53 protein-coding genes (2 of these 53 cut by a window edge) are annotated in these 57,671 nt (G+C 50.7%); 20 read left to right on the top strand and 33 right to left on the bottom strand.

Going from position 1 to position 57,671, the window contains the following annotated elements; translation table 11 throughout:
• Both JI741_RS24915 and JI741_RS24910 read right to left on the bottom strand, forming a co-directional pair.
• On the bottom strand, nt 1–1,995 hold the 5' portion of the coding sequence (locus JI741_RS24915; RefSeq protein WP_202014158.1) for an MGH1-like glycoside hydrolase domain-containing protein. 630 nt of this gene lie to the left of the window's left edge; the window shows 1,995 of its 2,625 coding nt (coding positions 1–1,995); the start codon lies at nt 1,993–1,995; its stop codon lies off the left edge, out of view.
• 75 nt (nt 1,996–2,070) lie between these two features.
• Nucleotides 2,071–2,874: an SDR family oxidoreductase gene (locus JI741_RS24910; RefSeq protein WP_202014157.1), complete on the bottom strand. Its 804-nt coding sequence runs from the start codon at nt 2,872–2,874 to the stop codon at nt 2,071–2,073.
• Nucleotides 2,875–3,188: 314 nt separating this feature from the next.
• On the opposite strand from JI741_RS24910, the gene yiaA reads away from it, so the two are divergent.
• Nucleotides 3,189–3,590, top strand: coding sequence for an inner membrane protein YiaA (gene yiaA, locus JI741_RS24905; protein ID WP_202014156.1), 402 nt, complete (start codon nt 3,189–3,191; stop codon nt 3,588–3,590).
• Nucleotides 3,591–3,766: 176 nt separating this feature from the next.
• Here yiaA and JI741_RS24900 read toward each other — a convergent pair whose 3' ends face one another.
• Both JI741_RS24900 and JI741_RS24895 read right to left on the bottom strand, forming a co-directional pair.
• Entirely contained in the window at nt 3,767–4,606 is an 840-nt protein-coding gene (locus tag JI741_RS24900) for a polysaccharide deacetylase family protein (protein WP_202014155.1), read from the bottom strand.
• Between the two features lie 196 nt (nt 4,607–4,802).
• A complete protein-coding gene (locus tag JI741_RS24895; protein ID WP_202014154.1) occupies nt 4,803–5,000 on the bottom strand; it encodes a Sec-independent protein translocase subunit TatA/TatB in 198 nt (65 codons plus the stop codon).
• A 412-nt stretch (nt 5,001–5,412) separates the two neighbouring features.
• Between JI741_RS24895 and JI741_RS24890 the strand changes: the two genes are divergently transcribed.
• Nucleotides 5,413–5,655 carry a hypothetical protein gene (locus JI741_RS24890; protein WP_202014153.1) on the top strand — a complete coding sequence of 81 codons (243 nt, stop codon included), beginning with the start codon at nt 5,413–5,415 and terminating at the stop codon, nt 5,653–5,655.
• A 5-nt stretch (nt 5,656–5,660) separates the two neighbouring features.
• Entirely contained in the window at nt 5,661–5,960 is a 300-nt protein-coding gene (locus JI741_RS33135; protein WP_202014152.1) for a type II toxin-antitoxin system RelE/ParE family toxin, read from the top strand.
• Nucleotides 5,961–6,123: 163 nt separating this feature from the next.
• Here the strand turns inward: JI741_RS33135 and JI741_RS24880 are convergent, their stop codons facing one another.
• Nucleotides 6,124–8,886, bottom strand: a complete 2,763-nt coding sequence (locus JI741_RS24880) for a family 78 glycoside hydrolase catalytic domain (protein ID WP_202014151.1) — start codon at nt 8,884–8,886, stop codon at nt 6,124–6,126.
• Nucleotides 8,887–9,036: 150 nt separating this feature from the next.
• Here JI741_RS24880 and JI741_RS24875 point away from each other — a divergent pair, with 150 nt between their 5' ends.
• On the top strand, nt 9,037–9,762 hold the full coding sequence (locus JI741_RS24875; protein ID WP_202014150.1) for a 6-phosphogluconolactonase: 726 nt from the start codon (nt 9,037–9,039) through the stop codon (nt 9,760–9,762).
• A 104-nt stretch (nt 9,763–9,866) separates the two neighbouring features.
• Here JI741_RS24875 and JI741_RS24870 read toward each other — a convergent pair whose 3' ends face one another.
• The 4 genes from JI741_RS24870 to JI741_RS24855 form a co-directional block, all read right to left on the bottom strand.
• A complete protein-coding gene (locus JI741_RS24870; protein WP_202014149.1) occupies nt 9,867–10,622 on the bottom strand; it encodes an SDR family oxidoreductase in 756 nt (251 codons plus the stop codon).
• A gap of 144 nt (nt 10,623–10,766) precedes the next feature.
• A complete protein-coding gene (locus JI741_RS24865) occupies nt 10,767–11,555 on the bottom strand; it encodes an L-fucose dehydrogenase (protein ID WP_202014148.1) in 789 nt (262 codons plus the stop codon).
• 12 nt (nt 11,556–11,567) lie between these two features.
• On the bottom strand, nt 11,568–12,398 hold the full coding sequence (locus JI741_RS24860) for an amidohydrolase family protein (protein ID WP_202014147.1): 831 nt from the start codon (nt 12,396–12,398) through the stop codon (nt 11,568–11,570).
• 3 nt (nt 12,399–12,401) lie between these two features.
• Nucleotides 12,402–12,731: an L-rhamnose mutarotase gene (locus tag JI741_RS24855; RefSeq protein WP_202014146.1), complete on the bottom strand. Its 330-nt coding sequence runs from the start codon at nt 12,729–12,731 to the stop codon at nt 12,402–12,404.
• Nucleotides 12,732–12,945: 214 nt separating this feature from the next.
• On the opposite strand from JI741_RS24855, the gene mtgA reads away from it, so the two are divergent.
• The gene (gene mtgA, locus JI741_RS24850; protein WP_202014145.1) at nt 12,946–13,659 is read left to right on the top strand and encodes a monofunctional biosynthetic peptidoglycan transglycosylase; all 714 of its coding nucleotides are present in this window, start codon (nt 12,946–12,948) and stop codon (nt 13,657–13,659) included.
• Between the two features lie 112 nt (nt 13,660–13,771).
• On the top strand, nt 13,772–14,545 hold the full coding sequence (locus tag JI741_RS24845; protein ID WP_202014144.1) for an NIPSNAP family protein: 774 nt from the start codon (nt 13,772–13,774) through the stop codon (nt 14,543–14,545).
• A 96-nt stretch (nt 14,546–14,641) separates the two neighbouring features.
• Here the strand turns inward: JI741_RS24845 and JI741_RS24840 are convergent, their stop codons facing one another.
• The gene (locus tag JI741_RS24840) at nt 14,642–16,183 is read right to left on the bottom strand and encodes an alpha-N-arabinofuranosidase (RefSeq protein ID WP_202014143.1); all 1,542 of its coding nucleotides are present in this window, start codon (nt 16,181–16,183) and stop codon (nt 14,642–14,644) included.
• Between the two features lie 172 nt (nt 16,184–16,355).
• Nucleotides 16,356–17,255 (bottom strand): hydroxypyruvate isomerase family protein, encoded by a 900-nt coding sequence (locus JI741_RS24835; RefSeq protein WP_202014142.1) that lies wholly within the window; start codon nt 17,253–17,255, stop codon nt 16,356–16,358.
• A gap of 511 nt (nt 17,256–17,766) precedes the next feature.
• On the opposite strand from JI741_RS24835, the gene JI741_RS24830 reads away from it, so the two are divergent.
• The 4 genes from JI741_RS24830 to JI741_RS24815 all read left to right on the top strand — a co-directional run bounded on the left by JI741_RS24830 (nt 17,767) and on the right by JI741_RS24815 (nt 21,665).
• Complete coding sequence (locus JI741_RS24830) at nt 17,767–18,036, top strand: HU family DNA-binding protein (protein WP_202014141.1); 270 nt, start codon at nt 17,767–17,769, stop codon at nt 18,034–18,036.
• A 247-nt stretch (nt 18,037–18,283) separates the two neighbouring features.
• Nucleotides 18,284–18,706 carry an OsmC family protein gene (locus JI741_RS24825; protein WP_202014140.1) on the top strand — a complete coding sequence of 141 codons (423 nt, stop codon included), beginning with the start codon at nt 18,284–18,286 and terminating at the stop codon, nt 18,704–18,706.
• A gap of 232 nt (nt 18,707–18,938) precedes the next feature.
• A complete protein-coding gene (locus JI741_RS24820) occupies nt 18,939–20,216 on the top strand; it encodes an acetyl-CoA C-acetyltransferase (RefSeq protein ID WP_202014139.1) in 1,278 nt (425 codons plus the stop codon).
• A 111-nt stretch (nt 20,217–20,327) separates the two neighbouring features.
• Entirely contained in the window at nt 20,328–21,665 is a 1,338-nt protein-coding gene (locus JI741_RS24815; protein ID WP_202014138.1) for an AGE family epimerase/isomerase, read from the top strand.
• A 225-nt stretch (nt 21,666–21,890) separates the two neighbouring features.
• Here JI741_RS24815 and JI741_RS24810 read toward each other — a convergent pair whose 3' ends face one another.
• A complete protein-coding gene (locus JI741_RS24810) occupies nt 21,891–22,511 on the bottom strand; it encodes a hypothetical protein (protein WP_202014137.1) in 621 nt (206 codons plus the stop codon).
• Between the two features lie 1,053 nt (nt 22,512–23,564).
• Between JI741_RS24810 and JI741_RS24805 the strand changes: the two genes are divergently transcribed.
• The 3 genes from JI741_RS24805 (at nt 23,565) to JI741_RS24795 (ending at nt 25,624) form a co-directional block, all read left to right on the top strand.
• Entirely contained in the window at nt 23,565–24,374 is an 810-nt protein-coding gene (locus JI741_RS24805) for a hypothetical protein (RefSeq protein ID WP_202014136.1), read from the top strand.
• Between the two features lie 102 nt (nt 24,375–24,476).
• Nucleotides 24,477–24,905, top strand: a complete 429-nt coding sequence (locus JI741_RS24800; RefSeq protein WP_202014135.1) for a hypothetical protein — start codon at nt 24,477–24,479, stop codon at nt 24,903–24,905.
• Nucleotides 24,906–25,072: 167 nt separating this feature from the next.
• Nucleotides 25,073–25,624 (top strand): hypothetical protein, encoded by a 552-nt coding sequence (locus JI741_RS24795; RefSeq protein WP_202014134.1) that lies wholly within the window; start codon nt 25,073–25,075, stop codon nt 25,622–25,624.
• A gap of 58 nt (nt 25,625–25,682) precedes the next feature.
• Here the strand turns inward: JI741_RS24795 and JI741_RS33130 are convergent, their stop codons facing one another.
• From JI741_RS33130 to JI741_RS24760, 8 genes are all read right to left on the bottom strand, one after another.
• Nucleotides 25,683–25,841: a zinc ribbon domain-containing protein gene (locus tag JI741_RS33130; RefSeq protein WP_369411858.1), complete on the bottom strand. Its 159-nt coding sequence runs from the start codon at nt 25,839–25,841 to the stop codon at nt 25,683–25,685.
• Nucleotides 25,842–26,591: 750 nt separating this feature from the next.
• Entirely contained in the window at nt 26,592–27,209 is a 618-nt protein-coding gene (locus JI741_RS24785) for a hypothetical protein (protein ID WP_202014132.1), read from the bottom strand.
• A 5-nt stretch (nt 27,210–27,214) separates the two neighbouring features.
• Nucleotides 27,215–27,724 carry an RNA polymerase sigma factor gene (locus JI741_RS24780; protein ID WP_202014131.1) on the bottom strand — a complete coding sequence of 170 codons (510 nt, stop codon included), beginning with the start codon at nt 27,722–27,724 and terminating at the stop codon, nt 27,215–27,217.
• A gap of 159 nt (nt 27,725–27,883) precedes the next feature.
• Entirely contained in the window at nt 27,884–30,058 is a 2,175-nt protein-coding gene (locus JI741_RS24775; protein ID WP_202014130.1) for a TonB-dependent receptor, read from the bottom strand.
• A 72-nt stretch (nt 30,059–30,130) separates the two neighbouring features.
• Complete coding sequence (locus tag JI741_RS33125) at nt 30,131–30,436, bottom strand: DUF6660 family protein (protein ID WP_369411853.1); 306 nt, start codon at nt 30,434–30,436, stop codon at nt 30,131–30,133.
• Nucleotides 30,437–30,632: 196 nt separating this feature from the next.
• Nucleotides 30,633–31,163, bottom strand: a complete 531-nt coding sequence (locus tag JI741_RS24770) for a lipocalin/fatty acid-binding family protein (RefSeq protein WP_202014129.1) — start codon at nt 31,161–31,163, stop codon at nt 30,633–30,635.
• A gap of 1 nt (nt 31,164) precedes the next feature.
• Nucleotides 31,165–31,782, bottom strand: a complete 618-nt coding sequence (locus tag JI741_RS24765; RefSeq protein ID WP_202014128.1) for a class I SAM-dependent methyltransferase — start codon at nt 31,780–31,782, stop codon at nt 31,165–31,167.
• Between the two features lie 841 nt (nt 31,783–32,623).
• Complete coding sequence (locus JI741_RS24760; protein ID WP_202014127.1) at nt 32,624–33,484, bottom strand: alpha/beta hydrolase; 861 nt, start codon at nt 33,482–33,484, stop codon at nt 32,624–32,626.
• Nucleotides 33,485–33,727: 243 nt separating this feature from the next.
• On the opposite strand from JI741_RS24760, the gene JI741_RS24755 reads away from it, so the two are divergent.
• A complete protein-coding gene (locus JI741_RS24755) occupies nt 33,728–34,843 on the top strand; it encodes a serine hydrolase domain-containing protein (protein WP_202014126.1) in 1,116 nt (371 codons plus the stop codon).
• A gap of 181 nt (nt 34,844–35,024) precedes the next feature.
• On the opposite strand, the gene JI741_RS24750 is transcribed toward JI741_RS24755, so the two are convergent.
• The gene (locus tag JI741_RS24750; RefSeq protein ID WP_236676263.1) at nt 35,025–35,501 is read right to left on the bottom strand and encodes a cyclophilin-like fold protein; all 477 of its coding nucleotides are present in this window, start codon (nt 35,499–35,501) and stop codon (nt 35,025–35,027) included.
• A gap of 19 nt (nt 35,502–35,520) precedes the next feature.
• Nucleotides 35,521–36,705, bottom strand: coding sequence for an NAD(P)-dependent alcohol dehydrogenase (locus JI741_RS24745; RefSeq protein ID WP_202014125.1), 1,185 nt, complete (start codon nt 36,703–36,705; stop codon nt 35,521–35,523).
• Between the two features lie 474 nt (nt 36,706–37,179).
• Between JI741_RS24745 and JI741_RS24740 the strand changes: the two genes are divergently transcribed.
• Together JI741_RS24740 and JI741_RS24735 are read left to right on the top strand one after the other, a co-directional pair.
• On the top strand, nt 37,180–38,064 hold the full coding sequence (locus JI741_RS24740) for a helix-turn-helix domain-containing protein (RefSeq protein WP_202014124.1): 885 nt from the start codon (nt 37,180–37,182) through the stop codon (nt 38,062–38,064).
• A gap of 32 nt (nt 38,065–38,096) precedes the next feature.
• On the top strand, nt 38,097–38,654 hold the full coding sequence (locus tag JI741_RS24735) for a sugar O-acetyltransferase (protein ID WP_202014123.1): 558 nt from the start codon (nt 38,097–38,099) through the stop codon (nt 38,652–38,654).
• Between the two features lie 35 nt (nt 38,655–38,689).
• Here JI741_RS24735 and JI741_RS24730 read toward each other — a convergent pair whose 3' ends face one another.
• Nucleotides 38,690–39,283, bottom strand: a complete 594-nt coding sequence (locus JI741_RS24730; protein ID WP_202014122.1) for a dihydrofolate reductase family protein — start codon at nt 39,281–39,283, stop codon at nt 38,690–38,692.
• Nucleotides 39,284–39,594: 311 nt separating this feature from the next.
• Between JI741_RS24730 and JI741_RS24725 the strand changes: the two genes are divergently transcribed.
• Nucleotides 39,595–39,768: a hypothetical protein gene (locus JI741_RS24725; protein WP_202014121.1), complete on the top strand. Its 174-nt coding sequence runs from the start codon at nt 39,595–39,597 to the stop codon at nt 39,766–39,768.
• 17 nt (nt 39,769–39,785) lie between these two features.
• Here the strand turns inward: JI741_RS24725 and JI741_RS24720 are convergent, their stop codons facing one another.
• The 3 genes from JI741_RS24720 to JI741_RS24710 form a co-directional block, all read right to left on the bottom strand.
• Complete coding sequence (locus JI741_RS24720) at nt 39,786–40,592, bottom strand: hypothetical protein (protein WP_202014120.1); 807 nt, start codon at nt 40,590–40,592, stop codon at nt 39,786–39,788.
• Nucleotides 40,592–41,914, bottom strand: a complete 1,323-nt coding sequence (locus JI741_RS24715; protein WP_202014119.1) for a Gfo/Idh/MocA family protein — start codon at nt 41,912–41,914, stop codon at nt 40,592–40,594. Before JI741_RS24715 ends, JI741_RS24720 begins: the two co-directional genes overlap by 1 nt.
• A gap of 128 nt (nt 41,915–42,042) precedes the next feature.
• Entirely contained in the window at nt 42,043–42,699 is a 657-nt protein-coding gene (locus JI741_RS24710; RefSeq protein ID WP_202014118.1) for a GDSL-type esterase/lipase family protein, read from the bottom strand.
• A gap of 154 nt (nt 42,700–42,853) precedes the next feature.
• Between JI741_RS24710 and JI741_RS24705 the strand changes: the two genes are divergently transcribed.
• A complete protein-coding gene (locus tag JI741_RS24705; RefSeq protein WP_202014117.1) occupies nt 42,854–43,780 on the top strand; it encodes a polysaccharide deacetylase family protein in 927 nt (308 codons plus the stop codon).
• An 8-nt stretch (nt 43,781–43,788) separates the two neighbouring features.
• On the opposite strand, the gene JI741_RS24700 is transcribed toward JI741_RS24705, so the two are convergent.
• From JI741_RS24700 to susR, 7 genes are all read right to left on the bottom strand, one after another.
• On the bottom strand, nt 43,789–44,259 hold the full coding sequence (locus JI741_RS24700) for a hypothetical protein (protein ID WP_202014116.1): 471 nt from the start codon (nt 44,257–44,259) through the stop codon (nt 43,789–43,791).
• A gap of 153 nt (nt 44,260–44,412) precedes the next feature.
• Nucleotides 44,413–45,627 carry a hypothetical protein gene (locus JI741_RS24695; RefSeq protein ID WP_202014115.1) on the bottom strand — a complete coding sequence of 405 codons (1,215 nt, stop codon included), beginning with the start codon at nt 45,625–45,627 and terminating at the stop codon, nt 44,413–44,415.
• Between the two features lie 57 nt (nt 45,628–45,684).
• A complete protein-coding gene (locus JI741_RS24690) occupies nt 45,685–46,935 on the bottom strand; it encodes a glycoside hydrolase family 99 protein (protein ID WP_202014114.1) in 1,251 nt (416 codons plus the stop codon).
• A 17-nt stretch (nt 46,936–46,952) separates the two neighbouring features.
• The gene (locus JI741_RS24685) at nt 46,953–48,512 is read right to left on the bottom strand and encodes a RagB/SusD family nutrient uptake outer membrane protein (protein WP_202014113.1); all 1,560 of its coding nucleotides are present in this window, start codon (nt 48,510–48,512) and stop codon (nt 46,953–46,955) included.
• A gap of 6 nt (nt 48,513–48,518) precedes the next feature.
• Complete coding sequence (locus tag JI741_RS24680) at nt 48,519–51,632, bottom strand: SusC/RagA family TonB-linked outer membrane protein (RefSeq protein WP_202014112.1); 3,114 nt, start codon at nt 51,630–51,632, stop codon at nt 48,519–48,521.
• 103 nt (nt 51,633–51,735) lie between these two features.
• Nucleotides 51,736–53,739, bottom strand: a complete 2,004-nt coding sequence (locus JI741_RS24675; protein ID WP_202014111.1) for a glycoside hydrolase family 97 protein — start codon at nt 53,737–53,739, stop codon at nt 51,736–51,738.
• Between the two features lie 233 nt (nt 53,740–53,972).
• Nucleotides 53,973–55,532, bottom strand: coding sequence for a SusR family glycan utilization regulator (susR, locus tag JI741_RS24670; RefSeq protein ID WP_202014110.1), 1,560 nt, complete (start codon nt 55,530–55,532; stop codon nt 53,973–53,975).
• A gap of 529 nt (nt 55,533–56,061) precedes the next feature.
• Here susR and JI741_RS24665 point away from each other — a divergent pair.
• Nucleotides 56,062–56,892, top strand: a complete 831-nt coding sequence (locus JI741_RS24665) for a hypothetical protein (RefSeq protein ID WP_202014109.1) — start codon at nt 56,062–56,064, stop codon at nt 56,890–56,892.
• A 29-nt stretch (nt 56,893–56,921) separates the two neighbouring features.
• Nucleotides 56,922–57,671, top strand: partial view of a hypothetical protein gene (locus JI741_RS24660; protein WP_202014108.1) — the 5' portion only. 168 nt of this gene lie beyond the right edge of the window; 750 of the gene's 918 nt are visible here — the first part of the coding sequence; the start codon lies at nt 56,922–56,924; its stop codon lies off the right edge, out of view.

The following is a 57,671-nucleotide window of genomic DNA, read 5'->3' as shown; positions in this document are numbered from 1 at the left end:
CGGACGATTTTCGAGAAACCAGATGGCGCGCTCGGTAAACTCGGGCATGGAGTCGAACAACTCCTGGTCAAGCACCTCCACGGCAAACATGGGTATGAGGCCCACCATGGAATGAACGCGCATCACGGTGCGCTCGCCATCGGGGGTGCGCAGCACATCATAGAAAAATTCGTCCTCCTCGTCCCACAGATCGATCTTCTCGTTGGTCATGGCGCCAGCGATGTAGAGGAAGTGTTCGAAAAATTTTGTCGCCAGGCTTTGGTACGTAGGATTCTCTTTCGACAACTCAAGCGATATGCGCAGCAGATTCAGGGTGAACATGGCCATCCAGCTGGTGCCGTCCGATTGTTCGATGTAGCCACCTGTGGGAAGCTTTGCGCTGCGGTCGAACACGCCAATGTTGTCCATGCCCAGAAAGCCACCCTGGAAGATGTTGTTTCCGTTGTTGTCTTTGCGGTTCACCCACCATGTGAAGTTGAGCAGGAGCTTGTGAAATACTTCTTCCAGAAATTTCCGGTCGCCTTTGCCGCCCTGAAGTTTCTCGTCCATTTTGTAGACACGCCAGGTGGCCCATGCGTGCACGGGCGGGTTCACATCGCCCAGCGCCCACTCGTAGGCGGGCAGTTGGCCGTTGGGGTGCATATACCATTCCTTGGTGAGGAGTATCAGCTGGTGCTTGGCAAACTCGGGGTCCACCATGGCGATGGGCAAGGTATGAAAGGCCAGGTCCCATGCGGCATACCAGGGATATTCCCACTTGTCGGGCATGGAAATGATGTCGCTGTTGTTGAGGTGCTTCCACTCGTGGTTGCGCCCGTTGAGGCGTTGCTCGGGTGGTGCCGGTTGGGCGGGATCGCCCTTGAGCCACTCGGCCACGTTGTAGTAGAAAAACTGTTTGCTCCACAACATGCCCGCGATGGCCTGGCGCTGAATGTCGCGCTTGTCGGCGTCTGCAATTCCGTTTTGCACGCTGCCATAGAAACTGTCGGCTTCGCTGACGCGTTGCTTCAGCACCCGTTCAAAATCCTTGAAGGGATCGACATGATATTTGCCCGACAACCGCAGCGACACACTTTGTGAGTTGCCAGCGGGCACCGACAGTTCGTAGTGAAACGCACCCTTCGTGCCTTTGTGCTGTGTGCTCACGGCATTGCGCTGTCCGTTCACCACATAGTCGTTGATGCCGTCTTTGTAAAGGCCGGTACCGTCCACGTTGTAGAGGCGCTTCACGTTGGTTTCGTTCTCACAAAACAAGACGCCGGGTTCGCCTTCGCCGGCGAGGTAGTAGGTGCCCAGTTCTTTGTGATGGATCTGAATAACGTCTTCTTCGTCGCGAATCATCTCGGGCTTGTAGGCATCATAGCCCCATGCCCACGTGTTTCGAAACCAGATTTGCGGCAACACGTGCACCGTGGCTTTTTCGTTGCCGCGGTTGTGCACGGTGATTTTAATGAGCAGGTCGTTGGTGTCGGCTTTGGCATATTCAATGAACACATCGAAGTAGCGGTTGTCGTTGAAGATGCCCGTGTCGAGCAACTCATACTCCGGGTCAAGCTTGCCACGGCGGCGGTTTTCGTCTACCAGCTGGTTATAGGGAAACGCTTCCTGCGGATACTTGTAGAGCATCTTCATGTAGGAATGCGACGGTGTGCTGTCGAGGTAATAATAATGTTCCTTGCAGTCTTCGCCGTGGTTGCCCTCGTTGCCGGTGAGGCCGAAGAGGCGTTCTTTCAGGATGGGATCTTTGGTGTTCCACAAGGCCAGCGAAAAACAAACGTGCTGTTTGTCGTCGCTAATGCCGCCAATGCCTTCTTCGCCCCAGCGATAGGCTTTGCTTCGCGCGGCGTCGTGCGACACATATTCCCAGGCGTTGCCGTGAGGACTATAGTCTTCGCGCACGGTGCCCCACTGGCGTTCGGTGAGGTATGGCCCCCATAAGCGCCAGTTTTGTTTTTTGTCTCGATCGTCGTGCAGTCTTTGTTCTTCTGCGGTCATGGGCGGCAATGCTTGCGCATCGGGTATGGTTGGGTGTGTTCTTTTAAGGTTGTCAACGTGCATGCTGCGGGTCGCCTACCCGTTGTCTTCGAAGCCGGGATAGAGCAACATGCCGCCGTCCACAAACAGGGTGATGCCGTTCACATAGTCCGAATCATCCGAGGCCAGCCACACGGCCGCGCCGCCAATGTCTTCGGCTTCGCCGATGCGCTTGGAGGGGATGAGCTTTAGCAACTGATTGTATGACTCGGGCGTTTGCCATGCCGCGTGGTTGATGGGGGTGCGTATGGCTCCGGGGCCAATGCTGTTGACGCGGATCTTTAACGGTGCATATTCCTGCGCTATGCTTTTCATCAGCATCATCACACCACCTTTGGAGGCCGCATAGTTGGCGTGGCCCGCCCAGGGAATGACTTCGTGCACAGAACTCATACAAATTATTTTTCCGGCGGCCTTCGATTTTTCGGGCACCACACCGCGGCGCAAAAATTCTTTGATGGCCTCGCGTGCGCAGAGAAACTGGCCGGTGAGGTTGATGCCGATCACGCGGTTCCATTCGTCGAGCGACATCTCGTGAAACTTGTTATCTTTTTGCAAGCCGGCATTGTTGATGAGGATGTCGACGGTGCCATAGGTCTTCAGCGTTTCGGCAAACATGGCCAGCACTTCGGGCTCGCTGCTCACGTCGGCTTTCACGGTGATGGCCGAGCCTCCCGCGGCTTTAATTTCCTGCAGCACTTTTTCGGCTTTGTCGGGGCTCGACGAATAGTTCACCACCACGGCCGCGCCTTCGGCGGCGAGGGCTTTGGCAACGCCGGCACCAATGCCAGAGCTGGCCCCGGTCACAATGGCTACTTGTCCTTCCAGTTTACGTTTCATGTTGCGATATGAGGGTTAGGGTCAAACTAAAAAAATGTTTTTCACGGCACGACAAAGGTGGCGAATGTTGGGTCAATAAAATGTCTCTTAAGATACAAAACTATCGTTCACAAACCGAAGCTCCCAACGCTGGCGTCGGGGAATATAATATACGGATAACGCATTTTGTTTCGCGCGAAACCCATTTGAGAAATCCGCGGCAATCTCTATCTTGCCCGCGTCATTGTGAGCCCGTCATACATTTGGAGTTTTATCGAAGCGCCTTGCCGCAAACCAAAGTTGTCTGCCCAACCGAAACCATCTTTATTTTCTATATGAACCAAAAACCATCCAATGCCTTCATTGCTGCGTCGTGGGTTGCCCTCATGGCTGGAATCGTTTCCTATAATGTAGGACTGTGGAATGCCGACATGCTTCTGAACGAGAAAGGCTACTATTTCACCGTGCTCATGTATGGCTTGTTCTCGGCCGTGTCGCTTCAAAAAAGCGTGCGCGACCAAATGGAAGGCATTCCCGTAACCAACATCTATTATGGCCTAAGCTGGTTCTCGACCATTCTGGCCATCCTGTTGCTGGTGGTCGGCCTCTGGAACGCCACGCTCACGCTCAGCGAAAAAGGTTTCTACGGAATGTCCTTCATCCTGAGTTTGTTCGCCGCCATTGCCGTGCAAAAAAACACACGCGACAGCGCCAAGTTCGAAGCAAAAGAGGAATAACCTCTACCCTATCCGCAAAACAAACAAAACCGTCAATCCGCGATCACATGATCGGGGGTTGGCGGTTTTTATTTATTCAATGTTTTGGGTAAAACCTGTTCTTCAGACAAGATCTGTTTCAGAAAACAGCTTCCCCGACAAACATTGCTTGGGATTGCACTTTTATGCTACCCCGCCTACCGTTTCAGATCCGCATAGCTGATCAGCTTGATCCCTTTTTTCTTTATCAACTCCTTCACCCTGGGGTGTGTCCAGGCGTTGGTCACGCCCTGGCGGTCTTCGGCCACGTTCTCGTAGCCAATGTGATGGATGGCGCGTAGCTCGGGCGTGTCGAGGCCGGGGTGTTCTACGAAGAGGTAGGTTTCGCCGGGCTTCAGTCCTTCAAGCATGGCGAGGATGCTGGCCACCTTCTCTTCGGAGGTGGTGTGGCTGCCCACATAGCGGGCGTCTTTCACGTTATAGTCCGTGGGGTCGATGTCGATTTTATATTCCACCGCAAGGCGTTTGGCCAGGGCCTTCACATCGTCGTTCAGGTAGTAGCAGCCCATGTGGGCAGAGATGTGGCTGATGCGCGGAATCTTTTTTAACGCCAGGGTTATTTGCGCACGCATCTCTTTTTCGATGTCGGCAATGTTCCATTTGTTTTCCTGCAACGCCTGGCCGGGATAATTTTTGTTGGGCCAGATCATGGGATAAAAATAGCCGTCGGCGTTGGTGAGGCTGGGGCAATTGGACACGGGGCGATATTTCACGTTGTCCCACTCGCTGGTGAGGGCAATGTGAATGCCCACGTCGACCGTGGGATTTTCGCTAAGCAATTTCACAGCTTCCGGAAACCACGGCGAGGGCACAATCACTTCGATGGAGGTTTCGATGCCTTCGCGAAAACACTTCACGAGGGCTTCGTTGCCGGCGTGCGAAAACCCCATGTCGTCGCCCCGCACAATGAGGCGTGGCGGCGTTTGTGCGTGCAGCGAAAGTGAGAGCAGAAAGGCGAAAGGGAACAGGAGTTTCATGGCGAGGGGGTTTTGATGCTTTTGTGAATCTACAACCGAAATCCCACACGCCGTTTGCCGTTCAAAAAAAGGAAGCAACAAAAAAAGCGGATCCAGTGCGGATCCGCTTCACAATACTTTGTTGATTGAATTTTCTAAAAACCTGCGCGTTGATGCGCCACCCCGGTGGTTTCTGCAAACCCGCGTGGGGAAAGGCCTACAGATCTGTGTTGATGCGAGGAACTTCGCTCTTCACATTGTCCACCTCTTTCTGTACGTCGCTGATAGCGCCTTTGAATTCGCGCACGCCCTTGCCAAGGCCTTTCATGAATTCGGGAATCTTCTTCGATCCAAAGAAAACGAGGACGAAAACACCGATCAGCAAAATCTCCTGAACACCTATTCCGCTAAGCATAATTTTTTGAGGTTAAATAAACACGACGAAAATGTACGCAAAAGTGAGCAACTGCCGTATGGTTTGAAAAGGTTTCCTCCATTTTTTTTACAGCCGGTGGCCGACCTTAAAGAAGGCTTAAAGGCAGGGTTATAAACGGCGACTTGGGGGCCGCTGAGAACCTTCCGGGGTAGCATCGGCGGAATATGTTCTACCCACGTTCCTTAGGCCCCAAATACATTTAGATCGAATTTTCAGGAAATCAAGGCGGAAATGAATGAAACTATCGCGTTTGATTATGCTGGCGTCATGATGTTAATTTCCCTGAACACTCCAAGGCGATTTTACTTATATTCGAATACATTTTCCAACCGGTATCGACCCTAAAGCACTGGTCCAGGCTGGCTGGCAAGATACCTTAATCCTAAAGTCGATGAAAACCGAAGAGATCAGACAAAAACTTGTTGACTATATTCAAGTGGCCGACGAGAAAAAAGTGCATGCACTTTACACTATGGTCGAAAACGAAATTCAGATGGAAGCGCCTGACATCTGGACAGATGAGTTTCTAGCTGAACTTAACAATCGATTCGATGAGGCTGAAAAAGGAGACGCAAAAGTTTACTCCTGGGAAGAAGTAGTCGCCCGTGCGAAACAATTTGCAAAGGATAGATAAGATCAATGCCGTTTAATGTTGTTTTTCACCGTGCTGCTGACCAAGAATTTGCTGACGGTTTCTCTTGGTATCAAATGCAGTTAGATGGTCTTGGCGATCGTTTTACGGATGCGGTTCACGCGGTGCTCTCACAGATTCGATCAAACCCTTTGATGTACGCTCAAAGAAAAAATTCATTTCGAGCAGCAAAAGTTAAGGATTTTCCCTTTCTAGTAGTTTATCGGATCTCTGACAAAAATCGGATCATCGTGATCGCCTCAATCTTTCACACGAGTCGTGCCCCACATAAGAAGTACAGGATCTAATCGCCACCATTTCAACAATTTCATGCTCTCCCAACGTGCCTTTCTCGTCGAATATGTAGCCTCAAATTAAATAAGCAACATCCTCTCACAACATCAAAGAGCGCCCCGAGTCATTTTTTCCCGAAAAAGGCTTCCGCTGCCCCGGAGTTGAATTTCACGCGGTCTAATTCTTCCCGTCCGTACCTTCAAAATGATACTCGCCCGAAGGCACCGATAACACGGAATAGCCTCCCTCGTTGCGCAATGTTTTTATGCCCGACTGCGGATCGATCGGTGCCCCGCCTTCTCTCACTTGCACACCGGGTTTGTTCGGCACCCACACTTCGGCCGCGGTGTTTGCGGGGATCGACACCGTGAGTTGAAAACGATCGCCCACCTTTTTCCAGTCGCTCACAATTTTGCCGTGTATGGACGTGAAGCTTCCCTTTGCCCAGGTGAGGTCACCCGCAGGTTGTGGTTTTATCTGAATCTTTTTGAAGCCCGGCTCCAGTGGGTTGATGCCCAGCAGTGCGCGGTAGAACCACTCGTCTATAGAGCCAAACATGGGATGGTTTTGCGACGGTGCATTGTCGGGATACTCCCACGATTCCCACAAGGTGGTGGCGCCTTCTTTCAGCATGAAGCCCCAGCCGGGATAGTCTTTCTGGTTGGCGATGCGGTAGGCCACTTCGTTCTGCCCGCTTTCGCGCAGCACGTCGAACATCATCATCACCCCAAAAATTCCGGACGACACATGATCTTTGTGGCGCGCAAACTCACCCATGAGCGCCTGAAATGTTTTCTCTTTCTCGGGCGACAGGTCATACCACAAGGCAAAGAGTTGTGCCGATTGTGTGCCGTTGTCGAACCGGCCCGTGTTGGGCACCAGGTATTTTTCAGCAATGCGTGTCTTTATTTGCTTTGCCAGCGTTGCATACTTTTCGGCGTCGGCCTGCTTCTTCAGAATGGTGGCAAACTCTGCGGCCAGCACGGCATGATGGTAGTAGAATGCCGATGCGCTCAGGGCTTCCGGTTTGGGATCGAGTGCCACGTGGTCGCTGATGTCCCAATGAAAAAGTCCGTCGATGGCGTTGTCTTGCAGGAAGGCGAGTTGCTTTTGAACGCGCGAATACTGCGCGGCAATGATGCGGGTGTCGCCATAAAATTCGTAGAGTTGTTTTTGCAGATAGGGAAAGGCAAGCTGCCATCCCAGCGGGCCTGACTCTCCTCCCAGTCCTTTGTCGTGGATGCCGGTGTAGGGAGCTATTTCGGTGATGCCGCCGTCGGGTTGTTGCTCGTCGGCAAAATCGCGCACGGCTTTGCTGTAGAACTGGCTCATGTCGTAGTTGTAGAGATAGGCATTTGCCGTCACCACCATGTCGGCGCCGTAGCCCATCTTCTCGCGCCCGGGACAATCGGACTGCACGCTGAACACGTTGCTGAGAAACGTCCACTGCACGGCCTTGTGAATGGCGTTGAACATGTCGTTGGAGCATGCAAATTCGCCCACCGGTGTGAGGTCGGTGTTCATGCGCAGGCCTTCAATGTCGTTCACGGTCGGCTTGCCGGGCCAGCCTGAGATTTCAACATAACGAAAGCCGTGGAAGGTGAAGCGCGGGTTCCAGGTTTCAATGCCCGAGCCCTTCAGCGTGTAGCTGTCCTGTTGCCAGGCTGTGGGTGGTGCGCCGGGGCCGCCGTTCATGCGCCAGATTTCTTTCAGTTGTCCCGCCACGGTGGTGAGGTAGTTCAACGTTCCATCGGGCATCAGCGCTTCGCCGTAGCGCAGGCTGATTTTGGTTCCTGCTTTGCCTTTCACTTTGATGCGCGCCACGCCTGCAAAATTCTGTCCCATGTCGGCGATGTAGAGGCCGGGTTTCACTTGCAGGATCTTTATGGGTTTTAATACTGTAGTCACTTTTATGGGAGGCTGCATCTGTGGGTGCAACTCGCCGGCCGGACCGGTCACCAGCGTTGCATTTTTCCATGCGCCGCCGGGCGATGTAGTGTTCCAGTTTTTCACTTCGCGGCGGGCGTCGTGGTGTTCGCCCAGGTAGACATTGTTCCGCAGCACCGGGCCGGGCGTGGTTTGCCAGGTGTCGTCGGTGGTGATCACGTCGGTGGTGCCGTCGGCATAGGTCACGTGAATTTCGGCTTTCACACAGGGGCGGCCGGTTTGCTGTGCGTTGCGCAGGTTGAAGCGTCCAAACAAACGCAGGGGCAGCGGGTTCCACCAGCCGTTGCCCAGCATCACTCCTGCCACGTTCGAGCCGGGTTTCAACAGCGGCGTGATGTCGTGCGACACGTAGAGCACTTCTTTCTTGTAGGTTGTCCATCCGGCATCCAGCATGTTGTCGCTCACCTTGTGGCCATTCAGATAGGCTTCGTAGTAGCCTACGCCCGCGATGTAGAGTCGTGCCAAAACAGGTGTGCTCTTCACGTTCAGTTCCTTGCGGAAGAGGGGCATCGGGTCGTCTTTGTAGAAATCTTCATCCTGCACGAAGGGCTTGCTGCCATCGCCGATCCATTGCGCTTTCCAATCGTCGGGGTTGAGCATGGCCGTTTCGAACCATGTGTCCGCACTCCAGGCCGAGGGTTGGTCGTGGGCATCGTATGTTTTCACTTTCCAGTAGTAGCGCGTAAATGCTTTTAGCGGTTCGCCGTTGTATACCTGCTGAATGTTTTCGTCGCCGTGCACTTTGCCGCTGCTCCACACCACTTTTGCCACGCTGGTGGAAGGACCTTCCGTCACCACAAGCTCATAGGCCGACTGCGATTGATTTTGCAACGCGGTGTTGAACGTCCATCCAAATCTTGGCGTCGTGGTTTCGATGCCCAGCGGCGTGGTGCGATATTCGCACGTGAGCTGCGCCGGTGTGGTGACGGCAGTCTGTGCCCCGGCCATGCCGAACACGGCGAGCGCAAACACGAAGAGAATTATTTTTTTCACGCGACAAAAGTTTAAAGACTTCATGGGTATGAACGACAGGCGCATTTTGTGTGCAACTTGTGCCCGGGAAGTTACAAACGATTGCGGAAGCATGGTGCACGACATCAAAAAATCGCCTACATTTCTGCATCCGGCACTAGCCCTTCACCCATGCACGTCCACCTGTTCTCAGACTACCAACGCCTTAGCCGCGCCACAGCCGATGTGATCCGCGACTACATCACCAAAACCCCAAACGCCCTGGTTTGCCTCGCTTCCGGCCATTCGCCCCTCGGGGTGTTCGAATGCCTTGTTAAAGACATCCACGCGGGGCAGCTCGATGTTTCGCAATGCACCTTTGTGGGATTGGACGAATGGGTGGGAATCGCGCCCAACCAGAACGGATCGTGTCGCGAAATGATGGACAAATCGTTTTTTGAACCCGCAGGCATTTCCGAAAATCAAATTGCATTCTTCGATGCCCTTTCGCCCAATCTTCAAACCGAAGCCGACCGCATCAATGCACTCATTGAAAGGCGTGGGGGCCTCGACATCATGCTGGTGGGCGTGGGCACAAACGGCCACATTGCCATGAACGAACCGGGCACACCCTTCACCATCGCCGCACATGTGAGCACGCTGGCGGAAGAAACCAAAACGGTTGGCCAAAAATATTTCGAACAATCCACCATCCTGGACAAAGGCATCACGCTTGGCCTGAAGCACGTGCGCGAAGCCAAGTTGCCCATTCTGCTGGCCAACGGCCGGAAGAAAAACGACATCTTGAAAAAGGCCTTTACGATAACACCCTCACCTGAAATTCCGGCGAGCATTTTTCAAACTCTCGCACACGGGTTGGTGATGCTGGATGTTGAGGCAGGAGAGGGATTGAAGTAACGTTCACAACAACATCCAGAACGCGGGCGGATATTGAACCCCGCTCTCATCCTGGATATTGATCACATCATCTGTTTTTTATTCCGATGTGAACGTTGATGATCTTACAACGTCGCCATTCCACCATCCACAATCAACTCTGCGCCCAGCACAAACGATGAATCGTCGGAGGCAAAGAAGGTGACCACGCGGGCAATCTCTTCGGGGCGACCAAAGCGGCCGAGGGGAATCTTACCAGCAATGGCCTCGCCAATGGCTTGAATTTGTTCGCCGGGCAGGCCCATCTTGTCGGGTGTATACAACGGTGTGGACACGGGTCCCGGACTCACGGCGTTGACGCGGATCTTGCGGGGAAGCAGTTCGGCCGACAGTGTTCGCACCAGCGTGAGGAAGGCGGCTTTTGTGGCCGAATAGACCGATGCATTCGGCATGCCGATGCTGGCGTTTATGGAGGTGTTCAGCACAATCGAACTTCCTTCGGGCATGAGTGGAAGCACTTGCTGGATGGAGAAGTATGCACCTTTCACGTTCACGTTAAATTGTTCGTCGAAATGTTGTTCGTCGGCTTGCTCGATGCTTGAAAACTTGGCGATGCCTGCGTTCACAAAGAAAGCGTTCACCACCGGTGCCACGGCTTTCAGTTTTGCACCAAAGCTTTTCACCTGTGTCATGTCGGCCACATCGAGGGCGATGCCTTTGGCTTGCGGGCCGAGTTCTTTCACGGCCGCGTCTACGGCGGCTTGCGAGCGGGCAGTGATCACCACGGTAGCGCCTTCTTCAATAAAATCTTTGGCGGTGGCAAAGCCGATGCCGCTGTTGCCGCCGGTGATGAGTGCGGTTTTGTTTGCTAATCTTTTCATGCTGTTTGTTGTTGATACAAGTATAGGAACGATCGTTCCATATAAAGGTTCAACAATCAGGAACATTTATTCCGTTATTTAAAAAAGGGCGGTTTCTGCCTATTCCTGCACGGAAATATTGTAGAGCATAAAAAGATTAACCGATCAGGCGTTTGCCAGTCCGCGATCGAGGTGCACATAGCCGCCGTCCACATACACCAGTTGGCCGGTGGTGTGGCTGGAGCGTGGCGAGAGCAGGAAGGCTGCGGCGTTGGCGATTTCTTCGGCGGTGGTCATGCGCTGGCCCAGGGGAATTTTAGATTCAATTTCCTTTAGCTTCTCTTTGGGGTTGGGCAGCGTTTCGATCCACCTCTCATAGAGTGGTGTGTAGCACTCGGCCACGATGATGGCGTTGACACGGATGTTGTATTTCAAAAGCTCCACGGCCCACTCGCGTGTGAGGGCGTTGCGTCCGCCGTTGGAGGCGGCATAGGCCGAGGTTCCCCCCTGCCCTGTCTCGGCCGTTTTGGAACCGATGTTCACGATGGCACCTTGTGTGACTTTCAAAGCGGGAAGTGCGTAGTGCGCCATGAGGTAGTAGTGCACCAGGTTTTTATGAAGGGAGGCGATAAACTTTTCGTAGTTGCCGTTTTCCAGACCCACGCCATCGTTCACGCCTGCGTTGTTCACCAGGCCGTTTATCTTTCCAAACTTTTGCAGCGTGGCGTTCACGGCGCGTTCTGCTGCGGCGGGCTCGGTGAGTTCGGCCACGATCTGAAAAGCTTTTCCGCCTTTGGCCGTTACTTCGTTCACAATCTTTGTATTGTCTTCTTCACTTCTTCCCACCACCACCGGAATGGCGCCTTCGGCAGCCAGCACTTTCACGATACCTTCGCCGATGCCTTTTGCTCCGCCGGTCACAATTATCACATGATCTTTTAAGCCTAAATCCATAGCTTGATTTTTTTATAGGTTATAAAATTGAATGGCGTTGTTTCCAAAAATTGCGTCCTGTTCGTTTTTGCTGAACGCTGAATAATATTCTTTCACCAGGTTGAAGGCTTCGGCATAGGTTGCGGCCACCAGGCACACGGGCCAGTCGCTGCCAAACAGCAGGCGGCTTGTGCCAAAGGCTTCCGTCACGGTGTCGAGGCAGGGTGCAAAGTCTTCGCGTGTCCAGTGTTTCCAGTCGGCTTCCGTCACCATGCCCGACACTTTGCAGTGCACGTTTTCGAAAGCGGCCACGGCCTCGATGTTTTTTTTCCACGCGGCAATGTCGCCCGATTTAATGTCGGGTTTGGCGAGGTGATCGATGACGAAGCGTTGGTGGGGAAAGGCTTTCAAAAATTCTTTTGTGTAGACCAGTTGGTCGGGATAGATGAGGATGTCGTAGGTGAAGTTGTGTGCGTTCAGTTTTTCGATGCCCTGCATAAACGCAGGGTCGAGCATGTAGTCGCGTTGGCGTTCGCCTTGCAGCACGTGGCGAAAGCCTTTCATTTTCGCGAAGGTGCTATAGTAATCCAGTCGTGCTTCCACTTCCGGCGATTTGAAGTCCACCCACCCCACCACGCCTTTGATGAAGTCGTGACGGTTGGCGTTGTCGAGCTGAAAAAAGTTTTCGGTTTCCGACTGATCGGACTGCACTATCACGCAGCCGTCGATGCCGTTGGCGTCGAGCACAGGTTTGAGGTCGGCGGGCAGGAAGTCGCGGCGGATGGTGAGCATATCGTCGTTGATCCAGCTGTCGCGAACGGGGTCGAACCGCCAGAAGTGCTGGTGTGCGTCGATGCGTGCCATGCGTTAGAGCTGGAAGATTTTTTCCATGGGCATCCATTTCTCGCCGGGCATGGCATGGGGAAGTGCCTGCTGATATTTCCACGTGTGGGCTTCCCATTGTTGCACGAGGGGGTTGGCGGCGTCTGCCGCGGCTTTGGCGGCCGGGTCGTAGTCGTCGGTGGTGTCCATGATCATGAAAAGCCGGTTGAGGATGCGATAGATTTCCATGTTGGTGATGCCGGCGTCGGTGATGGTTTTCGGAATTCCGGGCCACACGTTTCGGTGCCAGAATTCATATTCAGCAATGAGGGCAGGATCATCCCGCAGGTCGAGTGCAAAGCAAAAACGTTTCATAGGCTCAGAGCATATTGCGCACATTCTCGGGGATGTGATGGTGGATTGTTCCCGCGTTCAATCGAATGTGTGAAGTTAAAGATAGTGAGGATTCTTTTTCCCGGAACAGAAAGCGCGATCTTATTTGACGATCGCCACACAGGGCTTTGCGGAAGAACACATTTTTGTATTTTCGCGCGTTCTTCCAGTTATTGGGAACACGAATCGCACTGGCATGAAGGCATGGCTCATTTCCGTAGGTCTGAAAATCAAGAACATATTCCTGTTTTTGTTTGCCGCGCAACTTATCTACATCATTGTGCTGAAGTGGGTGGACCCGCCCATCACCGTGACCCAACTCCAGAGCTGGGTGCACCGCGACGGTCTTCGCCGCGACTATGTGAACCTCGACGACATGTCGCCACACGCGGCCCTGGCCGTGATTGCTTCCGAAGACCAGCTCTTTCCCGACCACAACGGCTTCGACATCAAGAGCATCAAGAAAGCCATGGAGCTGAACAAGAAAAAGCCCAACCGTCTGCGCGGCGCTTCCACCATCAGCCAGCAGGTGGCAAAAAATGTTTTCCTCTGGCAGGGGCGCAGCTGGTTGCGCAAGGGCCTTGAGGTGTACTTCACGTTTATGATTGAAGCGGTGTGGGGCAAGCGTCGCATCCTGGAAATGTATCTGAACGTGGCCGAGATGGGCAAAGGCGTGTTTGGCATTGAAGCTGCATCGCGCAAGTTTTTCAACAAGTCGGCCAAAAAGCTCACGCGCAACGAAGCCGCCATGATTGCCGCATCGCTGCCCAACCCGAAGAAGTATACGGTGAAACCCGTTTCGAAATATATCAACAAACGCTACCCGTGGGTGATCCAGCAAATGAACTTCCTCCATACCGACGAAGACATCCGTCGGTTGCTGCCGGGCGCGAAGAAGATGGGAAGCTAGGGCTGCCTTTCAACCTTTCACTACCGCCGGTCCCTTTGTTGTTGATTATGTTGCGCCAGATCGCTTACCTTTCTGTGCATACAACCTCTTTTACACCCAAACACATTCACTTATGAAATTGCTATCCTCCCTATTTGTAATGGTCTCCTGCGTGGCGTTTGCCGCAACAGCGGCACCGAAACGTGAGTTCTACGAAATCAAGATCTATCGTGTGACCAGCAGCGCCCAGGAACAGAGCGTGGAAAAATATCTGAAGGAAGCCTACCTTCCTGCCCTGCACCGCGCGGGCATCGGCAAAGTGGGCGTGTTCAAGCCGGTGGAAACCGACACCACCTTTGGCAAACGCGTCTATGTGCTCATCCCCTTCACATCGATGGACCAGTTTGTGAAATTGCCCGAGACGTTGCTGAAAGACAAACAATATGAAACCGCTGGCGCCGACTACCTCAACGCCCCCTTCGACAATCCACCCTATGCCCGCATTGAAAGCATCCTGCTCCAGGCCTTCACCGGCATGGGCCAGCTGGAAGCGCCCAAACACACCACACCCGTGACCGAGCGCGTGTATGAGTTGCGCAGCTACGAAGGCCACACCGAAAAAATATTCCAGAACAAAGTGAAGATGTTTAACGTGGGCGACGAAATCGCGCTCTTCAAACGCCTCGGCTTCAACGCCGTGTTCTACGCCGAAGTGCTCTCCGGCCCCCGCACCCCCAACCTCATGTACATGACCACCTTCGCCAACCAAACCTCGCGCGACGAACACTGGAAAGCCTTCTCTGCAGACCCCGAATGGAAAAAACTCTCGGGCATGAGCGAATACCAACACAACGTTTCGAAGATCAACATTTACTTCCTGCGCCCGGTGGCGTATTCGGAGATCTAGTTCCCGGATGAGTGAACTGTCAATTTGAAAGTGACGTCACGTAACTACATGAAATCAAAAAAAAGAATCGCCGGGCTCCGCCCGGCGATTCTTTTTTTACTTCGCCAGTGTGATCATCACCACCGACTTCGCCGGAACTTTCAGCGAGATGGATTCGCCTGATTTTTTGGTGCCTGCAAAGGGGGCAGGTTTCAGGGCGTTGGGTTTTTCGAACGTGTTGTGGTCGGTATATTTTTCGCTGGTCAGGATTTGGGCCGATGCTTTCAGGGCTTGGGTGCCCGCGATGTCGATTTGCAAATCCTGGGCGTTTGTGGGGTCGATGTTCACTACGGAAATGTGGATGTTGCCGTCTTTGTCTCTGGAGGCAGAGGCGTTGAGGGCGGGGAGTTTGTCGTTGCCCAACACATAGTCTTTGGTGCGGAGCACGAGGGGAATCAACGTGGCTTCCTGGTGCACCTGATACAAGTCGTAGATGTGATAGGTTGGCGTGAGCAGCATCTTCTCTTTGTCGGTGAGGATGAGGGCTTGCAACACGTTCACAGTTTGGGCCAGGTTCGACATGCGCACGCGGTCGCTGTGGTTGTTGAAGATGTTGAGGGTGGAGGCGGCAATGAGGGCGTCGCGGAGACTGTTTTGCTGGAAGAGGAAGCCGGGGTTGGTGCCGGGCTCAACGTCGGTCCAGATGCCCCATTCGTCAACGGCCAGGGCTACACGTTTTTCGGGATCGTATTGGTCCATCACGGCGCTGTGGCGGCTCACCAATTCTTCCATGTGCAGGCACGATTTCATGGCCGAGAAATATTCGTCTTCGCCAAACGCTGTGGCGGAGCCTTTGCTGGCCCAGGTTTTAGGAATGGTGTAGTAGTGCAGCGAGATGCCCCACATCATGTTAAGGGGAACGTTCTTCATGAGGGTTTCGGTCCAGTGGTAGTCGCCCGAGTTGGCGCCGCCGGCAATCTTCATCAGCTTGGCGTCGCCATAGTTGCGGGCATAGGTGGCATAGCGCCGATATTGGTCGGCATAGAACTCGGCCGTCATGCTTCCGCCGCAGCCCCAGTTTTCGTTGCCCACACCCCAGAAGCGTACTTTCCAGGGTTTGTCGTGGCCGTTCTTCTTGCGCAGGTCGGCCATGGGGCTAACGCCGTCGAAGTTCAGATACTCCACCCACTTCGACATTTCTGCCACGGTGCCGCTACCCACGTTGCCGCAGATGTAGGGTTCGGTGCCCAGCATCTCGCACAAGTCCAGAAACTCGTGTGTGCCAAAGCTGTTGTCTTCGGTCACGCCGCCCCAGTTGGTGTTCACCATCTTGGGGCGTTCGCTGCGCAGGCCAATGCCATCGTTCCAATGGTATTCGTCGGCAAAGCAGCCGCCGGGCCAGCGCAGGTTGGGGATTTTTATTTTCTTCAGCGCGTCCACAATGTCGGTGCGGATGCGGCGTGTGTTGGGAATGGTCGAGCCTTCGTCAACAAAATATCCGCCATAGATGCAATGCCCCAGGTGTTCGGAGAAGTGACCGTAGATATGTTTGCTGATGATGTTCTTGCTGTATTCGGGGTTCGCCACAATGCGGTTTGCCGGTTGTGCAAACAGCGCGACCACCGAGAGGGTCAGGATGAGTGTGAGGAAGTGCTTCATTGTTGTGTTTTTGTTTGATGGGTGGAATGGATGTTTGGGTAAATAAAATTTGGGTATACTTCAAAAACGAAACGGCCATAGGCTTCCGCGGGATGTTCATGCAACTCCCGGTGGCGCTGCTTGTGCAGTCCCGTTGGTTTAATCGCTCATGTGAATGCGTGTGGGCCTTCGGTTACCCTACGTCGCAAATCAAAACGCCTTGTTTCAGGGAGGCGATTTTGTCCTGGCGTTTCGGGATGAACTCCTGGGCTACGTAGCCTTTGAAGCCTGTTTGCACAATGGCTTTCATGATGGCGGGGTAGTTGAGTTCTTGTGTGTCGTCTATTTCGTTGCGGCCGGGAACACCGCCGGTGTGATAGTGCGAGATGTATTTCTGATATTTCTGGATGGTGGCAATCACGTCGCCTTCCATGATCTGCATGTGATAGATGTCGTAGAGCAACTTGAAGCGCTCGGAGCCTACCTGATCGCAGAGGGCGGCGCCCCACGGGGTGCGGTCGCATTGATAGTCGGGGTGATTCACTTTGCTGTTGAGCAGTTCCATCACCATGGTGACTTTATATTTTTCGGCGATAGGCATGAGACGCTTCAACCCGATGGCACAGTTCTCTATTCCTTTTTCGTCGGCAAGGCCATTGCGGTTTCCGGAGAAACAGATGATCTGGTTAAGACCTGCGGCGGCAGCGAGGGGAATCACTTCGCTATAGCTTTTCACCAGCTCGTCGTGCAGGGCGGGATTGTTGAACCCTTCGCCAATGCCTTTGCCAGCACCCCAGGGCAATGCCGAGGTGAGTCCGTATTTTTTGAGGATGGGCCATTCTTCTGGCCCGGTGAGTTCGATTGACGAGAGGCCGATCTTTTTGGCAGCCTTGCAAAGGTCTTCAAAGGGAATGTCGTTGTAGCACCAGCGGCAAACGGAGTGATTCACTTTGCCTTTCAGGTTCGGTTCCATGACCGCTTCGGCCGCCGACAAGCGATGCGCTAGCGACGTGCCGGCAAGGGCCACGGCAGCAGAGCCCGCAATCTTTTTTATTGCGCCCCTGCGGGAAGAGTTTTCGGATGTGTTTTTCATATACGATCTGGTCTGTAGTTCCGGTCAATGCGAAGGTGGTCGGCGTTTCACGGTCAACCCGGGCTCCTTCTTATTAATTGTTAATTTTACACTATAATTCTGAGATTTACACAGCCTCATCCGTGTTTTTATGCGCGCGGCTCCCTTCCTGTTTTGCGGAGTGGAATGCACTTGATCGCCAATGCTTTAATGACACTACCGAAAATGTTCACAACGTTGATGATGGCAAGCCCTGCCGAAGATGTTGCTGTATTCAAAAAGTTCTGATCGCGCCGTGCATATAAAAATAAGTATCGCATATCCGATCATTTCATGGCGTGAAAGTAAAATAAAATCGTGGCGACGAGTCACGCCGTTCGGCTCTTGTTTTTGCAGTTCTGTCTCCCACAAATCAACACTCAACCCGATGCGGGATAATCGCCTGTGCATTCGCGCAGAAAATAATTTGTGAAGAACAAAAAGCGTCTAAATTTGCGCCCCGTTAACCATCATTAAATCCTTATTTTACACTATGAACAAAGCTGAATTGATCACCAAGATTGCAGAAGAAGCCGGTATCACCAAAGTGCAAGCTTCAACTGCCTTGAGCACATTTTTCGAAGGAGTACAGAAGACGTTGAAAAAAGGTGAGAGACTCACATTGGTAGGCTTCGGCACATTCTCGGTGTCGAAACGTGCTGCGCGCAAAGGCCGCAACCCGTTCACCGGCGAAGCCATCAAAATCAAAGCAAAAAAAGTGGCCAAATTCAAAGCCAGCAAAGAGCTTTCGGGTAAAATATAATACCGCGCTTTTCGGAAAAGCCTCGTAGCCAAAAGCTTCGGGGCTTTTTTTATGCGCCTCCCGCGCAAAAAGACAACATTATCCCTAAAATCTTAATGTGAAATGCTGTGCACCAACACGACGCGATAGCGGTAATTTATTTACCTTCGCTCGCAACACATGGCCGCTCGCCGCGGGTTTCTTTCGACGGTGGCTGCCGACTGTGTAATCGTTAAAAAAGAATCTCAACCAAAATCAAATCAACCCTATGAGCATTAAAAGAAGAGCATCGGCCGTTTGGAACGGCTCCGGCAAAGAAGGCAAAGGCACGGTAACAACACAAAGCACCGTGCTCAACAAAACACAGTATTCGTTCAACACCCGCTTCGCCGATGGCGTTGGCACAAACCCCGAAGAACTCCTCGCCGCGGCACACGCCGGCTGCTTCACCATGAAGATGAGCTTCTCGCTGAACGAAGCAGGCTTCACCGCCGACGAACTCAACACCGACTGCTCCATCACCCTCGACCCTGCCACCGGCACCATCACCAAAGCCGAGCTTGTGTTGAAAGCCAAAGTGCCCGGCATCACCAAAGAAAAATTTGACGCCGCCGCCGCCGACGCCAAAGCCAACTGCCCCGTGTCGAAACTGTTCAAGGCAGAAATCACACTAGACGCCACGTTGGTTTAACACCAGGCCACGCAGGCATAACCCATCCGGAAGCATTGCCGTCGCGATTGATTTTCTTTTTCAATCGCCGACCCATGCTTCCGGATTTTTTATTTGCTGTTCCCCCCCGATGTCGGGGTTAGTTAACGAACCACTCCGGCAACATGAGCGCCCGCTTCTTTCTTCAGGCGGGCTGCGTCACTTTCCATTTCCTTCGCTACGGCTTTCGTTTTTTATGCATTAACTTCCCACTATGTTCAACCTTCAACGCAAAGTGGCTATTGTGGGCGGGCAGCGCATTCCGTTTGTGCGTTCGTTTCGCGAGTATGCCCGCACATCGAACCAGGAGATGCTCACGGCCGCCATGGAGGCGTTGGTGCAGCGCCACAACCTGGGCGGCAAACGTGTTGGCGATGTGGCGCTGGGCGCCGTGATGGCCAACCCCATGGAATGGAACCTGGCCCGCGAAGTGGTGCAGGGCACAAGCCTCAGTGCCCACACACCGGCCTTCAATGCATCGCGCGCCTGCGGCACAAGCCTGGAAACCCTGGGCCTCATGGCCCTGAAAATTGCCGCCGGACAAATTGACTCGGGCATTGCCGCTGGCAGCGACACCAACAGCGACCTGCCCGTGGTGGCACAACGGTCGCTGGCGTGGAAGCTGATGGACCTGAACAACGCGAAGACCCTGGGCCAACGCCTCTCGGTGCTGTCGCGTTTGCGCTTCCGCGATTTCAAACCCTCCTATCCCGACATTGTGGAACCCCAGACCGGGCTTTCCATGGGGCAACACACCGAACTGATGGTGAAAGAATGGGGCATCTCGCGCCTGGCCCAGGACGAGCTTGCGTTTGAAAGTCATGCGAAAGGCGCAAAGGCTTACCGCGACGGTTTTTACAACGACCTTGTTACTCCCTATAAAAACGTGACGCGCGACACCATTCTTCGCGATGACACCACCATGGCCAAGCTTGCCACGCTGAAGCCTGCGTTTGACAAGTCGTCGGCCGGAACACTCACCGCTGGCAACAGCACCTCGTTTACCGATGGCGCCGCCGCCGTGCTGCTGGCCTCCGAAGATTTTGCCGCGCGAAACAACCTAGGCATACAGGCCTACGTGACCGATGTGGAAGCCGCCGCCGTAGACTACGTGAACGGTGCAGGCCTGCTGATGGCGCCCACCCTGGCCGTTGCCCGCATGCTGCAACGCAACAGGCTGACCCTTCAGGATTTTGACTTCTATGAAATTCACGAAGCCTTTGCCGGTCAGGTGCTGTGCACCCTGAAAGCCTGGGAAAGCGCCGACTACTGCAAAGACGAACTGGGCCTCTCTGCCCCGCTGGGCAACATTGACCGAAACAAATTGAATGTGAAAGGCGGCAGCCTGGCACTGGGCCATCCGTTTGGTGCCACGGGTGCGCGCATCGTGGCCACACTGGCCAAGCTGCTGCACGAAAAAGGCAAAGGACGCGGACTCATTTCCATCTGCACCGGTGGTGGCATGGGGGTGGTGGCCATACTCGAAAAATAAAACTGCGTCACAAAACCGCATGTCATCCGTTGACACCGGTCTTGTTATCTTTGCAGCACAACGCCCCGGCACTGCCTATATTCCCCATAGATCTTAACCCGAACACACGCTATGAAAGCTTCCCTCCCGCTCCTGGCCCTGGCGCTTTGTCTCGCCTGCAGCGCGCCGAAAAAAGATCCGCTGCGCGAAAACATTGCCGCGGCCATGGAGAAATCGTTGCGCACGGAAACACTTGACAAGTGGTATCCGCTGGCAATCGACAGCCAATACGGCGGCTTTCTCAGCACCTTCACGTTCGACTTCAAACCCACCGGCGACCAGGACAAAATGATTGTGACACAGGCCCGCCACGTGTGGACCAACGCCAGAGCATCGGAGCGCTATCCCGACGTGGCACAGTATAAAGAAAATGCACATCATGGTTTCCTGTTTTTGCGCGATGTGATGTGGGACAAAACCTATGGCGGCTTTCACACCCTGGTGGATCGCGCCGGTGCCGTGAAGGCGACAGGCCACGAAGAGAAGACGGCCTACGGAAATTCGTTTGGGTTGTATGCCCTGTCGGCCTACTATCATGCCTCGCACGACACCGCCGCCCTGAACCTCGCCAAAAAATGTTTTGCCTGGCTCGAAGCCCACAGCCACGACCCCAACCAGAAAGGATATTTTCAACACCTGAAACGCGACGGCACCGTGATTGTGCGCGACACCACCGTGGCGAGCACCGCAGAGACGGGCTACAAAGATCAGAACAGCTCCATCCATTTGCTGGAAGCACTCACCGAACTCTATTCGGTGTGGCCCGACCCCCTGGTGCACGAACGCCTGCAGGAAATGCTGGTGCTTATTCGCGACACCATTGTGCACCCCAAGGGCTACCTGCAATTGTTCTTCCTGCCCGACTGGACACCCGTGTCGTTTCGCGACTCGTCTGAAGCCTCCATACAAAAACATCACGGCCTCGACCACGTGTCGTTTGGTCACGACATTGAAACAGCCTACCTCATGCTGGAGGCGTCGCACATGGCAGGCAACGAGAACGACACCACCACGCTGCGCATCGCCAAGAAAATGGTTGATCACGCCATCGACAACGGCCTGGACTCAACCGGCGGTTTCTATGACGAAGCCTACTATTTCAAAGACAGGCCCGGCATCACCATTACCCGCGACACCAAAAACTGGTGGGCACAAGCCGAAGGCATGAACACCCTGCTCCTCATGGCCGACCGCTTTCCCGACGACCCACATCACTACTTCGAAAAATTCAAAACCCAGTGGACCTACATCGACACCAACCTCATTGACCACGTGAACGGAGATTGGTTTGAAGCGGGCATAGACAAACAACCCGAAAAGAAAACCGCATTGAAGGGTCACATCTGGAAAGCAACGTATCATCACTATCGCGCTATGGCGAATTGCATGGATGAGTTGCGGAAGCGATAGCGGACTAACAAATGGACTATTCGAAATTTTCCCCGTGAGAACATCCTTACTCTCCCGCAGGAGACTTGGCGTATGGCTACGCACAAAAAAAAGCGCCACCATCTGAAACGGTAGCGCTATTCTTTTTTTTTTTGATGAAATGCCTTTACTGGGCGGGAGTCTCCACCCCCACCCCTTCGCCGCAATTGAATGAAGCGAAGGGGTTGGATGTTGGAGAAAAGAAAATCAGGACACGAAGCGTGTCAGCACGTTCGAATAGACGAGCGTGGGGTGAGCACCGACGGCCGCAATGCGGAAGGCGTATTCTTTGCCGACGGTAAGGTTGTTGATGACGACTGTGCGGGTGGTGGACGCTTGTGTGAACCAAGCGCTGGTGGGTGTGATGGGGGTTTCGGCATACTGAAACAGATAGCTGTCGGCACCGTTGATGCGCTCGATGCCTACACTCATGGAACCTTGATTAGGACCTGTTTCAAGTTTGACGCTGACCGGCTTGGCCAGTATGCCAATGGGTGCCGATGGTTTCCGGATGTCGAAGCCCGAACTGAGCGCCACCGTGGCGTTGTTCTTGCTCGTGAGTTCAACATACATAGCCAACTCGCGCAACACCCGCTCGAGGGCTTCGCGCTTGTCGTTCTTGTTTGAGGTTTGTTCCTTGTTTCCGCTAATCGCCACCGCCAGTGCTGCCTGATAGGCTTTGAGCACAACGTCGAGGTCGGTCAGTGCAGGTGAAGGCGTTAGAAAATTGACATTGCCTGTCATTTTGTTGAAAATGTTTTGGGCAAAGGTGTCCAGCAAGTCGTCTCTGAGACGCGTGAAGCTGATGAGAACTTTTACGATGTTCATAGAATTTTTATTTTTTCCAACCCCTCTGACAACCCGCATGCCACTTCGCCGTGCCAGATTTGGCAACCTCAAAAACCCCATGTATTAAAAATCACCGAAAACATAATCCATGTCCGCACGCATCCGGGCAATCGCAGCACCATGTCTTTCTCAGAAACAAATGTTTGCACGTGCAGGCGGGCGATTTGATTCCGCTCCTATTGCTGTTTGCATCGGCACAAAACAAGTTCACTATGTGGTTTTGCTAACTTGCTTTGCGCGTTTGCAAGTTCACAACAGAGCATTGTAAACTTGCTTTGCGTCTTTGCAAGTTCACAATGAAGCACTGCAAACTTGTTTTGTTTCAGTTCAAGTTCACAAAGGAGGTTTGCAAACTTGTTCTGTTCTATTGTAAGTCTGCAAGGGTGCATTGCGAACTTGTTCTGTCGCGGCACGAACTGTTTTGTGGGGATATTCATTTTGTTCTTAGCCCAACCGATGTTGTCCCCGCTTAATCTCCGCTGCTTCTGTAGAAGAAGAAATTGCCTTTTTCGCGGAGAGAAGCGCCATTGCCTGCAAGGGAAACGGCAATGCCATAAACAGACATTTTTTATCACCCAAAATCGTGGTGTTGGCGCAAACGAAAATGGACGCATCGCAAACGCTCTATAGATGGTATACAAATTTTGCTGCTGCTGCCAAACACGACTGAATGTTTAGACATTCAACAACGGTGTTGAAGCATTGCACAACGCAGATGAAAAACGATGTAAGTTTTTTTGAAGAAGAAAAAGAAAACCTCAAAAATGCGGACTGATAAACAAAGCTCTCCTTTGCTTAAACCCCCAATGTCGGGGGTTGTGAAACTATCATAGCCGACGAAATATCGTTGGGCCGACGATATTTCGTCGGCTGCTCAAAACGGTAGGAGAAAAACAACGCCTGAACGCTGACCTTTCATAACTAAGTTTTAGTTTTATCTTTCAAGCAACGTTCGGTGGCGTGGGGACAATTTACTAATCTAAAAGCCACAGCGTCACACACATAAACGTTAGCGAGGATTAACAAACAGAAATGAGACATCTAATTAATGGTTTGATATTGCTGACATTGACAACTTACTCAATGGGACAAGCACGAACGGAATCAAATAACAAGGACAAGAATAAAAAAAGACGAGTTGAGGTTTTTACTAAGTGGATAAATGAGAACAACATAGTTTTCGGGCGCTTACCAAAAGCTAATCCCAAGGACTTGATTTACGACTGTGACTCAACTCCTATATTGAAACAAATAAAAGGAGATACGATAGTATACTGGACTAAAAGTAGTTGGTACACCACCGGGGGTATTTATTTGGACGACGACATAAAACAGCTCAATAAGCTAATTGAGGAGAAATCATTCGGACTGACCGATTATGTGGAGAAGTTGGACGATCAAGGAAATGTTGTTTTGGCTTCACTATGGCGTGAAGGTTTCAAAATTGAGAATGATTCGCTGTTTCGACTGACCAGTTTTCTAAAAATACCAGAAGACTCTATTACTAAAGCCATTACTAATAGGGATTTCAAGTTGGCTGAAAGATTAGTAAAGGACAATACCTATTTCAAATTTGTGCTAATTTTTCATCCTAACATATTTAAGGACCGGGCTTTTACAACCAATGAAGTTGGCGACAACATAACGCTTGACCATGTGTGGAAGGTAGGTGAAAAAACGTACTACGAAATAAGTTTTAACAGAGATAATTTTGGAACGATGATTAAGTTCCCAATCTACTTGTTTGATGATGAATACAGGTTTCTGAAATATGATGGATGTAATAAATCAGAAATTGATCAATTGACAAAAGACAAGGAAGTGACAGGTAACGCCCGCTGACAAAATGCATGTGCCATTGTGGGGCTTGGTTTAAGTTTTTAATCATATCCTGTCATAACTGTACGTGCAGATTCCGAAAATTCACAGCCCCAATTAAAGCTCATGAAACACCTGATTAATTTTTTCTTTATTGCAAACCTCGCAGTTATCTCTTTTTCGTGTGAGCAGAAAACAGTTGTGAAGCATTTAACATATAATTCTCAAAAGTACTGGAATCTTGTGTATGAGCACCCACTCAAAATTGGTAAGGGCTTGTTAATTAAAGACGATGGCACCTACGAAGTGTTTTATGAAAAGAAAAATGGGGTGCGTCTCAAATATGTGACTAAGTATCTTCCAAAATGGAGCCTTTTGAATGACAGTACCTTTCATTTCGTTGGACAAAACGTCAAATACAAAATTGAGTATTTGAATGAGGACATATTGATATTAAACAACTTGAGTGCAAGGCAGCTAATTATTTACAAAGTATCAAAGGATCAAATTTCATCTTTGACACCAGACACATCGGATCACTCCTATGACCTATAATTTCCGCCCGATGGGCATATCCCAAATTTTTTTTTGTGTGCGTCAGCTGCATTATCGGTTCTTAACGGTTGGACTATTAAATTTCGTCAGCGATGTTAGATAAGGATATATTTAGCAAGACGTGTCTAGGTGTAAACGTTAGAGACAAAGCCGACAACCCGAAAACGATGAGATCATTTGTATTACTTATTCTGGTATTTTTCACTTTATCCTGTGCTACAGAAAATCACTACTACAGAAAGTCACTGACCAAGGCAGACAAAATTTACCTAAACGCCAACGGCACCCTCATCAAAAACTTTTCCGGAAAGGCAAACTGGTATAGACAGTATTGGACCGGCAATCTTTTGGTAAGGAAAAATGAAAGTGGCCTTGTCATTAAAGAAGTTGGCGAATGGCGACAAACATCAAAAGACGGACAGGAACTATACACGATCACAAATTTCGATCGGTTCGGCTACCTCGTCGATGAAGACATTTTAGGCGATGCAGGAATGCCACCAACGGGCGAGACCCGATGCAGAAAGGATACTGTTAACGGACAAATACGCCTTATCTGTGACTACACAAACAGATACCGCAATGGGCAGCTCAAAGAAAAGGGCAAAAGAATACTTATCAATGACAAAGGAGGCAAGGAAGGCAAGTGGGAGTATTATACTGAAGCAGGGATTTTAGAAAAAGTAATAACCTACGTCAACGACAAGCCCGTTAATTAATATCCAACAGCCGTCACCCCCCCAGGGCAGTGTGCAGTTTAGTGCCGCTGCATTAACTTCAACCTAATCGAATTCCACAGTCGGGACAGATTTTGTCGCGGGGTTCTATCGCGTGTCCGCAGGCGTCGCATCTAGCGGCATCGGAAATCCATGCTTGTTGCTCTTTCGAAACCGTGGGTGGTTCGTGTTCCTGGATGTCTGCTAGTGTGGACCGCATAAGCCGGTTGCAACGGAGTATGGTAATGACCACGTTGAGGCCATAGAACAATGCGTTTTGAATTAGAAATATGATTATTTTTTCACCAATACTTCCGCTCCAGATGTAAAAGACGGGCAGGCTTAATAACAGGGAAATAACAAATAGTTCTGTGAAATTAATTCTATACTTCAGCACTATGTCTGTGCCTTTTTCTTTTAGCGTTATTTCGATGAATGTTATTGTTTTCAACAAATTCCAGTTCCAAACAAACCTGAACATGCCACCCGAACCAGAGGGTGTCGTTTGTTCGACGACGCTCCGTGGGCTTCATTCCGCCAATCTTCCGGTCAAGGATGTCGAATGTCTCTTCGATTACCAGTTGCCTATCACGGCTTGTCAAAAAGACGATCGAATTTGAATAGGCTAGTATGCTCTTCATAAGCAATGCAATGTGTTGAGACATCTTGAATTGCCGCGAAGTAACAAAAGAGACGTAACTATTCCAAAAGCCCCATAGCAGCCGACTTCCAAGAGATGAAACTCCTGCTCAATTGCCGGGTTCCCACCTGGCAATTGAAAAATATCATTAAACCATATTCGCGCCACAGCACAAACTACCTCGAGCTTCTTACTTAATTGGCGCGCGAAGTACACGCTGAATCGGATGATGCGCCCTGTGCGCCATGAACGTGCATGCGTCGAGGAGATGCGAGCGTGGCGCAAGTACACGATGGGTAGTCTCGAAATCGTCGGGTGGAACCCGACGATTCATAACGACGTCTTTTCGAACGTTAAGATTTCGGCGAGATGAGATTCTGCTGCCTTCAGCTCCCGGTCATATACTTTATAGATGTAGCGAGAAAAAAGGACCATCACAACAACAACCACAACATCCAATACAACTAAAGCAATTAAATATTGCGTATTGTCATACACATCCATCCCAAAAATCTTTCTCAAACACAACGGAAGCAACGTGAGAAACCACACGATCACAATGGACGTATCGTATTTCTTTGCACGGGCTGTATGAATTCTGAATTTGCATATTGATTTTTGGAATTCTACAATTGAAATCTTGAAATAATCCTTTGGCTCTTCAATGGATAGATGATGCACAAATGACCAAAGCATGGCTGCGGCGCCAATCAGCAGCGGGATGCTGTATTGATATTCATGCCACACAAACAGTGCACAAACGACGGAGATCAAACTATAGACAAGCGCAAGGTTTCTTCCCCACAGGGAAACATTCAAAAACGAAAGGAATCCGTTCACCACGTTCTCCAACTTCATTTCTCCAATAACCTTCTCGTTCAGGTTAATCCTGTTGCTTAATTTATCAGCATCTTCATTCCAGAAGGCCTTGAGGTCGTTCAGTTCCATAATTTTTAGTTTGGCGTAGTTGAAAAATTCTGTTTCAGTAAATTCTTTATGCGATGCATCTTGGTGCCTACATTCGATTCTGATATGCCCAATATGTCGGCGGTTTCTTTGTGGCTGTGTCCTTCCAGATGCAGAATGATAACGGCCTTATTGAGTTTATCCAGTTGATTGATGAATGTGTGCAGGCGTTGCGTGCGCTCAGACATGATCTCGTCTTGGCCCTCGTCGGCCATTTTGAAAATAGACACATCAAGTGACTCGCGCCCGTCGGTGTGCTTTTTCTCTTTCCGATAGTGCGAAATGGCAACATTCAAACAGACTTTATAAAGCCATGTTGACAACCGATAGTTGCTGTCGTAGTTTTTAAGGGATTGCCATAGTTGAATCAACATCTCCTGTTCCAGATCTTTCCGATCGTCGGGATCGCTACAGTATGTGTAAACTATCTTGTAGATTATTCTTCTATTCTCCCGTATGATGCGTATAAATTCTTCCTTATCGATGGTTGTGTTCACGCTTTGATTTGATTGCGTTATGTTATTCGCAAGAAATGACTAAAAATCACAAAAAGTCAGGACTTTTTTCTTTCAAACGCCGATTGGGGACTGGTTTGGCTGTTCGGTCCGAGCCGTATAGATTAAGGAGGGAACCAATGTCCCTCCTTTTTAACAATGCTACAATGAAATTTTCACACCACCGTTCACAACAAAACCATCTACCGGGGCATAGATGTCTCTGAAGACGGGGTTGGTTATGGTTCCTGTGTAGATGGAGTCGAAGCGTGTCTGACGGGTATCGGTGAAATTTTCGAAGTTGACGTATACAGAAAGGTGTTCCCAGATCTTTTCAATCATCAATCCACAGATCCAATATTCCTTGCCTGTTGTGCCGTCGCTAAGTTTCTGGGGACTGAAATAGTAAGCCTCCAATCCCACCTTCCATTTTTCTTCCACTTCATACATCAGCACGTTGTTTAACCGGTGCTTTGCCGTGAGGGGGTTTTGAGCGACAATGCCTTCATTGTGAATTTTTGTATCGGTGTAGGTGTAGCCAATGAACAATTTGAAATCTGCATAGTCTAATTTCACATTGGTTTCCGTGCCTTTGCTGTCGGTGTAGCCGGTTAAATTCACAAATTCATAGTCGCCCGATTGCAACGGTGCCAGAAACAAAGGATCGTTCAGGTAGGTATAGAAGAAAAGCTGATTAATACTCAATCCAACTGCGCCATCGGAAAAGGAGGTTTTATAGTTAAAGTCCCAATTCGCACCATATGATCGCTCCAGCTTGTTTGTCGATGACAAAACCGGACGCACGTTTCTATATTGTATGCGTTCGCTTTCCTCGGTGAAGATTGTCGGTGCCTTATATCCCAAACCACCTCCCAGTCGTGATGAGAAAGCTAACGAGGGCTTATACAACAGCGACACGCGTGGCAGCAACGAAAAGCCATAGTCAATCACATAGTCGCCTCGCAAACCTGACTCGAGTCTGAATGCCTCAGACAATTTCGCATTGTTCTGCACAAAGGCTCCCATAGTTGTCTGGTCATAATCGCGCAAGGGCGTTGCCGTTGTTCTATTCTCCGAAAACGTATCTGTCCAAAGGTTTACGCCGCCAATCCACTCACTGTTTTCGCGATTGGAAACATAATTCAGTTCGGTGAACGTACTGTTTTGCACACCGTCGAAGGTATATCCGGGGGTATTGATAAGACGTTTAAAATGATTGATGCTGTTTTTAACGTTCAACTTGTTCTGTGCATTAAACAGATGTGTGTATGACACCTGTGTTGAAAAACGGTCGGAGTTATTTTCTTCAAAATAACTATGTGTGTTGTCGCCCTTTCCGTCAATGTAAAGCATGTCGCCGCCGATACGGTCTTCCGTATTAAAATTTAATCCAACGTCGAGTTTGTTTTTAGCATTTAGTTCGAAAAACAGTTTGGGATTAATGGTGTAGCGCTCGAATTTCGGAATGGCCGTTAAGTCAATGTTCGCAGGGTCGTAGGCTGCATTGGTATTCCTTGATAAGAACAAGGTTACACCAACTTTCCCCAGTTGTTGTCCATAAAAACCATTGAGGTCAAGTCCTTTTGCCGAGGTGCCATTTGCCCACAATCGAAGTTCGCGTTCCTCGGTTGGCCGCTTGCTGATCAGGTTGACGAGGCCCGCAATGGCGCCGCCGCCGTAGAGTGTGGACGAAGATCCTTTGATGACCTCAACTTGTTTTAAATCGAGCGGAGGAGTTTGCAGTAAACCAAGTCCGCCCGAAAAACCGGCATAGAGGGGGAAGCCATCTTTCAAAATCTGCGTATAGCGACCATCCAATCCCTGAATGCGGATGGAGGCATTTGCCGATGTGGCCGAGGTTTGCTGGGTTTGGATGCCGGTGCTTTCATTGAGCAACATGCGGATGTCGCCCGGCTTCATATTTCCCTTCTCTTCAAGCTCTTCGCCAGCAATAAATTCAACCCGCGTGGGAATGTCGGCAATCGTTCTGCTGCTTCGCGTAGAAGAAACCACGATCTCTTCCAATTCTTCTTCCGAGGGCTGCAGGCTAATTTCCATGGGCTCCTGCGAACTCCGCGGGAAGGTGACCGCAATGGACTGGCTTTCATAGCCAACAAAGCTAAACTCAATGATATGTTCGCCATCGGGCACATTGGCTATCTGAAGCACGCCCTGCTCGTTGGCCGTTGCGCCGAGTGACAAGCTTTTGATGTTGGCCGTTGCTCCGGGCAAGGCTTCCGATGATTCTTTTGCCTTTATTAAAGCTTTGAACGTGTTTTGGCTATAGGCCGACGAAAATATAAATACACTAATAACTATACCTATGATGATTCGCATAGAAACATTTTATGATTGTGATAGAATAGGAAACTCTCCCCACAGAAGGTTGAGGGAGAAAGAGATCTAAAACTATCCCAGCTTTGGCGGCTGCCAGATCGGAACAATTACGGAAGGGACGAACCCAATCCGATAGCCTGAATTTTCGGACACAACATTTCTGAAATCCAGAACATTGTCGAAAGAAGGCGTGTAGAGAACGTGCACTGCGCAACAGGCGCTTACACAGAAGGGTGAACACAAATCGGCCTCGTCGTTGTGAGACGGCTCCCGATCTTCCTGGCCGGCCAGACAAGCGTCGTTTTTGCACTCGTCATAGCAAGGATACACAGACAGTGCAGCGATGTATAGCGCAAATATGACGTGGACCAGTTTCACGTCATAAATCTAAGCATTGATCTTGTTTATCCTGCAGATATGACATGTTTCAATTGAAATTCAAGTTTTTCTCACCCCGGAACCCGACCTAACTCAACCATATTGCCACATTTCCGCCGCGTTTGGACTTTGAACTACTAAGGCAAAGGACGGGCTACGCTACCCCTATTTTCAAACTTCGCAGCGTTTAAGCACTTCACTTAACACGCTTTAGTATCGCCTTAGAATATAGCTCGAAATCCTTTCCAGGTTCTGCGAGTTCAAATGTTTCTTTAAACTCATTCAAATTCACGATCTCATAAGATTCCTTTGCTCTGAAACCGGCAGGAATGTTTTCGATACTTTCTGAAATGAACACAATGGTTTTGCCGTCGGGTGAAATGGACTCGATCTTAAATTGATTTACAAACCCTTCGATATGAAACTGCCGTAGAACAAACGTCTTCCGGCCTTTATCGTAACTGATGAACCCGTGATCTTCGTGAACCTCTCCCTTGGGATTTTCTTTTGACGGCGGATAGGTTGACCTGTTCTTTATTTCTATAAACTTCTTGTTCAGAACAAATTCATAACTCCGCTCGTAAGTGCCCTTGCCGGGTTGCCCTTCTGAGGTGCCCTTCCATTTTCCAATCATGCTTTTAAAAGGAAGCCAAACACTGTCCTGCTTCGTCATTTGACCGTAAATGGCAACAGGACTAAGAAGAAAAATGAGTAGTAACTTTTTCATATTAAGCTGCTTTTTTAAAACTGCAAAACAAAAAATTCTGGGTTGTTTTGAAAGGCGTGATATGATCTTCCGTGAGGCACCTGATTTTTTTGAAATGATAGCGCAACGTTTTTTCAAGTTCCGCCTCAGAATATTGTTTGATCTCAAGACCACTGCATTTGGTTGGTCCGTTCTCAGAAAAAGTGCCGATCGCCATAAAACCTTTTTCATTCACGAAGCTGGCAGCGAGCTCGATGTATTTTTCAATCTGCTCCTTTGTGGTCAGAAAATGAAAAGTTGCCCGGTCATGCCATACGTCAAACATCTGTTCAGGCTTGAATTCTGTAACGTCAGAAACAACCCACCTCACCCTGGCGGCGCGTTCGCCCAACCGCATCTGTGTTTTCGCCAGCGCTTGGGCCGAAATGTCGAGCACCGTTATGTTTGTATATCCTTCATCCAGAAGAAAATCAACCAACTTACTCTCACCTCCGCCAATGTCAATAATGGCAGCGTTTCTGGGGAGGTTATAACCACGTATAAAGTCCAGTGAAGTCTGGGGTACTTCCTGTGTCCAGCTCACCTCGTTTACACCTTTGGTTGAATAGATCTTTTCCCAGTGATCTTTGAATTTTGCCATTGATGAATTTAGCCAGTTTTTCTGACATAACCGACTGATGGGGGAGCTTTGGTGAACAAACGTAGGGGATGCAAAGACGCATGGTCGCGAAGCGCAGACTATGCTACGACCGAATATGATTTAGCCAGCTTTTCCAACATAACCGATTGGAGTGGGAGCTTTGATGAAACAAACGTAGCGGACACAAAGACGCATAGTCGCGAAGCGCAGACTATGCGACGACCACATTGGCATTCCAAAGTTTGTTGAACGCTATTTTGCTCCGGCCGGAGCAGCCTGTTTATAGAAACCATATTATTACGAACTTGGACCCCGGCAGGAGTCGCCTGTTCATAATAAACCCAACGCCCAACATTCACAGTCAATACAACAAGTGACTCCTACCGGAGTCGGTGCCTTTGCCATACGGATTCTATAAACAGGTAGCCCCGCCGGGGCTGAGGAACGGGTCTCATAAGGATTTCATAAAAACATGGTTGCTCAAACGCCGGCATAGTTGCGAAGCACAGACTATGCTTCAACCCGAATGTGAATTATCAATAAAGTTTTGCTCCAGCGGAGCACCCTGTCTATAGAAACCACATCCAAATATTATTGGACTCCGTTAGGAGTCTCCTGCTTTAGAAGAATGGCGCCAAACGCCCAAGCCTTGCGAACGCAATAGGTGACTCCTACGGAGTCCGGCTATTGCAGGTGACGCTTTTCTATAGACAGGTAGCCCCGCCGGGGCTGAGGAATGCAAAGTCTGGCGTCGTCACAAATTTCTGAGACCCCACCGTCATAATGTTTAAAACAATTTCTATTATTCGTAAGAAATTGATTGTCCGAAATCGGTGGTTAGTCAATACTGATGAAACCCATCCGACACAAACGCCAGCACGGTGGGCAGGGCGGTGCGCCAGTAGGTCCAGTTGTGGCCGCCGTCGTGGATGCGGAATTCGTGGGGGATTTCTTTTTTGCGGAGGGCGATGTGCACCAGCGAGTTTCCTTCGAACAGGAAGTCGTCGTCGCCACAGTCGATGTACCAGCGCACGGCTTTCTTCTGGTCGTCGGGCATGGCTTTGATGAGTTCGAGCACGCTTTGGCGTTTGTAGAATGCTTCTATTTCGGCGTCGGTGCCTTTCTGGTTGTTGCGTCGTTCGAGGTAGGCCTTGGTGTCTTCAAGCGACAGCGGTCCGGTGCCAGCGCTTAGCGGGCAGGCCGACATGAACAGTTCGGGATGATGCAGGGCATAGGTGAACGATCCCTCCCCTCCCATGGACAAACCGGCCACGGCGCGATAGTGTTTGTCTTTTTTGATGCGATAGGTTTTCTCCACATAGGGCATCAGTTCCTGAAAGAAAAAGTCTTCATAGCGCCATTCGTTTTTCAGGTCGTTGGCATAGCCGCGCTGGCCGGTGTTGGCATCGGGCATCACAATGATCATGGACGTGGCCTTGCCCTCGGCGATGGCCTTGTCGGTGATGTTGAGCACTTCGCCAAACTGTACCCATCCCGTTTGATCGTCGCCGCCACCATGCAGGAGGTAAAGCACCGGGTAGCTTCGCTGCGAGCTTTCGTAGTCGGGCGGCAGATAGATGGCAAACTTGCGGTCGCCTTTCAGAATTTTGCTGGGCAGGGATAGGTTGTCGTATACTTTGCCGGATTGAGCGAGCAGCATTGTGGGCAAGAACAGGATGCTGGCGAGGAGAAGGTTTTTCATGGTGGCGTTCTGTTGGTTTGGGGAAGATGTGCAATTTGGAATTGCCGCGCCAGGGGAAAGTTATGAACGGTTTCGCAAAAAAAATCTACTATCTTAAGGCCGTCATCGTTAACCCATTCTTTTACGAGAACACCGAAGCAGCGAACTGGATCGCATGAAAGGAGTTCGATAGACAAAGTCATTTGCTGGCCATAACTGCCTGAGACCAAAATACACTACCCACAACAAACACCATCACACAGAATGACAAAGACTATCCTCGCCATACTTTTCACCATACTTATATCAGGTTGCAGCAAATCCATTAAGTCGAGTTCTGAAGCAGAAAGTTTAGATTCTGTTATTTCCAGATTTGAGCGGACGCTTAAAGATGATCTGGCCGAAGACAACATTGACGGCAGCATTTCGGCGGCCATTGTTCAGGACAATAAAATTATCTGGTCAAAGGCCTTTGGCTATTCCGACAGGACATCAAAGACACTTGCCGACACCAGCACCATCTACAGGACCGGTTCAATCACAAAATCGTTTACGGCCTTTTTGCTGATGCAGCTGGTGCAGGAAGGTGTTGTTAACTTGAACGACCCCGTAGAAACTTATCTGCCAGAAGTCAAACAACTGAAAGGCTATTCAGCGTCCACAAAAATCACGCTCCTGCAACTGGCCACACACACTTCCGGCCTTTCGCGTGAGCCCGAACTGGAAGACGCCGCCGCGGGCCCCATAGAGCACTGGGAAGACAAAATTATTGCGTCCATTCCAACCACCTCGTTTGAAGGACAGGTTGGTAAGAACTTCAGCTACTCAAACATCGGCTACGGCATTCTTGGACTATCCTTGTCGCGCGCGGCACACAAACCGTTTATGGAGTTGATTCAGGACAGAATATTTACTGCGTTAAAAATGAACGCTTCCTACTTTAAGGTGCCCGCCAACATGTCGTCGCATGTTGCTGTGGGACTGAACGGAGGTCCTGAAGAACTTGAAACGGAAACACCAAACATGGAACATGCCGGGCGCGGCTATAAGGTTCCCAATGGTGGCATATACTCCACCCCGAATGATCTGGCGAAATTCATTATGGCCATGAGGGGCCATCCGGCTCTGCTTAGCCCGGCCAATTTAAAAATCATGCAAACCAGGGAAGTGTCGGGGATGGATAACTACGGTCTGGGCTTTTTCATAAACAAAGACGGAGACCTTGAGATCGTTAACCACGGCGGTGCGGTTGCTGGCTACACGGCGCAGCTGAGCTTCGACAGGAATGGTAAATTTGGTGTGATCATAATGAGAAATTATAATTTCGGCGAAACAGATTTGCAAGCACGATCAAGTGAACTTCTTAAAGCGTTGCATTGATGGGTACCTGAAAGACACTATCTAATTTGCCAATGGTGCCACAGCACAAGCCGCGTCGAGCTTCACGCTATAGGCGCGCAAAATGCACGTTGAATTAAGGGGCGTGCCCTGTGTGCCATGAACGCGTGTGCGTCAAGGGGGAATGCGAACCTGGCGCATTATCAACGTCCATCGAATCAAATCATTGAAAATCAATCGTAACCGTCACATTTCCCGTGCCTAAGGCCGCAGCCAGACCTGTGGGACTATCTATCCTCCCAAGTTTCGTATAGCTGTAGGATGTTGAAAAGGTTTCGTAAAACAATACGAGTGTGTTAGATCCCCAAAGCATCAAATCGCCAGAATTTATCGTTGTCGGATTCGATGCGCTTGTGGGTAAGTTGCCTGGGAGGCGGAAAAATTTTTCATTTCCGTTCAGCTCTGTCATGTTAATCGTAAATGGCAGCATTGCCTTGAGGGCAGTGGCGGCAGCATTGTCGAGAAGTGTTGCGGAGAACACTTTGTCGCCAACGTGGATTGTAATGGTGTCTTTCATGTGGTCATCATTTTCATCTACAATATCCTGAGCATTGGTTGCCGGAAGCGGACCTTCATTGTCGCAAGCCGTTCCAATCACGAGCGGGAATACAAAGGCGATTATAGCCATTAGATATTTCATGTTCTGTGCTTTTAAACTTTCAAAAAGTTGCTGCATCGATGACGTAGCGATACCTCGCTTGTTTGTTTAATATTTTTCCCCAGGCATCATTGATCTGGTCGGCCTTAATGATCTGGATGTTGGGGAGAATTTTATTGTCGGCACAATAGTGAACCACTTCTTGTGTTTCAGGTATGCCTCCGATTAAAGATGCATTGAAGTTAACGCGGGAATTTGCAAGTCCGATATTACTGAAAGCCACCTGAAATCCAACCGGCATGCCCACCTGTGTAAAAAATCCATTGCGTTTCACCATCGCTGCATAAGACGCCACGTCAAACAGCACCGGGATGGTAGAAATCATATAGTCAAGCTTTCCTTTATAGGGTTTCAACTTCAAAATATCATCAACAACAACAGCCTCTTTGGCGCTGAACGATAAAATGTCTTTCGTTTTGTCGGCTGATGTGGTGAAGGCATAGACATCAGCGCCCTTTGCTACGGCCAGCTTAATGGCCAGGTGTCCGAGTCCGCCAATGCCCGCAACGCCCACCTTATCTCCTCTTCTGAAATTTGCTTTCATTAACGGGGAGTATGTTGTGATGCCCGCACAAAGCAGCGGTGCTGCTTCCTGCAAGCTGATATGATCCGGTATGTGAATGGCGAAATGGTCTTTCACCACGATGTTGTTCGAATAACCTCCCTGTGTGATGCCTGTTGGTGAGGTCTTATCGGCGGCACCGTATGTGAACACTGTAGCGCCGTTGTCACAGAATTGCTCTTCGCCGTGTTTGCAACTTTCACATTGCATGCAGCTATCGACCATGCAGCCTACGCCAGCTTTATCGCCCACTTTAAATTTGGTAACATTTTTACCAATGGCGGTGACAATGCCTGCTATTTCATGACCCGGAACCTGGGGATATTGCTGTGGTACCCAGTCGCCTTTCATCTGGTGTATATCCGAATGGCAGATACTGGCATACTTGATTTCAATTAGAATATCGTTGTCCCCTATGGGTCTCCGCTCAAATTCCCAGGGACTCAATTTTCCGGATGCATCTTTGGCTGCATAACCTTTTGACTTTATGTTTTTAGCCGTGGGGGTTTGCTGTTTTTCCTGGGCAAACATCTGCAGTGGGTTGGCAAGTGCCAGTCCTGCACCTGCCAGCGCAGATTGCTGAATGAACTCCCTTCTTGACGCGTTGCTTCTATCTTTTTTCATAGGTCTTTCCTGGGGTTTAACTGGTTCACCGAATGTTCCAACTTGCCATAATGTTGGTGTTGAATAGTCTGTTTTTGTTATTCAAAGGTCGCCATAGGCCGAGGTGTGCGGATAAAGAAATTCAAACCGATTATTACGAATTTCAAACTTCATCCCTTTCAAGATTTAAAGGCCATGACATGGATGGGGCCTCAAAGGCAAGGTCATTTTGACGGCTTCGGTGATTTTAACCTAACTAATTGCCTTATGAGATTCCGTTTTTGATGGGTCCGAGATCTTCAATTCTTCCGATATTTGATATTCTTAAGTTATGGTTTGAATTTCTTAACCGATAACTTCGTTGAACCAGTGAACTTGCAGCCTTAAATAAAATCAAATGAACAAAATCAGGACTGCAATTCGGCAAGCCATGGATTGGTTGTCGAAGCAAACATCTTTTCCAAATCTATAACGGGATGACAGGTCCCATTCATCATGCAAAAGAAAGAGATCGTGCGCTCCGTATCACCTTTTAACAATGAGCTAAGGCTTAAAGGTTTTAATGTTTTCCAAATCGAGGAAGATTCAAATGCGGTACGGAACTATAGCCGCAAAGATTTTTACAAAATCTGCTTAACAACGGGAGAAAGCATCATTAACTATGCCGACCGTAGTTATGACATGACCGGCACCATCCTGTTTTTTGCCAACCCCAATGTTCCCTATTCCTGGGAAACCCTTTCAAGAAGTTATGTCGGTTATACATGCCTTTTTTCGGAGGACTTTTATAAACCTTCAGATCGCACGGAGAGCCTCCAACATTCGTCACTTTTCAAAATAGGCGGCACGCCAATCTTTAAAATTTCAGAAGAAAAGCGTGAATTCCTCAATGGGATTTTCCGGAACATGATGGTGGAACAAAACACTGACTATGCGTTCAAGGATGACCTTATCCGGAACTACATCAACCTCATTATTCATGAAGCGCTGAAACTCCAGCCTGCCGGGAATTTTGATCAGGTAAAAAATGCCTCGCATAGAATCACAAATGTTTTCCTTGAATTGCTTGAAAGACAATTCCCAATTGAGAGCATTGACCGCCCCTTGCAACTTCGAACCGCGCAGGATTATGCAAACAATTTGAATCTGCATGTCAATTACCTGAACAGGGCCGTGAAAGAGATCACCGGAAAATCAACAACAACGCATATTAGCGAACGCATGGCCAGTGAAGCAAAGGCATTGCTGCTCCACACGAATTGGAACGTGGCCGATATAGGGTACGCTCTCGGTTTTGAATACCCTACTTACTTTAATAACTTCTTTAAGCGAATCACCGGAACCAATCCCCTGGCGATCAGACCTACGGAGGTCTCCTGATCAGTTTAGTAGCAGACTTAAGAACGACACAAATGGACATCTTCAAAAAAATGCTTTCCGGAGGAATAATCCGAAATGACGATCCCGAAATGGCTGAGGCATGGAAGGTTGTGTTTCGGGCACAAGAACTGTCGCCAACACTCAACGCGTCGACCAATGTTGACCAGATGCGCAAACGTTTGAGCGAAATTATCGGAACGCAGATTGATAAGAGTTCAACACTCTTTATTCCGTTTTACACAAACTTTGGTCGACACATAAAAATTGGCAAGAACGTGTTTATCAATCACGCGTGCAGCTTTCTCGACATGGGCGGCATAACCATTGAAGATGATGTGCAGATCGGCCCGAGAACGAACCTGGTCACTGAAAATCATCCCGTAGACCCGTCGATGAGAAAACATCTGGACCTGAAATCAATACTCATCAAACGCAACGTTTGGATAGGTGCCGGGGCGACCATTCTCCCCGGAGTGACCATTGGTGAAAATTCAATTGTCGCAGCAGGCGCAGTGGTTAACAAAGATGTTCCCGCCAATACAATAGTCGGTGGCGTGCCCGCACGTGTCATTAAACAAATTCAGGTTTAAGGCTGATTGAACTAAGCACACTCTTTCCGGCGTATTTACTTCGCCAAATTACCCGTCTCCACATTTCCGGCCCGCTTGTAGTTGGTAATGATCACGCCGGTCGACGTAATGACGCTGCCCACCAATGTGAATGTCGCAGGGATCACGCCACTGTTAAATAACTTTTTCCCGGTGCCCAACGTGAGCGGGTGAATTTTTAGCCTGAGTTCGTCCACGAGGTCATTTTGAAACAACACATCAATGAGTTCGCTACTGCCCCAAACCTGAATGTCGGAGCCCTCCGAATTCTTTATTTTTTTGATGTCGGCAACACTATCGATAAACACTGTGTTTTTCCAATCCGATTTTTTCACGGTTCGGGACATCACGTATTTTGTGCCATCGTTAATGCCCGGCCAGAAGTCTGCATGCTTTGGCCAATAGTCGGCCCAGATGTCGAATGTTTTTCGGCCCAACAGATAGTCTGCCGGTTTCAGTTCTTCGCGCACAATTTTGCTGTAGGCTTCGTCGCCATAGGGAGCCGTCCAGCCACCATGTTTAAATTTTCCCGATGTGTCTTCTTCGGGACCACCGGGTGCTTGCATCACACCATCCAGGGTGATCATCGATAGAACAATTATTTTTCTCATCGTAATGTGTTTGCCGTTTTCAACTTCGCTTTCCTATAGTTGCTTCTAGTCGTCAGGTTGTAAAAACTTCTTCGAAGCCATCTGCATACGAATATACGCGCAACTGATTGGTTTCTTTAAAATAAGCTCGCGATTTTATTTCAAGAATCCGGAATTTCCCGTGGAATGGGTTAGGGCTCCCAACAATAGCGGTTGATTTCGTAAGCATTATCATAGTGTTACCACTTTGATTACACAACCCACAACCGAAAAATAAAATCTAAATTGAAATACTCAGATGTCATTCAGAACTTAACTAAAACAACACAACCATGGTAGATGGAAAAACAATTGACCAGCTCCGGCAAGATCTTGATTCGCTTCGAAGCGAGGTGAAGCGGTTAACACAAATTGTTTCGGTGCTCGAACAAAAAACGGCTGCTATCGATGCACTGGACATTGAAAAACTTCAAGCCCTTATTGAAGGAATTAAACCCAAAAAGTAGTTGTCGACCAAACAGACTTATCGCAGACTCTTCCCAAACGCCTCCCAATCAAACCCCGTCTCCACCCTGCCATGCCGCAACGCGGGAATCTGTGTGGTGACGATCAGCTTTGTTTCGCCAAGGTCGGCAAGGTGATGCTGTGGGATGTGGAGTTTCACAGCCTTGATCATTTTGAATTTCGCATCCGGAAAAAATTCCTGCACCGACAATTTCAGTGCGTTGATGTTGTTCATGCCATACATCAACACCACTTCGGGTTTGTGTGTGACGACCTGTTGCAGAATGTTTTTTATTCTGTAGTCATAAACATGTTTCTCATACAACACACGGCTTTTCAGAAAGGGAAACTGCGGCAGGTCCAGCCAGCTGTAATACCACGCATGGTTGTGAGGACTTGGCAAAGGATAGAGCTGAACCAGCGCCTGTCTTTGCGCCGATGCCACTGCAAAAGAATTTTTCTGATAGGCTAAAAGATCGGGCAGCTTTTCGTTTCTGTAGCCGTGCTCGAAGCTGATCAGGTTTTTCCACACGCCATGAAGCACGGCCTGGTTGCCAAACCGGTAGTCGTGGCGGTTTGTGAACTTGTCGGCTTTTGGGCCATCGCTAAAAAATGGAACATGGCGATATACTTCGCGCATGTCGCAAAGTTCGGGAGCGGTGGCGGCTCCGTGGGCATCCAGAAAATAGTTGATCTTGGCGGCCACTTCTTCCGGCAGGTCGCCGCCGCCTTCTTCATAGCCCACAAACCAGACCTTTGCCTGCCACGCGCCATAGCCGTAGAAGTGCGTGAGCCAGTGGAGAAAGGGCTTTTCGTTGATCAGCATTACAACTTCATTTCCCAACCTTTTTCATATTCGCGCTTCCACAACGCCGTGGCTTTGGGATTGTCTTTGATGTGTCCGTTTGCCGGATCACAATAGAGCGTTGCGCCCGTGCGATAGGCGATGTTGCCCAACTGCGGGAGCAAGGTTGACTTGTGGCCTTCGGAAATGGGTGCGTTGAGTTTTGTTTTTCCGCGCACGGCTTCCACAAAGTTGAGCAGGTGCATGCCGTCGAGACGCTCGCCCATGCCCATGGTGTTTACGGCATCGGCGGCCTGCAGGTCGGTCTTCACTTCTTTGATGAGTTTGTTGGCGGGGTCGAAGATTTTGTAGTCGTCGCCGCCGGGAATGAGCATGGTTCCTTTTTCGCCATAGAACACCACGCCTCGACCGACGCCCTCCACGCCAAAGCTGTTGCAGCTGCGGCCTTCCCAGGTCATGGCGGTGTTGTTGTTGAATTCGAAGGTGATGGTTTGGGTGTCGGGGGTTTCCCAGTCGTCTTTGTAGGCGAAGCGTCCGCCAGCCGAGACCACTTTGGTGGGATAGTCCACGCCAAGGCCCCAGCGCATCACGTCCATTTCGTGTGTGCCGTTGTTGAGGGCTTCGCCCGTGCCCCAATGCCAGAACCAGTGCCAGTTGTAGGGCACCAGGTTGTCTTTGTATTCGCGACGCGGCGCGGGGCCTTGCCACAGTTCAAAGTCTAACGTGGCGGGTACGGGCGCCACCTTGCCGGTGCCAATAGGCTTGCGGCCGTTGGCATACCAGCCCTTTGCAAAATACACACGGCCAATGGCACCCGCGTGCAGCTCCTGCATGGCTTCCATCACTTTGGGGAATGAGCGGCGCTGGCTTCCCATCTGCACCAGCTTGTTATATTTCGCAGCACCGGCCACCAGCATTTCGCCTTCGGCCGGGTTGTGCGAGCAGGGTTTTTCTACATACACATGCTTGCCTGCTTTCAAGGCCAGCATCGCGGCCGGAGCATGCCAGTGGTCGGGCGCAGCAATCACGATGGCGTCTACGTCTTTTATTTCCAGGAGCTTGCGCACGTCTTTGATGCCCTGTGGTTTTTTGCCGGAGATCTTTTCGATTTCGGCCACGGTTTTGGCAATCACATTGTCGTCAACATCACAGATGTAGCCCACCTCTACGTTTGGCAGTTTGGCAAACATGGTGGCGAGGGCCCATCCGCGGCTGTTGGTGCCAACCATGCCGATCACGACCTTTTCGTTTGGCGAACCCACGAAGCTGAACACGTTGGGGGCGACAAAGATGCCAGCGCCAGCCAGGGTTGCTTGTTTAATGAAATCTCTGCGGTTATTCATAGGTGTTTGAATTAGGGTGATGCGTGTTTGTGTTCCTGGGATAGGACAGTTTTTTTTATGCCAGACCCCTACACGATGTGTGCCGTTTTGGTTAGCGGCGTTTCGGGTGTTTCAGTGGTCGGTAGATTTTATTTCAGCAAGTACGGCTCCAATATCTTTTTCCAGATTTCATAGCCTTTCGGATTCATGTGCAGCATGTCTTGTGTGAAAATCTCTTTCATGGGCAAACCATCCGGACCCAACATGGCGTCGTAGACATTCACGAAGGTGGCGCGCTTGTCTTTTTTCAGATAGTCGCCAATGAGGCGGTTGGCTTCGATCACCACCGGCTGAAATTTCTGGCGGCTTGGGCTTGGTTTTATGGAGACGAAAAGCACCGGCACTTTGCCCAGGTTGGCGCGGATGTCGGTGTGTAGTTTCTTAAACCTGGCGAATACGGTTTTGGCCGTCACGGTGTCGGAAGCGGCGATGTCGTTCTCGCCACAATAGATCACTACCTGTTTGGGTTTGTAGGGGAAGATGATGTCGTTTTCGTAGCGAATCACGTCGGGCAACGACGAGCCGCCAAAGCCACGGTTCAGGATGGTGTGTGCTGGAAATGCATGTTGCACATCTCTCCATACGCGAAACGAAGAGCTGCCCACAAACAGGATGGGGCGTTTGGGTGGCGGGCTGATGCTGTCTTGTTTTTTGAAGTCGCGGATCTCGTCCCAGAAGGGTGCTTGCGCGCGGGTGGTGTGGAATGCTACAAACAGGAGACCTATTGCAAAGAGTGCTTTTTTCATGCAGGTTGTTTCGTTTTTTTGGGGCAGTGATTGTAATGAAAGATAAGGCATTTGCCAGCAACCGTTGCGAAAAAATTATGCGAGCGGTTTTCCCGGCCATGTCGCAATTGGAAAATAGCCGTACTTTTAAGATTGAACGTTAACCCTCGCGCGCATGAAACTCCGTCTCCTCTTCGCTTGCTCACTCCTGGCCTCGGTGGCGCTGGCCCAGAAAGAAGTGTCTATCACCCTCGACGATGTGCCCAACGTGGGGCTTTATAAAAAAGACAACAACCGGTCGTTGTTGCTGGAAAACATCACGCGTCTTCAACTGCCCGTGGCCATCTTCAGCAACGAGGGCAATCTTTATCAGAACACGTCGGCCGCCGACAACTATAAAGCGCTGGCGCAATGGATCGGCAACAAAAATATCACGGCGGGAAACCACACGTTTAATCATGTGGGCTATTCGAATGTTGGTGCCAAGGTTTTTGAAGAGAGTGTGGAGAAGGGCGAAGTGATCACCGAAAATCTTTTGAAACAGCAAGGCAAAACCCTTCGCTATTTTCGTTTCCCGTTCAACGACATGGGCAAAGACAGCAGCATGCACCGCCAAATGAAAACCTTTCTTCAAAACAAGGGCTACATCGTGGCGCCGTTCACCATCGAGAATTCGGATTGGGCCTACTCCGCTGTCTACGAAGATGCGCTTCTGCACGGCGACCAGGCCAAGGCCAAAACCATCGGCTCAACCTACGTCAGCACCACACTTGCCTTGTTCGACTATTTCGAAGCCTTGTGCCTGAAGCAACTTGGCCGCCCCATCAAACACATCTACCTCTGCCACGACAACGCACTCAACACCGACTACTTGCCCGCGCTGGTGGAAGGACTTCAGAAAAAAGGATATGCTTTCATCACCCTCGACAAAGCGTTGACCGACGATGTGTATGCACGGAAAGAATATTATACCGGCAGCGCCGGTTTCAGCTGGCTCTATCGCTGGGAGCCCGACGCCGAAAAAAGAAAAGCACTGCTACGCTCCGAGCCGGAGAATGCAGCGCTTATGAAAGCGTATGAAACTTTACAGAAGAAAAACTAAGACAACGCTCAGCCTGCTTTCGCCACGGCCATGCGCTCCACCGGTTCGATGCGCGCCATGCCCGACACGGTGTGGTTGGTGAACACGGGGTTGTTGGTGTAGCGCAGCACGGCTTCGTCGTGCACGTTGGCGCGGCTCACCACTTTTGTGGGGCCGATAATCACTTCAGCATTTCCTTTCAATGCCACGCAGCACACTTCCTTGGTTTCCAGCTTGCTGAAGTCCAGCACACAGTTGCCGCTGGCATATTCCACCACCAGCTTGCGGCAGGTGCCGTGAAACGTGAGGTGGCCATCGCCCTTCACAAAAAAAGTTACCGCGTTGCGCACGCAATAGATCAAGCCCGAGAGCTCGAACGAACCTTTTGCCACAAACTCCACATCGCCAAAGTTGCCAATGAGCAGCGAGTCGTTTCTGTGGACACCATCAAATTCAATTTTTCGGGGCAACGGTTGCAGTGGTTGTTTTTTTATTCTCATGAACAGATGTTGTTTTTAAAGCGCGTTAAAAAAATCGATATGCTGATATTTATAAAAACGGTGCAGGGGTGCTCCTTCACCTGGAGGAACACCCCGCTCCGGAAAAGAAATGGTCAGCTTCTTTTCATACTACACAACTAAACAAACCCGGTTCTATTTCGCTACAAAACTAACCGTGGTGCCTCCTTCTTTGGCGTCGACCGTAACGGTCACGTCATATTTGCCAGCCGTGATCACACGGTAGTTTGCATCTGCTCCACCCACGTCTTTGGCATTTTTAATTTTTCCTTCGGTCACGGCTGCACCGCCTACGCTGTTGGGCACGGTGTAGTCGAGAAACCATCCGCCCCATGCGCCGTCTTGCAGGAACACAAACTCACCATCGGCAATGAGTTCGGCATCGGTCCATTTCCAGATAAATTTCGAGCCGGAGCGTGTGGGGGCTTTCACGTCATAGGGGGTGTCCCATGCGGCTTGCTTGTCGCCTATTTTGTAGGCGTTGCCAAACAGTCCAAGCTTCACGTTGCTCAGGTCTTTAAACTCCGACCATGTGTCGGTGGCCTGGTTGTAGAGCAACTTCACTTTGATGTCGCCAGCCACTTTGTTGGGAATGTTTTCGAGCGAGAACACGAGCGGGTTCTTGCCACTGGCCCATGAGTCGCCATAGTTTGCCACGCCAAGGCTCGACAGAGTGGTGGCTGCGCCCTCCTGGTTGTAGGCATTCCATCCGTCGTGGAAGCGATAGCGATAGCCCGCCGCGCCTTTCAGCTTGATGGTGCTTTCGAACACGGTTGAGTCTTTTGATGCAGACTTCGGCGCGATGGCCGTGCCCGTTGCCCAGTTGCCGGGTGTTGCATCGCCAATGATGTTGGCCGTTACCGGCGCAAGCACTACTGTCTTTTTGTTTATGTTCACTACGGCGAAATAGAGGCCGGCATCTGTCACCGAAATCTCGGCTTCATCTGCCACCAGGTCGCCATGGATCACCGTGTTGCCAATGGGAATAAGATTGTCGGCCACATCGGTGCCTTTTTCTTTTTTGCCGCCACCCACAACACCGAGACGTGTCGCCACACCACTCACCACGTTTGCTATTTTAATTTTAGCACCGGCGCCGATATACATAAACTTGCCATACACGCCGTCTACCGTTTTTGTTTTCGGTGCCTTGTTCAGATCGAGTTGTGCCAGGGCCATGCGTGCGGCGGGCTCAACAGCCGTTTCGGCTATGGTGTTGGTTCCATAGATATACACGCCGTCCAGCTTGGGAACCAGTTCTTCGGGTGCGGGATCGTCTTTGCTACACGCCACAAACACAAGCGGCATCACCAGCATCATCAAAAATTTTACAGAGAATAATTTTTTCATAAGAGTTCAGTTTGATTAATGATTTGAATTCAATTCGTTCGGTTGTTTCTTTAAAAGTCATTCCAGGGTTTTCAACAGATTGCGCGCCTGTTCCACTTCCAGGTTCACCAGGTGTTGATAGGTTTGTTTCAGCGTGGCCAGCGCCGCGTCGTTGCCTTTGTACTTTATTTTCTTGAGGTAATATTCGTGCACCATCTCCAGCTCCGTGCGTGTGTAGGCAACGCCGGCGAACTGCTGGAGAATTTCGAGACACTTGTATTGATCTTCGGTGGTCGGCTCAATCACCGTGCCTTCGCCAAAGTCGTTCCAGGTCACCAGCTGCAAATAGTCGAGGTTATATTCCTTTGCTTTGGCCAGTGTGTTGCTGAACGTTTGTCCATCGTTGAAATCCACATAGCCATAGCTGTTGCCTGTGCCGCCTTCTTTATAGAAATCGTGGAAGCGTGGATAGGCCGAGCCCATCAGCACACTCATGTTGCCCTTCTTGTTATAGAATGAATTGAGCTGACTGAGCGACGCATTAAAATCCACCCACGCAAACTGACCGCTGCCGTTGTTGCCCACAAAACCGGCATGATCCCAGAGGGGAAGAAACGCAGGCTTTGTCACGTCCTTGAAGATGTCTGTCCACTGATCCATGTCTTTGAAATAGCGCGGCCCGAACGTGAGCAGCAGCGGCTTCTTGTCGATGGCGATGTGATATTTGTTTTTGAAATAGTTGTCGCTCAAAAACTTCATGTCTGTTTTCGCGGCGTCAATACCCGTGATGCCCAGCTTTGGTGCCACCACCTGGGCGGTGTAGTCTTCATAGACCATCGCGAACTGCACGCCTGCGCTTTCGGCTTGTTTCACCAAAGCTTCGGTGGCCTGAAAGTTTGTGTAGTAGTCGTAGACCTTGTAGGTGCCATACCAGTCCACCAGAATGCCGTCTACGCCGGCGTATTTCATCAGCAGCAAATGATAGTCGAGCACGTCGGTGTCTTTCGAATCGTAGGGGCCGATGATCGGATGATAGTGGGAAGCAATCTGACGCTGTCCGTTGTCTTCAATCACATCCGGATTTTTGTTGGTCATGGTCCAGTGCGAGCCCCAATAGCCCGACACCGGCTTGCTTTGAAACCACGGCATGTAGTGCATATACAACTTCATGGGGTTGGTCTTTGTGGCCGTGGGCAACAGGGGTTCCTCCTCCTCCACCGTTGGTTCCGGATCGGGCTCTGACGAACTGCACCCCGGCAGCATGGGCAGCATCAGAAAGGCCGCCATCGCGAAGCACTGCAGTGAATAATAAAATGCCGGTCGTTTCATGGTTTGTGTCGTCATGCTCAGTAGCCCGTGCTGGGTTTCATGTTTTTGTTCGTGTCCACCTCGCGCAACGGTATGGGGTAGTAATAGTCCTTGTCGTTGTAGATGATGGTGCCTTGTGTCTTGTTGTAGGTGTTGTATTTCTCCACTTCTTCCTGCACGATGTGCCAGCGCACGATGTCGTACCAGCGATGGCCTTCGCCAAACAGTTCGAGGAAGCGCTCCTCGCGAATCTTGTCGCGCAGCGCCGTTCCGCTCAGGCCCGAAAAGTCAACGGTGGGTTGTGCACCTTCAGGCGCAAAGCCATAGGCACGACGACGCACTTTGTTGGTATACTCCTGTGCCGTGGGGTCGTCGCCAAGTTTGTTCATCGCTTCGGCATACATGAGGTACACATCGGCAAGGCGCATCAGCAAATAGTTTATGCCGCTGTTGCGGTTGGTGGCCAGCACGCAATAGTCTTTGGGCACATACTTGCGGAAGCTGTGGCCGGTGAAGTTGAATTCGCTTTTGCCAACCTGCGTCATCTTTCCATCCGAATCCATTGCAGAGTCGGTGGGTGCGTAGGTGCAGATTTTCAGGCGCGGGTCGGTGCCGAAGCGGAAGATGTTCAGGCCGTGTGGTGTGCAGTTGCTCCAGCCTCTGCCGGGAGGAGCCAGCACCAGCGCGATGCCCGAGCCAAGTCCATTCTCCCAAATGTTTTGCTGCATGTCTACCGTGTAGTTGATCTCCAGCAATGACTCCTTGCTGAACTCGGCCTTGCCCTGAAACAAGTCGTCGTAGTTCTTCGATGGCAACAGGTTGTAGAGACCGCTGTTGAACACTTCTTCGAAATAGGTCTTCGATTTTTGATACTCTTCCATGTAGAGATACACCTGACCGAGATATCCTTTCACGGCATACTTCGACACGCGCGCGATGTTGGAACCATCCCACGTGTCGGGCAGTCCGGCCTCGGCCGCTTCAAAGTCTTTGATGATTTGCTGGTAGACTTTTCCCACCGATGCGCGGGGCACCATCATCTCGGCATTGTTGGTCGCCACTTTCAAAATGAGCGGCACTGCCAGTCGCGCGCTGTCTTCTTTGTAGGTGGCTTCTCCCCACAGGCGCACCATGTGGAAATAGGCAAAGCCGCGAAGGAAGTGTGCCTGCGCCACCATCTTCTTCAGCTGAACAACCTGATCGGCCGTTGCTTTTCCCGAGGCTTCGAATGCCGGTGCATTTTCGATGAGATCGTTGGCACGTGCCACGATGCGATAGAAACCGCGCCATGCGATGTAGACGTTGCCGTCTATCGATGTCACTTCGTTACGGTTGCCCGCGTTCCAATAGTCAGACTCGTGTGGCAGGGCCAGCAGGGTTTGCACGTAGAACGTTTGTCCGAAGAGGTCAAGGTTTTTAACGGCGTCGTAGGTGGCGTTTAGCGACAGGTCGAAGTTTTCAATTTTTGTATAGAAGTTGTCGGCGTTCAGTTCGTTCTGGTTGGTAAGGTCCAGAAAGTTGTCGGAGCAGCTCACCAGTGTGATGAGCATGCTCACGACAAGAAGGGAAGAAAGTATTTTTATGCGCGTGCTTTTCATATCATTCTAAAATTGAAGTTCAAGACCGCCGGTGAACGAACGCACCTGCGGGTAGTTTCCAAAGTCAACACCACGGCTCACGTTGGTGCCCGCCACTTCCGGATCGAGACCGGAATATTTTGTGAACGTCAACACGTTGTTGGCATTCGCATACACCCGCAGCCGCGTGATGTGCCACTTCTGCAACAGCCGCTGCGGCACGTTGAGGCCGATCTGGATGTTGCGCAGTTTGAGATACGATCCGTTCTCCACGAAATAGCTGGAAGGCTTGCCCCAGTTGCCGTTCGGATCGCTTGATATGTTGCGCGGGTTGCCCGTGTGATTCTCGGGAGTCCATGCGTCGTGAATGGCCGTTGTGGTGTTGTTGTCGCCAAAGAAGTTGCGCGTGTAGGCCTTGCTGGCATTGAAGACATCGACACCCTGCACACCCTGAAACTGCAGGTTCACATCGATGAGTTTGTTATAGACCGCGCCGATGTTGAGTGCGTAGGTCATCTTGGGCCAGGGGTTGCCAATGATGGTGCGATCGAAGTCGGCCGTGACATCGCCATCGGGAACACCGTTGGCGCCGCTGAGGTCGCGATACATAAAGTCGCCCGGCGCAGTTCCCGCTTCCTGATAGATGCCATCGGGTGCCCACGAGTTCACGGCATACACGTCGTTGGCCGAGTTGAGCACCTGCTGCACCTGGTAGCCATAGAAACTTCCCACGGGCTTGCCCACCTGTGTGCGCGACATGCCGCCGATTTGTCCGCCGGCGCTTCCGGCGGTGATGGCATCGTCGCCGTTCAGCTTGGTGAGTTCGTTTTTGAGAAACGATGTGTTGCCGTTGAAGGTGAGGTCAAACTTCTGCACCGTGGTGGTGTAGCCAAAGTCGATGTCGATGCCCCGGTTGCGCATGGTGCCGATGTTCACTTCGGGGTTCACCGGATCGAAGTTGTGCACCGCGATGCCCACCGACGGTGGAATGGGCACGGGATACAACAGCGACTTCGAGTCTTTGATGTAGTAGTCAACACTCAGCGACACTTTGTTCTTGAACGCCTTGATGTCGAGGGCCACGTTGTGCATGTAGGCTTCCTCCCAATGCACTTCGCCGTTGGGATATTTGCTGATGAAGAAACCCGTCACCTTGTTGCTGCCCGATGTGTTGAAAGCATAGGTCGAGAATTGCGACGTATAGGTTTTGAGATAGATCCAGCTGCCAATGTTTTCCGAACCGAGCTTGCCCGTGCTGGCGCGCAGCTTCAGGTTGGTGATGTAGGGCACATTCCGGAAGAACGACTCCTGCGATATCCTCCACCCTGCCGACACCGACGGAAACACACCCCACAAATTTGACGGCCCAAACTTGGGTGCCGAGGCATCGCGGCGGATGTTGGCTTCCAGCAAATACTTTTCATCAAAGTTGTAGTCGAAGCGACCAAACTGCGAGAGCAGGCGGGTTTGGTTCACGTTCTGTTTGTCGGTGGTAGAGATGGCGCCCGTGGCCAGGTTCAGGCTGGACGCTACGTCGATGGGAAAGTTGTTGCCCACCACGTTGAAGTGACGCGAGTCCCACTGCGAAGCTTCGTATCCGCCCATCACTTTCACACTGTGTTTGTTGAACGAGCGCGTGTAGGTGGCATAGCCGTTGGCCGTGATGGTCTGATCATTGCCCGAGCTGTAGGTGAGCTGCGCGATGGGGTTAGACAACGAACCGTAGTCAAACGCTTCGTTGAATTTTTCGCCGAGCATGTTGTAGTAGTTGTAGCCCACGGTGCCGCGAATCACCAGGCCCTTCACCGGCGTGGCTTCGAGGTAAACATTTCCGTCGAGGCGACTGTAGGTTCTTTTTTCGTGTTGCTGATATTGCGTTGCCACGGGATTGGGGCCCTGGAAATAAACCGGTCCCCTGCCCCATCCGCCATAGGGATTGGTGTCGTCATAAATGGGCATGATGGGAATGGAGCGATACGGAATTCCGCCCGCACTGTTTTCGTCGTTGTTGCCAATCGGATTTTCAATGACGCGCGACAACAAAATGCTTTCGCCCAGCTTCAGCCATTTGGTGAGGTGCATGTCGGAGTTGAGGCGCATGCTGTAGCGTTTGTAGTTGTTGTCGATGAGAATGCCGTCTTCGGTGTCGTGACCAAAGCCCAGATAGAAATTCGATTTGTCGTCGCCCTTCGAAACCGAGAGATCATAGGTGCGCAGCACGCCGCTGCCAGCATAGAAGGCATTTACCCAGTCAGTGTCGGATGAGTAGTTATCCCAGGAAGGATCGGGATTTTGACCGGCGTTGAGGCGACCTTCTTTTCTGTATTTCACAAAGTCGGCGCTGTTCAGCAACGTGGGCAGCTTCACCGGCGAACGTTTGCCGATGGAGGTCTTAAAGTTTACCTGCAAGTTTCCTTTGCCGCGTTTTGTGGTGACAAGGATCACCCCGTTGGCCGCACGCGCACCATAGATGGCCGATGCCGCCGCGTCTTTCAAAATCTCGATCGACTCCACGTCGTCCACATCAAACTGATTGCCCGGGTCCATGCGAATGCCGTCGACAATCCACAGCGGGTCGGTGTTGTTGATGGAGCCCACGCCGCGGATGTGAACTGTGGGAGCAGCACCGGGTGCACCACCGTTTCGGGCCACCGTCACACCGGCCGTCATGCCTTGCAACGCCTGGTCCAAACGCAACACCGATTTGTTCTCCATGTCTTTCACGTTCACCGACGCCACGGCGCCAATCACGTTGGAGCGCTTCTGCTCGCCATAGCCTACCACCACTACTTCGTCGAGCGCCTGAATGTCTTCGGTGAGCGATATGTTCAGCGTCGACTGTGTGCCCAGTGGAATCTCTTTGGTGATGAAACCGATGGAGCTGAACACGATCACCGCCTCGGGCGACACCTGCAACTGGAAGTTTCCCTCGCCGTCGCTCAGCGTTCCCGTGGTGGTGCCCTTTTCATAGATGCTCACACCGGGAATAGGTTCGCTCTTCGCATCCGTTACGCGCCCTGAAATCTGGCGCCCCGCCGTGGCCTGCCCCTGCACATCCCACACGGCGAACAGCTGCAGAAGCACCACCAGTGTGATGAGGGAAGGCATGGCGAATAAAATTCTTGGTAATGTTTTCGTCATAGGTTAGGGTTGTGGGTTTGTTTCTTGCACACCGGTTCTATCCGGCATGCAGGTATATTTTTTCATGCAGCGGAATTGCTTCTGCTGCAGGTTGCTCTTCACGTCAGGGTTTCTCCTGGAATCGTATTGCCGCGCCACCACCGGGTGCCAGTTTCAAGTCAAGCACGGTGGTGGCATCTACCTCTTTCGACACAATGTCTAGCGGCAGCGGATTGGTGACCATGTCGGCGCCGTTACCATCCTGATAGATCGTGGCTGTATATTTTTTTCCGGGCGTGAGGAAGTCGAGTTTCACCGGAAGCGTGCGCGCGTCTTCGTTGGTGATGCTGCCCACAAACCAGTCGTTGCTGTTGCGGTCTTTGCGCGCGGTGGTCACATACTTTCCGATCTCGGCGTTCAAGACTTTGGTGTCGTCCCAATCGGTGGGAACATCTTCGATAAATTTGAAGGCGGGTTTGCCTTCATAGTTTTGCGGAAGGTCGGCGGCCATGTGCATGGGACTGTAGATCACCACATACAAGGCGAGTTGTTTTGCCAATGTGGTGTGCACGCGAAAGTTGCCATCGGTCTTGAACTGAATGTCGAAGATGCCGGGTGTGTAGTCGAACGGGCCACCAAGACAACGGGTGAACGGAATGATGGTGGTGTGTGCCGGAGGGTTGCCTGTGCTCCACGCTTCATACTCGGTGCCACGACCACCTTCGCGTGTCATCATGTTGGGATACGTTCTGCGCAAGCCCGTGTCTTTGATGGGTTCGTGCACGTCGAGCATCACCTTATACTTCGCGGCCATCTCCATCACCTTTTGATAGTGACGCACCATAAATTGTCCCTGGTGCAATTCACCGGCGGGCTTGCGATTCACATAGCCTGTCTTCAGCCGGTGAATATCGTACTGCGCGCAAAGCTTGAAAGCATCTTCCAGCTGTTTCTCATAGTTGGCAATGTTGCCGCCGGTTTCGTGATGGGCAATGATGCCTACGTTTTTCTCGTGTGCATAGCGACTCACTTCGGCGAGGTCGTAGTCGGAATATGGTTTGGTGAAATTGAAGTTCTCGCCTTTGGTCCAGTCGCCTTCCCAGCCTTCGTTCCAGCCTTCGGCCAGTGTGGCCGAGAGGTGGTGAGTGCTGGCAAAGTCGATCAGCTCTTTCATGTTTGCCGTAGTGGCTCCGTGGTGAGGACCACCTTCCCACGTGAATGTTTTCAAATGCATGCCCCACCACATGCCGTTATATTTGCCGGGCTTGATCCACGACACGTCGGCAAGTTTGTTGGGTTCGTTCAGGTTCAGGATGAGGTATGATGTGACGAGGTCGCCGGGGGTGTCGCCCAGTTGTATGGTTCTCCAGGGTGTTTGCAACGGGGCCGCAGCCTCCACGCGATTTCCGTTTGCCCACGGCACGAGGTCGGCCTTGAGGGTGTGATGACCTTTTTTCACCAGCGCCATAGAGGCATAGTCTACCAGTGCAGCTTCGTGAATGCTCACAAAGTTTTTGTTGCCGGCCGAGAGTGTGAGGGGTGTGTTCACCGTCTCTTTCAGCTCGCTCACGTTGTTCTGGGTGAAGAGATATTCGGAATCAATGTCGTTGCCGTAGGTAGGAATCCACCACGCCGAAAGATCTTGTGCGAGGGCAAACTCGGTGAGCTCGTCCAGGATCACAAAGTTTTTCAGATTAGGCTGGGCGGGAATTTCATAGCGGAAGCCTATGCCGTCGTTATAGACTTTGAAGATGATGTTGAGCTTGCGCTTCAGGTTGGAGCGTTCTTCCAACGCCAGCGTGAGGCTGTTGTATTGGTTTCGGATGGTCTTCGCTTCACCCCAAACCTGCGTCCAGGTCTCGTTGAACGACGCGGGTGTGGACGACACAATCTTGAAATCCTTGTTCAGGGCGGGCAAGTCTTTCAGCACAAAGCCGAGAGCCGAGGGGTTCAGCACCGCAACTTTGTTACGGAGCACGCTATAGAACGGCACGCCGTCCTTCAGTTCAAACTGCACCGTCACCTTTCCATTGGGCGACGACACCTCCACCGGTCGGTCTTTGGTAGTGCCCGTCAAAGCGATCAGGGCGAAGAGAAAAATCAGTAAAACGACGTAGAATGCCTTCATGTGTTGAGCGTTTGGGTTAGGGACAAAAGGAGCAGAAAGGGTCTCTGCCACCGTTTGCGTTAGCTCAACAAAGCACGCCTGCGGAAAAGGACGGATGAATTATCCCACTAAAAATGTAAATAAAAGTGGGGCATGTAAATGCCTAGAAATTTGAATATCAATCGATTGCGAAAATATGGAACAGGCAAAAATATAAACCCATGTGAGGGGTTTTCGGGCCGTTTTCAGGTCGTCTAAATCGTTTGTATCTCCATTATCTTCTGTTCGAACTTCTCGTTCGGGATAATGGACTTGCCTTTGACCCGGGCTTTGTAGTTGTAGATGGTATTGATGGAGTAGTCCAGAATCTTCGCAATTTTCTCGGTGTCGTGGATGCCCATGCGGATGAGGGCGAAGATCCGCAACTCGGTGTTCATGAGCTGGCCTTCTTTCAATACGATCCGGTCTTCCTCCTTAAAATAGGAGTTGAACACGCTGATGAAGTCCGGGAACAGTTTCAGGAATACTTTGTCGAAACTGAAATAGAGCTCCTCACGCTCCTTCTTCACGTTGATGTTGTTGACAATGAACTTGATGTCTTCCAGCTTTTTGGTGATCAGCTTCATTTCCACCGCTTTCTTGAAGGCTTCGATCTTGCCGAGGTATTCGGAATTGATGTTGAAATAGTAGCCGATGTATTCTTCCTTGATGGTGTTGGCCTCCATGAGCGCCTTTTCGGTGCGTTTCAGCTTTTTGAGTTGTTTGAAAATGACCACGGCAAACACAATCACCAACACGGCCAGCACGGTGAGGGCCGTGGAGTAGATCAACCAAAGCCTGCGTTGCTCGTCCACATTGTGCACTTTGGCGGCGGCGATCACGGGCAACACCGAACCCACCTGCACTTTGCGCTGGCGGGCGCCATAAAAAATGGCATCCTCCATGGCTTGTTGAATGAAGGTGTAGGCATTTTTGACGTCTCCATTATTATAGAGCAACTCGGCCAGGCTCCACATGGCGGCTGTTTCTTTGGTGGCCGACTGGATGTCGGCAATGGCGGCCCGGGCCAGCAGGTTGATGGCCTGGTCGGTTTCGTCGCGCGAAATGTAGAAGTAGCTGAGGGTCGAGGCCGTTACCGCCAGCTGGTGTGGGGTGAGCGGATAGTGGCCCATCAGCTCGTTCAGGTTGTTTAGTGCCTCGCTGGTGTTTTCGTTTTTCAGGTTTTTCAGGCCGCTCAGGTACAAAAAGTTGTAGTCGTTGGGTTTGCACAACGCCTTGGCTGAGTCCACATATTTGTTGCCCATGGCCGTGTAGCGGGGCGTGTAGAAACCGTCGCGGTCAAAATCGCCAAGATCATAGTAGGTTCGGGCCAGAATGGAGTAGTAGTCAACGCGGATGCTGTCGGGCAAACCGCGCACCTGCAGGCCGCCCAGCGAGTCGATGGTTTCTTTGAACATGCCTGACGAGAGCAGGATGAACCCCAGTTTCACTTTGGCATAGGCGATTTTAACGGGGTCGTCTATTTTGCGGGCCAGCAATTGCAGGCGCTGGATGTTGGCAAAGGCTGAGTCATAAATGAAGGCTTTGTATTCGTCCGACAGATTTTGGAGCACCAGGAAACGGAACTGGTCGTCGCGGCCGTTGGGGCCGCTCAGTTGGCGGTGCAGGTCTTCGAGCCGATCCAGTTTCGGTTTTGTAAACTCTTCGCGCCGTTCAATCACTTTGTTCAGCGCCACCAGCAAGCTGTCGCTTGTCGATCGGGCCATGGCCGACCCCGTCACAAGCATCACCCCCAAGAGAATCCACACTTTCATAAAAAGGAAAACTTTACCAATCTTAAATTAGACAAGCCCACCAAGGTATAAGAAAACCCGTAAAATTCCCCTGTTTTCGCATTTTTTAGCTCCAATGAGACCCGGTTTGGCTATGTATTCTGATGGCGTTTTAGGTCCGTTTTGTTACTCCTTTGTTACTCAAAATTCCTAAGAGGGTTGCAAGTCAATAACTTGAACCCCATCCCTACGAAGGCTTTGTATCCAGGTGACAAATTATCAAATCTGAGTGTAGCTACTCAAAAAATGATTAAATGACCGTAAGTGTGATCGCAAGTTTCTAGGATAAGGTAGGGCATCACTCTACACTAAAGCAAAGTGCCTTTTTTTCGTTTTACGCTAACACTCCAGCCAGGCACACAACGCAAACTCCAGACTTCAATCGCACAATTTTTTTTTGACTGCAATTTCATTGCAGTGTGAAGTCGGACTTTTGCCAAACCAGTCCGGCATTGCATGGCAGAGCGGTGCGCCGGTATCATGTTGTTCTACCATTAACTTTTTAATACTTATGAGATCATCTAGTTCTGTTGCATGGCTATTCGCAGATGCCTGGTTCACGGTTAAGGCGCAAACAAAAACAGTGTGCGCTGTCCATTCTTTGGTGCAATGGTTGGCCGGCTGCCTTGAAAACTTGAGGCAAGGTCAACACCTTAAACGCGTTGTCGTTATGGGGACGTTCGTCTTCGTGTTGCTTTTTTTGCCGGTCTGTTCGTTTTCGCAAGACAACGCCGTGCGCATTGCGCCGACGTACACCATTCCGCTCGGCAAACTTTCCTGGAGCTACTTGCCTAGCCCGGGCGCCAGTGTTTCGTTCGTCTATGTTCAGTCGCATAAAAAAGGAGTGCCGCGCTTCATCACTGGATTGACTTTGAGCTACACAAAATTGCAGCCCCGAGCCGACACCTTGTTTTATGTGATTGATAGCGATGTAGATGGCCTGTCGAACGAGAGCGTTGGTTTGGGCACGGCGGTATTCAGTCCCTATAAAATGCTGCAATTTCAGCTATTCATTCATCGCGCGATTTCCCTCAAAAAGAAAAAGATCTTCTTTGAGCCGGGAATTGCCATTGGCGGCATGTACGGCTCTCAGAGTTTCGAGTTCACCACGTTTACTGGTGGCGGCGAATCGTATGACGAATCTGTTATGTGGGCGACAATGGGCCCGCAGGCGGCAATAGAATTTAAGCTCAGCAGCGCTCTCAGCATAATCCCATCGATTTCATACTCGTTCATGGTGCAAGTGGGCAGCAACGATCCCGAATCGGTCGACTACAATCCGAACCTCGGCACCACGCAACATCTGTATTCGACAAGCCTTGCCTTAAACTATTCATTCTGATGCATTTCCCCAAACTAACATCCCTTATCATGCTCGGCCTCGCCGTGCTGACAGGTTGCAGCAGCTCGCCGTATCTTTCCAAAGAAGAGGCACAGCGAATCGCAGACAACATTAACGACTCGCGCAATCCCCTCAAAGCGGTGAGAAATGTTGTAGCCATCATAAACAACGACGTCTACTACTTCAACCGGCTAGACACCGTGCCGCGCAGACTCACCAACAGCGCCACCCAAGAAAAGACCGATGTGAAACTCTCCAGCGACCGCAAAAAGGTGGCCTATCTCAATGAGGGCGGACATCCCGTCATTATCAGCGCCACCGACGGAAAGGTGATCGAAACATTGTGGCAATACACTCATATAGACCAGATGGGCTGGGTACGAAACACCTCCACTTTATACATGCTGGTGAACAATAAGGTTGAATGGTATGGCGAGCGCATCGACATCGAGCAGCCGGTCACGAACTACAGCAAGGACGCTGTTTTGTCTTTCTCCATGAACAGCCTTGACGAGCACGGATATTTTATCGAGGCTTATGGTGGCAACGATCGCCTGATCTATCAATCGGCAGCCGGCAAAATCGATGATGGGTTGGGTTTCTCCGAAGGGGGATCCTACAACTATATCGACTTTTTTGACAACAAAGGTGGGTTTATGCTCGGAAACCGGAATGGCTTTGGCGGCACCTTTGACCGCGTTGGTTGCCGGACTGGCTACGACGACTATAATTACTTCATGTGGCGTGAGGGATCCATGCGATCACCAACATTTAACGCC

The organism is Chryseolinea lacunae, from assembly GCF_016735595.1.
GTDB classification, from domain to species: domain Bacteria; phylum Bacteroidota; class Bacteroidia; order Cytophagales; family Cyclobacteriaceae; genus Chryseolinea; species Chryseolinea lacunae.
Note: the sequence above shows the minus strand (reverse complement) of the source record. Positions and strands in the feature narration are given on the sequence as shown.

What these genes read in the sequence shown, in the direction of transcription:
- JI741_RS33135 (WP_202014152.1), top strand. Translation starts at nt 5,661, where the DNA reads ATGCCGTTTAATGTTGTTTTTCACCGTGCTGCTGACCAAGAATTTGCT.
- JI741_RS24800 (WP_202014135.1), top strand. Translation starts at nt 24,477, where the DNA reads ATGAAACACCTGATTAATTTTTTCTTTATTGCAAACCTCGCAGTTATC.
- JI741_RS24860 (WP_202014147.1), bottom strand. Translation starts at nt 12,398, where the DNA reads ATGGCACGCATCGACGCACACCAGCACTTCTGGCGGTTCGACCCCGTT.
- JI741_RS24895 (WP_202014154.1), bottom strand. Translation starts at nt 5,000, where the DNA reads ATGCTTAGCGGAATAGGTGTTCAGGAGATTTTGCTGATCGGTGTTTTC.
- JI741_RS24760 (WP_202014127.1), bottom strand. Translation starts at nt 33,484, where the DNA reads ATGAAAAACCTTCTCCTCGCCAGCATCCTGTTCTTGCCCACAATGCTG.
- JI741_RS33130 (WP_369411858.1), bottom strand. Translation starts at nt 25,841, where the DNA reads ATGCGGTCCACACTAGCAGACATCCAGGAACACGAACCACCCACGGTT.
- JI741_RS24665 (WP_202014109.1), top strand. Translation starts at nt 56,062, where the DNA reads ATGAGATCATCTAGTTCTGTTGCATGGCTATTCGCAGATGCCTGGTTC.
- JI741_RS24835 (WP_202014142.1), bottom strand. Translation starts at nt 17,255, where the DNA reads ATGAAAAACACATCCGAAAACTCTTCCCGCAGGGGCGCAATAAAAAAG.
- JI741_RS24680 (WP_202014112.1), bottom strand. Translation starts at nt 51,632, where the DNA reads ATGACGAAAACATTACCAAGAATTTTATTCGCCATGCCTTCCCTCATC.
- JI741_RS24765 (WP_202014128.1), bottom strand. Translation starts at nt 31,782, where the DNA reads ATGGCAAAATTCAAAGATCACTGGGAAAAGATCTATTCAACCAAAGGT.
- JI741_RS24830 (WP_202014141.1), top strand. Translation starts at nt 17,767, where the DNA reads ATGAACAAAGCTGAATTGATCACCAAGATTGCAGAAGAAGCCGGTATC.
- JI741_RS24840 (WP_202014143.1), bottom strand. Translation starts at nt 16,183, where the DNA reads ATGAAGCACTTCCTCACACTCATCCTGACCCTCTCGGTGGTCGCGCTG.
- mtgA (WP_202014145.1), top strand. Translation starts at nt 12,946, where the DNA reads ATGAAGGCATGGCTCATTTCCGTAGGTCTGAAAATCAAGAACATATTC.
- JI741_RS24705 (WP_202014117.1), top strand. Translation starts at nt 42,854, where the DNA reads ATGAAACTCCGTCTCCTCTTCGCTTGCTCACTCCTGGCCTCGGTGGCG.
- susR (WP_202014110.1), bottom strand. Translation starts at nt 55,532, where the DNA reads ATGAAAGTGTGGATTCTCTTGGGGGTGATGCTTGTGACGGGGTCGGCC.
- yiaA (WP_202014156.1), top strand. Translation starts at nt 3,189, where the DNA reads ATGAACCAAAAACCATCCAATGCCTTCATTGCTGCGTCGTGGGTTGCC.
- JI741_RS24730 (WP_202014122.1), bottom strand. Translation starts at nt 39,283, where the DNA reads ATGAGAAAAATAATTGTTCTATCGATGATCACCCTGGATGGTGTGATG.
- JI741_RS24855 (WP_202014146.1), bottom strand. Translation starts at nt 12,731, where the DNA reads ATGAAACGTTTTTGCTTTGCACTCGACCTGCGGGATGATCCTGCCCTC.
- JI741_RS24890 (WP_202014153.1), top strand. Translation starts at nt 5,413, where the DNA reads ATGAAAACCGAAGAGATCAGACAAAAACTTGTTGACTATATTCAAGTG.
- JI741_RS24755 (WP_202014126.1), top strand. Translation starts at nt 33,728, where the DNA reads ATGACAAAGACTATCCTCGCCATACTTTTCACCATACTTATATCAGGT.
- JI741_RS24805 (WP_202014136.1), top strand. Translation starts at nt 23,565, where the DNA reads ATGAGACATCTAATTAATGGTTTGATATTGCTGACATTGACAACTTAC.
- JI741_RS24690 (WP_202014114.1), bottom strand. Translation starts at nt 46,935, where the DNA reads ATGAAACGACCGGCATTTTATTATTCACTGCAGTGCTTCGCGATGGCG.
- JI741_RS24775 (WP_202014130.1), bottom strand. Translation starts at nt 30,058, where the DNA reads ATGCGAATCATCATAGGTATAGTTATTAGTGTATTTATATTTTCGTCG.
- JI741_RS24695 (WP_202014115.1), bottom strand. Translation starts at nt 45,627, where the DNA reads ATGAAAAAATTATTCTCTGTAAAATTTTTGATGATGCTGGTGATGCCG.
- JI741_RS24825 (WP_202014140.1), top strand. Translation starts at nt 18,284, where the DNA reads ATGAGCATTAAAAGAAGAGCATCGGCCGTTTGGAACGGCTCCGGCAAA.
- JI741_RS24685 (WP_202014113.1), bottom strand. Translation starts at nt 48,512, where the DNA reads ATGAAAAGCACGCGCATAAAAATACTTTCTTCCCTTCTTGTCGTGAGC.
- JI741_RS24675 (WP_202014111.1), bottom strand. Translation starts at nt 53,739, where the DNA reads ATGAAGGCATTCTACGTCGTTTTACTGATTTTTCTCTTCGCCCTGATC.
- JI741_RS24770 (WP_202014129.1), bottom strand. Translation starts at nt 31,163, where the DNA reads ATGAAAAAGTTACTACTCATTTTTCTTCTTAGTCCTGTTGCCATTTAC.
- JI741_RS24720 (WP_202014120.1), bottom strand. Translation starts at nt 40,592, where the DNA reads ATGCTGATCAACGAAAAGCCCTTTCTCCACTGGCTCACGCACTTCTAC.
- JI741_RS24810 (WP_202014137.1), bottom strand. Translation starts at nt 22,511, where the DNA reads ATGAACATCGTAAAAGTTCTCATCAGCTTCACGCGTCTCAGAGACGAC.
- JI741_RS24875 (WP_202014150.1), top strand. Translation starts at nt 9,037, where the DNA reads ATGCACGTCCACCTGTTCTCAGACTACCAACGCCTTAGCCGCGCCACA.
- JI741_RS24845 (WP_202014144.1), top strand. Translation starts at nt 13,772, where the DNA reads ATGAAATTGCTATCCTCCCTATTTGTAATGGTCTCCTGCGTGGCGTTT.
- JI741_RS24900 (WP_202014155.1), bottom strand. Translation starts at nt 4,606, where the DNA reads ATGAAACTCCTGTTCCCTTTCGCCTTTCTGCTCTCACTTTCGCTGCAC.
- JI741_RS24750 (WP_236676263.1), bottom strand. Translation starts at nt 35,501, where the DNA reads ATGAAATATCTAATGGCTATAATCGCCTTTGTATTCCCGCTCGTGATT.
- JI741_RS24735 (WP_202014123.1), top strand. Translation starts at nt 38,097, where the DNA reads ATGGACATCTTCAAAAAAATGCTTTCCGGAGGAATAATCCGAAATGAC.
- JI741_RS24710 (WP_202014118.1), bottom strand. Translation starts at nt 42,699, where the DNA reads ATGAAAAAAGCACTCTTTGCAATAGGTCTCCTGTTTGTAGCATTCCAC.
- JI741_RS24725 (WP_202014121.1), top strand. Translation starts at nt 39,595, where the DNA reads ATGGTAGATGGAAAAACAATTGACCAGCTCCGGCAAGATCTTGATTCG.
- JI741_RS24870 (WP_202014149.1), bottom strand. Translation starts at nt 10,622, where the DNA reads ATGAAAAGATTAGCAAACAAAACCGCACTCATCACCGGCGGCAACAGC.
- JI741_RS24865 (WP_202014148.1), bottom strand. Translation starts at nt 11,555, where the DNA reads ATGGATTTAGGCTTAAAAGATCATGTGATAATTGTGACCGGCGGAGCA.
- JI741_RS24740 (WP_202014124.1), top strand. Translation starts at nt 37,180, where the DNA reads ATGCAAAAGAAAGAGATCGTGCGCTCCGTATCACCTTTTAACAATGAG.
- JI741_RS24820 (WP_202014139.1), top strand. Translation starts at nt 18,939, where the DNA reads ATGTTCAACCTTCAACGCAAAGTGGCTATTGTGGGCGGGCAGCGCATT.
- JI741_RS24745 (WP_202014125.1), bottom strand. Translation starts at nt 36,705, where the DNA reads ATGAAAAAAGATAGAAGCAACGCGTCAAGAAGGGAGTTCATTCAGCAA.
- JI741_RS24700 (WP_202014116.1), bottom strand. Translation starts at nt 44,259, where the DNA reads ATGAGAATAAAAAAACAACCACTGCAACCGTTGCCCCGAAAAATTGAA.
- JI741_RS24785 (WP_202014132.1), bottom strand. Translation starts at nt 27,209, where the DNA reads ATGGAACTGAACGACCTCAAGGCCTTCTGGAATGAAGATGCTGATAAA.
- JI741_RS24815 (WP_202014138.1), top strand. Translation starts at nt 20,328, where the DNA reads ATGAAAGCTTCCCTCCCGCTCCTGGCCCTGGCGCTTTGTCTCGCCTGC.
- JI741_RS24910 (WP_202014157.1), bottom strand. Translation starts at nt 2,874, where the DNA reads ATGAAACGTAAACTGGAAGGACAAGTAGCCATTGTGACCGGGGCCAGC.
- JI741_RS24795 (WP_202014134.1), top strand. Translation starts at nt 25,073, where the DNA reads ATGAGATCATTTGTATTACTTATTCTGGTATTTTTCACTTTATCCTGT.
- JI741_RS24715 (WP_202014119.1), bottom strand. Translation starts at nt 41,914, where the DNA reads ATGAATAACCGCAGAGATTTCATTAAACAAGCAACCCTGGCTGGCGCT.